Here is a 56,992-nt window from a genome sequence, read left to right on the forward strand (position 1 = left end):
TCTTTCAGGCAGTGGCCGCGGCATCGTCCGCTGCGGTGAACGGGCTTTTAGACCCCACACCCACACCCGTCAACACCATTCTTCAAAAAAATGACATAACCCATCCGAAAAATGCATCAGGCCGAAAATGCAAAAGGGAGGCTTGCGCCTCCCTTTTGTTTGAAACCCCGCTATTCCAGTGCCTGGGTCGACTCACAATCGATCTCGTCGGACGTCTCGATTTTTTCGTAGTCACGGAACCATGCAACGAAACGTTTGACCCCTTCCTCGAGGCTGACCACGGGGCGCCATCCGGTCAGATTGGTCATCTTTTCGTGCGACGACCATGTGGCCTCGACATCGGACAAGGGACGACAGCGTGTTGTGATGACTGCCTTACGCCCTAGTTCCTGTTCAAGAAGTGCAACCAGACGGCTCACTGCCGTGGGAGAATCGCTTCCAAGATTCAGCACCCTGGAAACGCCTTTTTCAGGTTCATTGGCAAGGGCGGCCAGAACGCCAGAGACGATGTCATCGATATAAGTGAAGTCTCGCGCCAGGCCTTCACCTTCATAAAGCGTCAATGCCTTGCCTTCGGTGATCGCCCTCGCGAATTTATAATAAGCCATATCGGGGCGACCCCACGGGCCATAAGCCGTGAAGAAACGCAGTCCGGTCTGACGCAAACCGTAGAGATGCGCATAGGCATGAGCGGTCAGTTCACCCGCACGCTTGGTCACGGCATAAAACGAGCCCGGACGATCGACCGCATCGCTTTCACGAAAGGGCATTGTCTCGTTCAGCCCGTACACCGAGGATGAGGACGCGTAGACGATATGACGCAAGGTCGGCAGTTGTCTTGCCGCCTCCAGAAGCACGACATGCCCCATCATATTGGCGGTCACATAAGCGCAGGGATCGGCCAACGAATAGCGAACCCCTGCCTGTGCTGCCAGATGAACGATATGGCTGATGTCAGGATGGTCGGCCAAAATCGCCTCGACGTCGTCACGACGACTCAGATCACCCTGACAGAAGATGAAACCAGGCTTCGACGCGAGCTGGGCGAGGCGATCTCGCTTGAGCTGGACGCTGTAATACGCGTTGAGGGAATCGAACCCGACCACCTGATGGCCCTGGCTCAGAAGCTGTTCGGCGACGTGATAGCCTACAAAGCCAGCTGCGCCTGTCAGGAAGATCTTCATGACGCTCAGTGCGCCACGACCAGCGCTTTGGACGTCACCTGATCCCCCACAACGATACCAGCTTTTTCCATCGCTCCCGCCGCCGTTTCCAGCACAGCTACAGACTCACCCTGTCCCGTCAGGCGACGCTCGCTGAACGGAACTGCCCTTTCCGCAATGGCTTGGATACGCCCATCGGAACCAATGAAAACGATATCGAGTGAAACGGGCGTGTCATGCATCCACATGGCGGCGGCCTCGGGAGGGTTAAAAAGAAAGAGCATGCCTGCTCCGTCAGGCACGCTTGTACGCGCCATCTCACCGGCTTCCTTTTCCTTTTGCGTGCGGGCGATCTCGACTGTGAAATCATGCTTGGTGCCCTGACGATCGGTGATCGACAAAGGGGCTTTTTCAAGCACCACCTGAGCGGCGGCAGGCTTGGGCTCAGCGGCAAGGCTCGGGAGAATGGGCGCAGTAATAGCAAGGTTCGCCAGAAGCAGACCGCTTCGCAAAATCGTCTTCATGTCTGCACTCCCGCGTATCAGATGAGAAAAGGGTTATTCTGTCTTTCTTCGCCGATCATCGTCGGCAGTCCATGCCCGGGCAGAACGATGAAATCATCAGGCAGAGAGAGCAAGCTGCGTTTGATCCCGGTGATCAGGGCCTGATGGTCGCCATAAGCGAAATCGGAGCGACCAACAACGCCACGGAACAACGTATCGCCCACAATGGCGAGTTTGTCGTCACGACTGATAAAAACGACATGGCCCGGCGTATGTCCGGGGCAATGCGCGACCTCTAGCGTCAGACCGGGCAGCGCAATGGTCTCACCGTCTTCTACGAACCTGTCGGGATGCGCATCCTGCAGATCATAAAGTCCGAAAGCCTGCGCCTGCTCGACAATGGAACGCAGCAGGAAATCGTCCCGCTTGTCGGGACCGATCAAAGCAACGGGGGCATTCTGGCGTCTTGCAAGACCTTCACGGAGCGCATCGGCACCGCCAGCATGATCGAAATGCCCGTGCGTGAGCAGGATGGCATCGACCGTCAGCCCTTCGAGTACCTGCAGAAGCTCCGGCACATCGCCGCCCGGGTCAAAGACCACGGCGCGACCCGTCTCGGGATTTTCGAGCACCGTGCAGTTCTGGCGCAGGGGGGTCACCTTGACAGTGCGAGCGCGCAATCCGGCTACTCCTTTACTCTGGATGTCCTGTTATCGCAGGAAGGAAGTTTGAGGGCGCGATACCGCGACAGGGCTTCATATTCAAGCAATCATCCATCGTCACAGGATTGACCCCACGGACGCCCCGCATCAGAGTTCCGCCCATCCGAAGCAGGTAAGCCTGTGAGGAACCGTCAGGTTTTCAGGAGACGATCATGAGCCGCATCATCCGCACCGAACCCAATCCCGTCATGTCCAAAGCCGTGGAATATCACGGTTTCATCTTCACGCAGGGTGTGGTCGCCCGCAATCTCGACGCAGACTTCGACGCGCAGACCGCCGATGTCCTTGAACAGCTCGATATTCTGCTTGAGCAGCACGGCACCGATAATACCCGCATTCTGCAGGCCCAGATCTGGCTCAAGGATATCAGCGATCGTGACGCGCTGAATAAGCAGTGGACTGCCTGGCTGCCCAAGGAATCGGCTCCGGCGCGCGCGTGCGTTCAGGCAATTCTCGCCGATCCGCGCATGCTGGTCGAGATCATGCTGATCACGACCAAGTAAGGCCTCTTGATCTTTCCCCGGGGCGTCACAAATTTTTCTCGGGGAAAGTTCATAAATTCGCCATGACTCCGCCTTACACGGGTTGCCAATTCGAGGTGAACTTAGTTACCTAGAAGCAACACACAAAACGGGCGGATACGGAATCAATGAACGTGAGACAGAAAAGTTGCCTCAGACTCCTCCGCAGGCCGATTTTTTCGTCTCTGACTGTTCTGTCAGTTTTGGTTGGGTCCGCGGTTCTGCCTTCAAAGGCTGAAGCCCGCCAGAAGAGTTCTCACAAACCTGCTATGCATAGCGTGCATGCCACGCACCATGGTGTTGCCCGGCATAGCGTCGGCATTCACCAGACCCGCTTCACACCGCGCCGCCATCGCTCGGGCGGCCACGTGATCCAGTGTGTTGCCTATGCCAAAACCGCTTCCGATGTCGTGCTGAGCGGCAATGCCCGTGACTGGTGGGACAATTCCCGTGGTGTCTATGCGCGTGGTTCGGCCCCCGAACCGGGCTCGGTTCTGAACTTCCGTGCTATCCGGCGTATGCCCTACGGCCATGTCGCCGTGGTTCGCGCAGTTGAGGACAACCGGACGATCGTAATCGACCAGTCTCATTGGGCGCAGAACGGCATTGCGAAGAACGTGCGCGTCATCGACGTGTCCCCCAATAATGACTGGTCTGCCGTTCGCGTTGCGCTGAACAGCAAGACCGAAACATATGGCAGCATCTACCCCACTTATGGGTTCATCTATGGCCGTCCCGATGACGGTGTGATGATGGCCAATAATACGCCGGCGCCGGCCCATCGTTCCACACGGTCGCATTCTGTTGAAACAGCGAGCTTCGATGCTCTTCAACATCCGATGAACTCGACCGAGGTGGCGGAGGCCCCGGAAGACGCTTTCGGGCTGGAAGGCCCCAGCCGTAACCTCCGCTGAGCATCAGCGCAGCTTGTTGCCCCTGAGGCGGCCCGGAAACGGGTCGCCTTTTTTTGTTCCCTGAGGCTGATCTCGTGAGAAACCGAGGCTTGAGAATTTCAGGGGCGGGCGGCGCGATGATACGGATGGCCCGCACTGATGGCGCGCGCGCGGTAGATCTGTTCGGCCAGGAGTAGTCTGACAATCATATGCGGCCAGGTCATGCGCCCGAAAGACAGACGCGAATCGGCCCGATCAATCACGCTGGCCTCCAGCCCCTCGGCACCGCCAATGACAAAGGTCACTTGCTTGCCTGTCGCGAGCCAGGACTCGAGCATGGTGGAAAATTGTTGTGAGTCGGGTGACGCCCCGCCCTCGTCAAGGGCGACAACAATGCCTCCCTCCGGGCAGGCTGCCAGAATGGCGGCGGCATCCTTGCGACGGATCTCCAGCGCGCTCCCGCGCGATTCGGCGATCTCGATCAGATCGATTTTCGGGCGGGTGCGTTCGACATAGCGGTCGAACAGCTCCCGCTCCGGCCCTCTCTTCAGGCGACCTACAGCAACGATACGGATCATGCGGGATCAGAGATCCGTCGTATCCGCGTCGTCGGTTGCGCTGTCATCCAGATCCTTGCCCCACATGCGCTCAAGCGCGTAAAGCGCACGGCTTTCCGGCTTGAACAGGTGCACAACGATATCGCCGGTGTCGAGCAGCACCCAATCCGTGCCATTCGCGCCTTCGATGGTGATGCGCTTGATGCCGATCTCGTTCAGCTTGTCTTCGATGTGCGACGCCATGGCTGCAATCTGGCGATCGGCAATACCGGTTGCGACGACCATATGATCGGCAAAGCTGGCACGACCGCGCAGGTCGAGGGTCACGATATCCTCGGCCTTGTCTTCATCAAGACTCGTCGTGATGACGACCAGCGCCTTTTCGACCAGTTCGCGCTTTGCACCCTCACGCGGAGCGGTACGCGTCTTGCGCGGTCCGGCGGCGGCTGCCTTTTTGCGCGGCGTTCCGGCAGTTTTCAGGGTTGCAGTAGCCTCGCCCGTGGCGAGTGTGGTCTTGGTCTCACCAGCGGACGCGCGGCTGCGACGGGCTGGGGTGGTCGTCTCGTCGGACGGTTTTCTGGCGATGGCTCGACACTCCGGTCATGGCATTAGAGAGAGCGCGGCGGGATAGTTTCCAGAATCCCTCAACGCTGTCGCTGATATACCGTTTTGCGGCGCCGGAAGAAAAGCCCAGACACCACCTTTCGAGCGTGAGAGAATCGGTCCATGCCTTGCTGGCACGCGCAAATGGCTCAGTGCGTGGGTGGCTTTGCCCGAAAGCGCGGTTCGATTGCTGCCAGGGCGCGGCACCACCGCCATCGGCACATGCAGCGCCAGATCATGCCAGCGGCGCCAACGTGTCAACGTTGCCAGGCTGTCTGCTCCCATCAGCCAGACGAACCGTGCATTGGGGAATCGCAACCTGAGCAGGGCAATGGTCTCGACCGTATAGCGCTTGTTCAGACGCGCCTCGATATCGGTCGCGATGATACGACGTCCATCGGCCAGAGCGCGCGCCGAATCGAGCCGGTTCTCGAACGGTGCCATGCCGGCTTTCGGCTTGAGCGGATTTCCAGGCGAGACCATGAGCCAGACCTGGTCGAGTCGCAGATGGGTCAGGGCATAGCGTGCAAGCTGGAGATGGCCCGCATGGGCAGGGTTGAAGGACCCGCCCAACAAACCGATCGAAATCGCGCGCCCATCCCCGTATTTCGGAATTTGCGGCACGTCAGGGGCGCGTCTGCCCGGTGCCCCGCACCTCGTAACGGAAAGTCGTCAGCTGCTCCAACCCTACCGGACCCCGCGCGTGGATCTTTCCGGTTGCGATGCCGATCTCGGCCCCGAAACCGAATTCGCCCCCGTCACAGAACTGCGTCGAGGCATTCCACATCACCACCGCGCTATCGGTCCCGTTCAGGAAACGCTCAGCGACGGCTGCGTTTTCCGTGATGATCGCCTCGGTATGACCGCTCCCGTAGCGCGCAATATGGGCGAGTGCCGCATCCACGTCCGCAACCACGGCGACGGAAAGACGGGCATCGAGCCATTCCGTCGCGAAATCGTCGGAAGTCGCGGGCTCGAGGTCATGCACGATACTGCGGGCCGTTTCATCGCCCAAAATCGCACATCCGAGTGCGTGAAGGTCCTGTACCAGCACCGGCAGCAACGATTCGGCGATCGCGTCGTCGATCAGCAACGTCTCCGTCGCCCCGCAAATGCCGGTGCGGCGCATCTTGGCGTTAGCCAGGATTTCACGCGCCATGCCAATATCGGCATCGCGGTGGATATAGGTGTGGCACAGCCCATCCGCATGGGCGAGCACAGGCACGCGTGCCTCGCGCTGCACGCGCTCCACCAGGGATTTGCCGCCGCGCGGGATGATCATGTCGATCTCTCCTGCCGCGCCCAGCATCGAGGCGACATGGGCACGATCGGCGTCGGGTACGATCTGCACGCAATCGCGGGACAGCCCGGCTTGCTCCAGCCCCTGCTGGATACAGGACTGGATGCACCGCGCCGAATTGAGGCTCTCCGAGCCCCCACGCAGAATCACGGCGTTACCCGATTTGATGCAGAGCCCCGCAGCATCGGCTCCAACATTGGGTCGACTCTCATAAATCATGCCGATTACACCCAGGGGGGTGGCGACTCGGCGGATGTTCAGTCCGTTGGGGCGTGTCCATTCGGACAATACCCGCCCTACAGGGTCAGGCAGCATAGCGATGGATTCGAGACCTTTGGCCATGGATTCGATGCGCGCGGGGGTGAGCGTCAACCGATCAATGAAAGCGGCGCTCGCCTTGGAAGACGCCACATCGCGCGCATTGGCCACGAGAATATCGGCAGCATGATCGCGCAGCGCGGCCGCTGCTGCGCGCAGGGCTTCATTCCTCTGGCCGTCCGGCGCAATGGCAAGAAGGCGTGCCGCCGCGCGCGCTGGTCCGGTCAGGGCCTTGAAATCGGACGGGCTCGTTGCGGCTTCCATCATGCATTCTCCTGTGTGCGATGCATTTGCTGTGCCTTCCGGGACCAGGCCCGCGTAAGGACGATCAGCTATGTATCACTCCTGCACAGCTTGAAAAGATCGCCCCATGGCCAGGCTGGCCGCGACATTGCGTGCGCAGCGCTGAAGGGCAGGCGCAGCCTGACTGAAGGCCTCTTCCAATGTGCAGGGTCGATCGAGACTGCTGAACAGCGCTCCGAACCCGGTTTCAAAGAGGGTTTCATGCCCTTCACCCAGCGTTCCGGCAAACGCGATGACCGGCTTACCCGCGGCTCTGGCCAGACTGGCCACGGCCTGCGGTGCCTTGCCCTGCGACGTCTGACGATCCAGCCTTCCCTCTCCTGTGATGACAAGATCCATGGTGGGCATCATCTTTTCGAGACCGAGAAGCCGCGCCACCGCTTCCGAGCCTGGAACGAGCCTCGCACCGCACAGGCCAACTAACCCGAGTCCTGCACCGCCAGCCGCGCCAATTCCCTCAACATTGGAGAGATCGCGCCCGCACTCGGCCTGAACCAGGCTCGCCAATCGCGCCAACGCCCCGTTCAGGATAGGAATCATGGCTGCGGTCGCCCCTTTCTGGGGACCGAATACCGCGGCCGCGCCCTCGTCTCCCAATAGCGGGGCAGTCACATCGCAGAGAATCTCGATGCTGCATTCGGCAAGGCGCGGATCGAGACCTTCGGGATGAAGCGAAAAGACAGCGCCTAACGGCCCACCGCCTTGCGCGATTTCACGGCCCTGCAGATCGCGCAATGAAACGCCAAGCGCCTGAAGCATACCCGCGCCCCCATCGCAGGTTGCACTTCCCCCGAGTGCAAGGACGAGGCGACGACACCCCAGATCGAGGGCAGCGCGTATGATCTCGCCCACACCCTGAGTGGTGGTGAAAAGCGGTGTGCGTGACTCGGGAGGCACTTGTGCGAGACCGGCTGCTTCAGCCAGTTCGATCAGCGCCGTACGACCCTCATCGAGCACGGCAAACCGTGCTGCAACGGGCAGGCCGAGAGGGCCGCAGACCATTCGTGTTTCAAGATGACCGCCAAGAACCCGCGCCATGAGAGAGGCAGTGCCTTCTCCCCCATCCGCCATGGGATAGCCGTGATAGCGCGCTTCAGGGAAAATTGACGAAAACCCGGTGATGATCGCCTGCACCACAGCCTCGGCTGTCAGGCTTTCCTTGAACGAGTCACAGGCAACGAGAATATCCATGGGCGCCTCGGGTATAACGCCCCTATCTTCCACATGCCGCGCCGATCGGGTCAAGTCCCGGCGCGCGGCTGGGCAGACCGCTCAGACGTTGAAGCGGAACAGCAGGACATCACCGTCCTGCACCACATATTCCTTGCCTTCGATACGCAGCTTGCCTGCTTCCTTCGCGCCCGCTTCACCGCCGCAGGCGATGTAATCGTCATAGGCCACAGTCTCACAGGCAATGAAGCCGCGCTCGAAATCGTTATGAATGACCGCAGCCGCCTGAGGCGCCTTGGTCCCCTTGGTGATCGTCCAGGCGCGCGTCTCTTTCGGACCAACCGTGAAATAGGTGCTCAGACCCAGAAGCCCGTAACCGGCGGCGATCACGCGATCCAGACCGGAATTGCTCAGACCCAGCCCTTCGAGGAACTCGGCGCGCTCTTCCTGCGGCAACTGGCTGACTTCGGCCTCAATCGCCGCAGATACGACCACCATGGCAGCGCCTTCGGCCTCTGCGCGCTTGCGCACGGCTTCGGAATGACTGTTGCCGGTCGAAGCCGATCCCTCTTCAACGTTGCAGACATAGAGCACCGGCTTGGTGGTCATGAGTTGCAGGCGGCGCGCGGTCTCTTCCTCCCCCTTGGGGACGGCAGTACGGGCGGGCTTACCCTCGCGCAGTGCGGCCATGATGGGGTCCATGATCGCAAGCTGCTGCTGCGCCTCACGGTCATTGCCGCGCGCGCGCTTCTGCAAGGCAGTCTGACGCTTTTCGAGCGAATCCAGATCGGCCAGCATCAGCTCGGTCTCGATGATCTCGGCATCGCGCACCGGGTCGACGCCCCCCTCGACATGGGTAATGTCGTCATCCTCGAAACAGCGCAGCACGTGGATGATGGCGTCCACTTCACGAATATTGGCAAGAAACTGGTTACCCAGCCCTTCGCCACGAGACGCTCCGCGCACGAGACCGGCAATATCGACGAATTCGAGGCTGGTCGGCAGGATCTTCTGCGACTTGCCGATACGCGCGAGGTTGTCGAGACGCGAGTCAGGCACGGCCACGCGGCCCACATTGGGTTCGATCGTGCAGAAGGGGTAGTTCGCCGCCTGGGCCGCTGCCGTTTCCGTCAGCGCGTTGAACAGGGTGGATTTGCCCACATTGGGGAGCCCCACGATGCCACAATTAAAGCCCATCAGCGTTTCTCCCCGCACAGCATGGCGATCTTTGTCATTGTCGCTTCCGGTTCCCCTTTGGCCAGCAGGGGCGACGCCGCAGCCACGGCATCGAGAAGCGTTTCAAGTTCTGTCTGTTCGGCCTTGGCGAAATCGCCCAGCACATGGCCTGTCACACGGTCCTTGTGACCGGGATGCCCAATGCCCAGACGCACGCGCTGATAATTCTGGTCGCCCAGCATACGGTCCATGGAGCGCAGGCCATTATGGCCCGCCGCACCGCCACCGCGCTTCACTCTCACCTTGCAGAACGCAAGATCGAGCTCGTCATGAAACGCCGTGATATCGGAAACCGGAATCTTGAAGAACCGCGCAGCCTGCTGCACGCTCTCGCCGGACAGATTCATGTAGGTCATGGGCTTGAGCAGAAGGACTTTCTGTCCCTCGATGCTGCCCTCGGCCGTCTCTCCCTTGAAGCGCGCACGCCAGGGAGAAAACCGGTAGTATTCGGCAATACGCTCGACAGCCATGAAGCCAATATTATGGCGCTGCCTGCGCATGCCGGGCTCGGGATTACCGAGCCCGGTCCAGAGTAGCATTGCGGCCACCCTGAGCGGTCTTACTTCTTCTTCGCAGGAGCGGCGGCTTCAGCAGCGGCCTTCGCAGCGGCTTCGGCTTCCATCTCGGCATCGACCGTCGGCGGAGCGATGGTGGCGATAACGAAGTTCGGCAGCTGCAGAACCGGCGTCACGTTCTCGGTGCCGGTCAGGTCGTCCCAACGCACGTTGTCGTGGATGTCGAGCGCGCTCAGATCAACCGTGAAGCTGGACGGGATGTTGTCCACATCAGCCATGACGTCCACCGTGTGACGGACCAGGTTCAGCACGCCGCCGCGCTTGATGCCGGGCGCCTTGTCTTCACCGGTCACGTGGATGGCGACGGTCACATGGACCTTCTCGCCAGCAGCCAGGCGCTGGAAATCGACATGGATCGGGGCATCGGTCACGGGGTGCAGCTGCACTTCACGCAGCAGGGCGCGCACGGTGCCACCTTCGAGCGGCAGTTCATACAGGCGCGAGCGCCAGCCGCCACGAACCATTTCCTTGTGGATGATGCGCGGATCGATCTGGATCAGCGAGGGCTCCTGCTTGCCACCATACACAACACCCGGCACCAGACCGGCACGTCTCGTTGCGCGCGCTGCCCCCTTACCAGCCTTCGCGCGCGTAGAGACTTCGAGGGACGTCATATTTGTCACGGTATTCTCCCAAATTCATTGCACTCATGGCCTCCAGGGGTGCCTGAGTGAAGGCGCGCCTTAGCGGAAACAGGGGTGTAACGCAATGATCTTCGGGAGTCGGCGGGCGATTTACCCGGATGATGCCTGGATGCTGGGGGCTTCTCAGGGCTCTGCCCTGAAACCCGCAAAGGAGCGCAGCCCCTTTGATCCCAATCCAATAAAGCGGGGATGGAAGGGACTTGTCCCTCTCCGGGGTGCGGGGCAGAGCCCCGCTTCCCTTACTGGTTGCGCCGCCTCAGGGCTCCGCCCTGAAACCCGCAAAGGAGCGCGGCCCCTTTGATCCCAATCCAATAAAGCGGGGATGGAAGGGACTTGTCCCTCTCCGGGGCGCGGGGCAGCGCCCCGCTTCCCAAACTGGTTGCGCCGCCTCAGGCCTCCGCTCTGAAACCCGCGAAGAAGCACATCCCCTGCAATCCGAAGCATTCAAAGCCGGGATGAAAGGGACTTGTCCCTTTCCGGGGTGCGGGGCAGCGCCCCGCTTTCCTTATTCGTAAGCGGTCAGCACCCAGCCATTATCCGTCGGGTCGCAATAAAGCGGCACAGCGTTCGCGAGGCGGACATTGATCGGCAGACTCATGGCGGCGCGCAGGGCGCGGAACAGAGCGCCATGAGCGACGATCATGGGGATACCGTCCTGCTCGAGTGCGCGGTTGACGGCACCGGCAGCACGGGTTTTCAGGCCGTCGAAGGTTTCGCAGCCCTCGGGAGTGAATTCGCCGGCGATCCAGGGGTCGTACCAGTCACCCATCGGCTCGCCTTCCATCACCCCGAAACACACTTCCTCAAGGTCCCGATCCGTGCTGAGCGGAAGGGTGGTGCCGCTTGAGGCGGCGATAGCCCCCTGTGCGGCAAGAGCGGTGTCATAGGCACGCGTCAAGGGAGATGAAACGATGCGGGCGATGGGGGCAGCGCCATCGCGCCAGTGGCGCGAGAGGGAGTCGCCTGCCTTGACGGCCTGTTCGCGCCCTGTGGCGTTCAGCGGGATGTCCGTTCGGCCCTGGGAGAGGTTTTGGGCGTTCCAGTCGGTCTGACCGTGGCGCAGGTACCAGAAAGGGCGACGAAGCAGCATGAAAACCGGTCCTTAATCGAAAAGCGAGGAAACAGAGCTTTCATCTGCCACAGCACTCATGGCGCGCGCCAGCAGATTGGCCGTGCTGATCTGCCGGATATTGGGCGAGGCCTCCATGGCCTCTGTGGCGGGAATGCTGTCGGTCAGGGTCAGCATCCTGATGGGCGAGGCGGAAATCCGTTCGACGGCCTGACCGGTGAGAACACCATGGGTCACATAGGCCTCGACCCCGGCGGCACCGTGATTCATCAGGGCCTGGGCGGCATTGCACAGTGATCCGCCACTATCGACGATATCATCCACCAGGATACAGTAACGGCCGCTCACATCGCCGATCACATTCATGACCTCAGACACGCCCGCGCGCTCTCGACGCTTGTCGATGATGGCGAGATCGGTGGTGAGGCGCTGTGCGAGTTGTCGCGCGCGCACCACACCGCCCACGTCAGGGGAGACGATCATCAGGTCTTCATTGGGGTGGCGGGCGTTGATGTCGCGCTTGAAGAGTGGCGCGGCGTAAAGGTTGTCGACCGGGATATCGAAGAAACCCTGAATCTGCATGGCGTGCAGATCCATGGTCAGGATGCGGTTGGCACCGGCCTCGACCAGAAGATTAGCGACCAGCTTGGCGCTGATGGGTGTGCGCGGACCGGATTTGCGGTCCTGCCTTGCATAGCCGAAATAGGGCATCACTGCAGTGACACGACGGGCCGATCCGCGACGCAAAGCGTCGAGCATGATCAGCAATTCCATCAGATTGTCATTGGTGGGCGAGCAGGTGCTCTGGATCACGAACACGTCTTCGCCGCGCACGTTTTCCTGAATTTCGACGAAGACTTCGGCATCGGCAAAGCGCCGCACCGAGACCTTGCACAAGGGGAGACGCAATTCCTGTGCAACGGCACGCGCCAGAGGCAGGTTACTGTTACAGGCAACGATCTTCATCGGGAAACGACTCCGGTCCGGGGCGGCAGCATACGCGGCCTTCTAACAACGCGAACCCCCGCTGTCATTAACTCATCAGGATCGGAGATAACTGATAGAGCGTTTTTTACAGGCCTAGCGCACGCCTCTACCCATGTGCTGGGTATCAGCTTTCGAAATACGATCTGAAGTCTTCGTAGCCGCTGAACACATGAACACCGGTCTCCCTGCAATCGGGCCAAATTTGTTCGACATCCTCCAGACAGGCTTCTGAAAGAACGTAGAGCATTGGGTGATCTCCACCCCCGCTTGGATCGATCAGAGAAAAGCCGTGAGTTTCGATGAGATGCCACAGGGCGCGGACCGTACCTTCACGGCCGAGAGGCCGGTCCCAGTCGAGACCATAAATCATTCCGTTTTTGACGCTGAAAAGAAATGTGTCGGTGGACGACGCGAAATCGGTGCGGCCATCAGGCATCGTATAAGGTGTCTGCTCACCCGTTTCGATACCGCCACTCCATTCCTTGTAAAACGGATCGCCAATCCCCTTGAGCGCCGCACGTAGATCTTCAAGCGGAAAACAGCCCCTACCGTCTTCGGCTTCAGGATCGAATTTTTCTATCAGGATATTTCTGCTCATTGATGGCTCCCAATCTCGCGAAATTCGACAGGTTGTCGGGATAGACTGCATAATCGCCTCACCACTGTCGTCCGGTGGAAGCCATCTCCTCATGAATTGATCTCGCGAACGGACCTGCACTCTGCTCAGATGAAGGAGGTTGCAAGACATTTCGCCTAATACAGAAGAGATATCGTAAAATATTTTCCTAAATACCCAAGAAGAACATTAATTTGTTTTGCATATGCTTTTCCAAGTGGCCTGACTGGCAGAAGAACCTTGGAATCAAAGAGCTCTGATCATGACCTGGATCGACACGACGGACATATGCCCCAATACATTCGGCAGGGCTCGCGTGCTCGAAACCGTGCCCTTCATGACGCGCCATGACGCCGCGCTTCTCCGCCATAATTCGCTCTATACGCCGGGAGGGGTTCTGCTGACCGAATCCACCTATTCCGCAGGGGTGAATGTCGAGGGAGTATTCGATTATCAGGTTTATGCCCCGATGTTCATCGCTGCGGACATGCCCGGCACGGCTCCAGAGATGGACATGCCGGGCGAGAGTTTCTGGATCGGCTATTTCCACACGCATTTCGGCCATTTCCTGACCAGCACGCTTCAGCGCCTCTGGGCGCTCGACAGGCTCGGCCAGCGGCCACAATGGTATATTGCCCCCACCTACGCGGGCACACAGCGCGCAGGCGGCTTCATCGATGTGATCATGAGCAGCCTCGGAATCGACCGGGACAAAATCCTCTCCCCGCCCGAGAACACGATGATACGCCAGGTGACGGTTGCGGAATCTGGTTTTGTCGAAAACGCTCATTGCTACACGCTCTGGGGCCACTTCATGAGAGAGATCGGCCAGCGGCTTCTCGGGGATCACAGGCAGCAGCCCTCGACGCGGCCAGTCTTTCTGTCACGGAGCGACGCGCATGACGCCACACGCTCTTATGAAGGGGAAGCGCTGCTCTGCAGCCTTCTGGAAGAAATTGGCGTCGAGATCTGCCATCCGCAGAACCTGTCGATACGCGACCAGTTGGCTCTATGGGAGAGCCATACGGTGTTTATCGGCTTCTCAGGATCGGCCTTCCTCAATGCTGCCTTCTTCCGAGACAAATCGGTTCTGATCCTCAATCATGACGGCTATATTTTCGGCACACAGCGCATGATCGACGAGCTTTGCGGCAACAAGGCGCTTTATCTCGATGTCAGCCCTTTTCTTAACAGGGATGAAAGCAATCCCCATCGCTACCGCATCACGGATCACGGGTCTTTGACCCACACCATCATCGCGACATTACGCACGATGCTCTGACGGCCGGTTTTCGGGCTCCGCCTCTGCGGCACAACGTCGTGCCGGGGCCAAAGACGCCTGCGCCAGGGGGCCTACGCCAGAGGGACGGTCCGATAGAGATGGCGCGAGAGGGGCGCCAGCCCGACGCCTCCAGGCGAAGTGCGATCACGGCCCATGATCAGGGCACGTAATCAGGGGGCAGGATTGGGGGCCAAGATCAGGGAGTGCCTTGCCCTCCCGAGGGGGTCAGCTCCAGCGTCATAACCTCGAACGGGGCAAGAGCGATCAGTTCGGGGTGGGCCGCATCCATCGTGGTGGGTGCGGCCGAGCGCCCCCAGAGACGATGCACGGTAAAGTGCGACGCAGCGCCATCGGGCAGTTCCAGAACATGCCCGGGCTCGATCAGGATCTGGCGCGGCATCCTGTCAGGGTTACGCAGCGTCAGGATAGCCTTCTCAGGAGCCCAGGCGGCCCAGCCATAGGGTTCGAGCCGCCCCGGGTCGCCACCCACCCAATGGGTGTCACGCAATATCCCCGCATTCTTTCGCGCCCATTGCGCGCTCTCGGCAATGACCTGCCAGTCCTCGGGCTTGAGCAGATCGGGCGTGACATAAAGCTCCTGCTCGTCCGTCCCGGTTGCAAAGAAACTGTGCACCTCATCGGGAAAATCATGACCCGGATCGTCATTCAGACGCTGGTTCTTCTGCGCGTAGATGATGCCGTGCAGCATGAGCGAGTTGAGCGGAAAGAAGGGCGAGCGCACCACGATGTTCTCGTAGGTTTCGGAATCGCGATAGGTAATCCATTGCTGCCGCCGCGTGCCCACACCGCGCAGCATGTCATCCTCTCCCCCGCGCCATATCGAATCTGCGTGGCGCAGCCAGAAGGGCGAGGGATAGGTGCCCGTGGTCAGATTGATGAACATATCGGGCCGCACGGCATAGATATCGTCGATCAGGTGGATGGCCGCATCGAAATCGCTGTTGAACACGCTGCCCGGCGCCACATGATCCGCATTCCCCGTACCATCGAACTTGAACTGGTTGATGCCGTCCTGCTTCACCAACGCCAGAACGGCTTCATGGAAGGCCCGGTAATAGCGGGGTGCTGAGAGATCGAACCCGCCATCGCGTGTTTCCAGACCGGCCTTCGCCCCGTTGGTCACGCGTTCCTTCTTCGGCGTGGAATAGCCCCCCCAAGGTGACAGCCACACACCCGGTGCTGCGCCATAAGCCCCGGCCAGAGACATGAGCGGCTTGAATCCCTGAGGGAAATCCTTGCTGAAGCGCCAGAAACCGCTTCGATCGTCCCAGCCATCGTCGAACAGGAAGGAGTCGAGCTTCACGCCATGAGCACGCACAAGGGAGTCGCCAATCTGGCGGATGCGCGTTTCGGCATCCTTTTGCGTGTAGGGGGTGAAATACCCGATATCGTACCAGGAATTGTAATTGAGGAATGGTCGGTAGGGATGGCTGCGCTCATGCTCCAGATAGATCTGGAAGTCGCGTCGCCCCTGACCGTGACGGACCACCCCCGCCGCCGCAGAGACCACGAGCGTATGGTCTGGCTGTACCGGCAGGGCCTGGGCCAGCGTCATGCGTGAGCGCCCGTTGAAGACAAGCGTTTCGGCGAGAGGACTTTCGATACCGAAATAGGCGTCCTGAATCAGGATGGGCGCGCCGGTCACGTCGCCGACGACTTCACCCTCACGCGTATTCACCTCGAGCATGGCTACATGATCGAGCGCCAGCGGAGCCTTGGCGGGGGTGATGGCAATACTTTCGCGCAGATAGGGCATGGCCGATCGCTGCTCCACCCGCCAGACCAGGGTGAAGCGCCCTTTCGGATCGGCAAGTGTCGCGACAAGGGCCATACCCGCCAGCCTGTCTGCCCCACGCGCTGCCTGGGGCCGACCCGGCACCCATTCAACGCCGGGAGGCTTGACGATTTTCAGATCCTGACTGCCGATCTGGCTGCCATCCTTGAGAACGAGGGTGAAGAGATCGCGCAGGCCAAGTGTTCTGCCATGGGCGGCATCCTCGATGCTCACCCCATTCAGATGGCCATTCTGCGCCGACCAGACGAGACTGATAGCGTCATTGCCGAAGCGCCGCCCTTCTCCCGAGGGAACCTCCTGCGTGGCTGAGGGTGCCAGGACCGCTCGCTCATCGGCTCTGGCCACAGGAGATAGACAGCTCGCCCCCAAAACCAGACCGAACCAGGCCATCATACGAGGCGTGCAGGATGAAAAGACCATCGATCAGAATCCCGAGGTAAGAGAGAAGACCAGCCCGAATCCGCCACCGACGATATAGGTCGGGGCGCGTCCTGCAATGGTCGAGCCGAAAACGCCCGTCGTCGATTTGGCATTGAGCCCGCCATTACCGGCCGAGAGATATTTGCGATCGGACACATTCATCGCATTGACCTGGATCTGCGGGTATTTGGCCAGCCAGAAGCTTTTGAAGCGATAGCCGGCGGTGACGTTGCCCAGGGCGTAACCCGGCATTTTCTCGTCATCCATATAAGTCGAATACTGCGAACTCACGTAACTCATATAGCCGTTCGCGAAGAAATGGCCGTTATCGTACGACACCCCGACATTGACCGTATATTTCGGGCTATAGGGCGCGATCTTGCCGGCGCTGCGTATGTAATCCGTGCCGCGCGGCAGGTTATTATCCGTAGTCACGTGCAGATACTGGAATGAGACATAAGGGCTGAAACCGTGCCAGGGGCGCAGCCCGAGCGCACTCTGGAAGCCACGCGATGTCTGGCCGCCTGCATTGATGTAGTTGGCCAGAAGCCGCCCGCCGACATAGGTCGAGATCGAGCTCTGACGGTTGGTGGAATTATAATTGAAGAACGACGCCGACAGCGTGACGAGCCCCTTGTGCCGGTAGCCGATCTCCTCGGAGATCGAATATTGAGCCTTGAGATTGGTCGATCCGGCCTGGGCAGGATAGGGCGCGGAGCCATCCCAGTACGTGGCATAAACCAGAACGCCCTGCGGCTCCTTGAAGGCCGTGGCCGCGTCCAGATAGATCTGGTCATTGGGCGTGACCTGCCATGAGGCGGAAACCTGCGGCAGAGGCTGCGTGTCGCTCCGTCCGTAATGATACTGGTCGCCCGGGATCAGATTGGTCGAGCTGTAGGACAGCATGACATATTTGAACCCGGCATTGAGCGTCACCCTGTCCTGAAACAGCTTGTAAGTATCGGACACGAAAAGCGCGTTGAGCTGCTGGATCAGATGAATATTGAACTGCATCAGCGCTGTGCCGTCCGCGCCGCGTATGGGGTATTTTCCCCAGAAATTCTCCCCCTCTCCATTGGCCCCGATCTGGGTCAGAGGCGCAATTTCGGTCTGGTCGTAATAATTGTACCAGTACCCGGCCTGAAGCTCGTTATGCCCCGATTTCCAGCTCAGTACCGTATTGAGGCCACCAGCCTGCTGGTTCGAATAATCAACGGCCATGACCGGCGCGTCGCCATCGACAGCTCCGGGAATGTTGAGATTTCCCGTGGGCTGGGTGCCATTATAGCCGTATTCCGACTGGGTCTGCCCGTTATTGAAGGCCCCCTGAATATGGACGTAATAGGGTGAGGTGGTGAGTGTCAGCCTGTGCCCCAGATTGAACACGAGCGGTGCCCCCAGGATCAGCGAGTGGGTCTGCTGCGCGTTGAGCCGGTAATAATTGTAATCGCCCGGCGTATAGGTGGGGTCGTAATAGGCCGCAGAGCGTCCGTACTGCTTCCAATCCTTCATGCTGATGCTCAGGAGATAGGGCTCGCTGGCCTGATTATAGGTCAGGAAGAAGCGCGCCGAATTGCCCTTGCCCCATTCCTTGAGCAGCATCGAATCCACATGCGAGCGTCGTGCGCGCCCCGGACCAAGCCACATGGCATGGGTACCATAGGAATAGGAGGCAAAAGCCTTCACTCCGCTATGGCCGATTTCGCCACTATCGAGCCTGACGAATTCGCGCGACGCCTGATGATTGCCGTAGCTCAGCGTCGTCAGACCGCCTGCATGATCGGCAGGGTCGAGCATGGTCTGGCGTATGGACCCGGCCACCGCATTATAAACCGGCAGGGTGATATCGGCGACGCCCTGCTCGACGGAGAGCTTCTGGATATTCTCGGTATCGGCAACCTGCGACGTGTAGGGCACGTAGTTCGAGGTATCGGCCGCAGGGATGCCGTTGATGGTGTAGCCCACCGATGTCTGCGTCATGCCGCGCATATAGAAGCTGCTCTGGTTCGACTGGCCGAAAGCATCGGCATTCGAAAGGGTCACGCCTGGCACATACTGAATAAGACTCAGCGGGTTGCTGGTCGGCGATTGCTTGGCGATGAAATCGCGCGTGACCGTCTGGATTGCCTGAGGCGCATGTTCCACGGCCAGGAGCCCGCCACCCGGCGTGGTGTTGGTCACGCCTGTCGCACTCCCTGTACCGCCCTTCACCTGGATGCTCTCCGTGCCCGGGGATAGCGTGCGAGCGCGTGCGGGATTTGCAGCCGGACGAACTGCAACAGGAGCTGGGGCTGGGGCCGCTTTCGAAGCAGAATAAGCATGCGCCTTTCCGACGACTGCGCCTCGTGCAAGTGCTGCGGGACAGAAAGCACTGACCTGGATCAGCATGGTACCGGTCATGAGGGCTGCGCAATGCGTCCGGCGCATTGCGAGCGGAGGGAGACGGAAACGCGCTTCGACCTTGATCATGGGATTCGTCCGGCTGGGTGTGGCCTGACGATCTAGTCACATTCCGCAATACCATTGCAATCACAAAACGATCATAAACGATCAATATAATGATCTGATTTTTTAGTCAGATTTTCCTCGCTCTAAACCGGAATTCGCAACCCTATACGCAACGACAGCGCATAAAGATCAGTGTTGCGGGTGTGATATGCGCATCTCTCATACACAAGCCATCCTCAACATGCTTGCCTGCTGATCGTTTTTGATCGTATTGAGGAAAGAGTGAAACGGTGCCACGCTGGGGCATTCGTCGCGGAGCGCTCATGCAGCCTGATCGTCTGACCCAGATTCGCCACCATCTTTACCGTCACGGGATGACGGGCGTGAACGAACTCGCGCAGCTGGTGGATGCCTCTGTCGTGACCATACGTCGGGACCTTCAGCGCCTCGAAGAGATGGGCTTCGTGCGCCGCACCCATGGCGGGGCGGAAATTGCCAATTCCGGCGCGCTGGAAATTGGCTTCGACACACGTGAAAGCCAGAATCTCGCGATCAAACGCGCCATCGCCGAACAGGCCTATGACTCACTGAGGCCGCATGGATCGGTGTTTCTCGATTCCGGCACCACGGTGCTGCAACTGGCACTGAAACTGCGCATGGACCCGATACCGCTGACATTGTTCACGAACAGCATCGCCATCGTCCAGGCCCTGATCGAGACACCGCAGCTCAGTCTGACGCTGATTGCCGGCAAGGTACGGCCCGAAAACCGGAGCGTGGTCGGTCCTCTCGCCGAGCGTTGTATCGAAGGGCTCTGGTTCGATCAGCTTTTCCTGGGCACGACCGCCATCCAGCCCGACGGCGGGATCGCCACGCAGGATTGCGAGGAAGCAAGCCTGAATGCCGCGATGATACGCCATGCCGGGGAGCGTCATCTGCTTGCCGATCACAGCAAATTCGACCGCCATGCCACATTCAGGGTGGGGATGCTGCGCGATCTGACCCATCTGGTCACCGACGACGCTCTCGCCGCAAGCTGGCAATCGCGTCTGCATGAGGCCGGGCTGGTCGTCTCTACCGTCCCTGCCCCCCTTTCCCACGACGATTCATAACGCCCTGCCCCGTTTCCCGGAACGGATAGCGGCTCCGCCCAGCAAAGAAGGACGTCCATCATGAATGCAACCGAACGCGGCATCAGAGAGCAGTTTCCCCTCTGGGCGAAAGCCGATCTGGGTGGCGCAGCGCCCTCGCCCGGCCATATTCAGGTCGTGGTGGGGTGCGGCACCTCCGTGCATATCGCCGATTCCATTGCCGTGTGCCTCAATGCGCATGGGCATCAGAGCCGTGCCGTGCCGGGCAATGAGTGGACTCGCCGCCCGCATGATTATGTGCCCGCATCCGTGAAGGTCGAGACCATCGCGCTGTCGCGTAGCGGCGAATCGACCGAAACCGTCGCCGCTGCCAGGGCAAGCCAGTCGGTCGGTCAGCGCGTGACTGCCATCACCTGTGCGGAGGGCAGCGCGCTCTGCTCCCATGCCGATATTGTGGTCGCTGCCGAAACCCATGCGGAAGAAGGCATTGTCATGACCGCGTCGGCCAGCCTGATGCTACTTCTGGGGATGCGCTATGCAGGGATGACGCTTGGCACCCCCACGATCGAAGCCGCGCGCCACCTTCTCGATGCAGCTGACGGCGCCTTGCCCGGGCTCATCGACGGGCGTTCGCATTTCGTCTTTCTCGGAGGTGGCGCCTTTTATGGCGTCGCGCGCGAAGGCGCCCTGAAGATGCAGGAGATGAGCCTGAGCCAGAGCGAGGCGCATCACCCTCTGGAATATCGCCACGGGCCGATCAGCCTGATCGACGAACGCTCTCTGGTGATCATGATGTATCACCCTGACACGCTGGAGGAAGAAAGTTTGCTGGCGCATGATCTGCTCGCCAAGGGCGCGAAAGTGCTGGGTCTGGGAGGCCCCGGCACAATCAGCCTCCCTGTCGGGGGTGAACCCGGTACCGGTCCGCTAGTCTGCCTGCCCGTGCTTCAGTTGCTTGGCGAATATGTAGCGCGCAGCAAGAATCTCGACACTTTGGCCCCGCGTCACCTGACCAAGGTCGTGACTATCGGCTGACCGGAACGGCGGGCATCCTGGATTCGAGCGACGCCCGCCGCACTGATTCCTGTCAGACGGGAGTTTTGTTTTTCCCGCTGGTGGCGCCCTGCTCTGGCGGCAAGGGCTTGTGGTCTCGCCCGGAGTAATTGGTGATGATCTGATGCACGCCACCCGCCGCCTCGGATGCCGCGACCATGGCGACATCGCCCCAGGGACCATCCAGGGAATGGGCGTCGATATCATGGAGCTGGGTTGCTGCTCCAGCCTCCTTGCCATCGGCGGCCACGGTGCGCCAGACGATCTCGATATGCTGCAAGGGATGCCCCGTATTGCCTGCGGGGCCATCGCTTAACGTCACAACGCCTTCGACGCTATAATCGGCCGCCTTCGGATCATGCTCGAGCTTGTCATGCTGATCTGGAAAACTGGCCACGAAAGCGCGTGCCAGCGTGACATTGCCATCGCCCGGTGCGCCACGCACACCCTTGAAGAAAACCTTGGCAGGACGACGCTTCAGACTATGTGGATCAGCCTGCATCATGGCGGCCTGAATACCGGTCAATACGGAGCTGATCTGCGGGGCTGAGGAGGAGGCCAGAGACATCAGGAATTTTGGCTCACCCTGTGCCCAGACCGATGCCGGAACGGACGCAGCATCCCAGTGCCCTCGCGCTTCGCCCGTTGGCATCATGACATCGTAATGCGGCGTGACCTGATCGCCTTCCATGGTGGCGGTGAGGCGCAGCCACCAATCGCCCGGCTTCGCGGGCTGAGCCACGGCGGGCAGCGACTGGTCAACGAGTTGAGACGCCACATCCTTCGCCCATAACGCCGAGGCCGTATTATCCAGCAATGAGGCGGAGGGGGTCGGTACGGCAAGGCGAGGCGGCGGGGTGGTCAACGCCAGACGACGCCCCTCCGGCCCTGGATCACCGAAGGGATGAGGCATGTCGACGCAACCGCCAAGCAGCGTCAGAGCCCCCAGAACACCCAATCCGTTACGCCAGAACTGCCGAGGAAAAAGTGAGATCATCCGCCAAGACTCCCTGCCCGTATGGCCGAGATCTGATGCCCGATCGCCCCACCTCCGGCGAGAGTACGCCGCCTGTGGCTGAAGAAGCGCGCCACATCAGGCAACGTATCCAGACCGAGGCGTGAAACCCGGCGCAAACCCGCACGGCGCAACCTGTGCAGGCAGTAACCGGACAGGTCGAACTGATAATGCCCGGGCCGTAAACCCGCAGCGAAGAAATCTCCTGCTTCGGGGGAGACCGCCAGCACGGAGTCACGCATTTCTGCACCGACCTCGTAACTATTCTGGGCAATGCAGGGGCCGACACTGGCGATGATCTCTCCTGCGCCCAGACGGGCCATCGCCTCGATCGTGGCTTCAAGCACACCGCCCACCGCGCCGCGCCATCCGGCATGGGCCGCGCCCACCACGCGCCCATCCGTGCTCGCGAAGAGAACCGGGCCACAATCAGCAGTGATCACGCCCAGTGCCAGATCCTCGCGATCGCTCACCAGCGCATCGGCTTTCGGCCCGCGCCCGGTCTGCCAGACCGGCGTATCGCGGGTCATCACCACCACGTCAGCGGAGTGGGTCTGTGTCAGGCCCAGAAGCGCCCCGGAACCGACCCCAAGGAACCCGGCCACCCTGCCGCGATTCTGGGCAATATTTCCTGCATCATCGGCCGAAGCGAGCGAGCAGTTCAGCGTATCGTACGGTGCAGGGGATACCCCGCCTCTGCGCGTGAAAAATCCATGGCGCAAAAAGGCGAGAGGGTCCGACTGCAAGACCCAGCCACGGGGTGCCTGATCAGCCATGCAACCTGTCTCCCTGAAGGCTGTGCGGATGGCGCATGCCGAAAGCCATGAGCCAGAGCCCCGCCAGCGCCATCGGAATGCACAACACCTGCCCCATGGTCACACCGAAAGGCAGGAAACCGATGAATGCGTCTGGCTCGCGGAACAACTCGCAGAAGCTGCGCGCCATCGCGTAGCCGAAAAGAAAGAGACCCGACAAAAAGCCGTAGCGCACGCGCACCCAGGGACGACTTGCCGCCACCAGCATGACGCTGAGCAGCAGCAGACCCTCGGTCAGGGCCTCGTAGAGCTGGGAGGGATGCCGGGCTATCGGGCCGCCCGTGGGAAAAACCATGGCCCAGGGTAGCCAGTCCGGCGCCGGGCGCCCCCAGAGTTCCCCGTTGATAAAGTTGGCACAGCGCCCAAGACCGAGGCCAAGCGGCACGACGATGGTGATGCGATCAGAGAAGGCGAGAAAACTGAGCCCGTTCCGCCAGGTGAACCAGGCCAGCGCCAGTATCACGCCAAGTGCCCCGCCATGGAAGGACATGCCCCCCTGCCAGACCTGCAGGATGGAAAGCGGGTGCGTCAGGTAAAAGCCGGGTTTGTAGAACAGGATATAGCCCAGCCGCCCCCCCAGCACGACGCCAAGCATGGCCCAAAAGGCGAAATCATCCACCTGCTCTCGCGTGGCGGCCTGCGGCGCAAGTGCGCAAAGCCGAACGGCGATTTTCCACCCGATGAGGATCGAGAGAATATAGGCGAGCGCGTACCAGTGGATGGCCAGCGGCCCGAGATGAAGCGCGATCGGGTCGAATTGCGGCAGGATGATCGGATGGGCGGCCATGCGGGTCTTTACAGATAGGGGTCGGGCGTCGCGAGGAAGTCGCGCACATAGCGGGTGATACCCGCCTCGAGGGTTGTGAAGGGCTTGTCATACCCTGCTTCGCGCAGGCGCGTCATATCGGCACAGGTATAGGACTGGTACTGGCCCTGAAGAGCCTCGGGCATGTCGATGAATTCGATACGGCGCGGCACACCGGCCGCATCGCATACGGCATTGGCCAGATCGACATAGCTGCGTGCCGTGCCGGTACCGCAATTGAACAACCCGCTGACCTGCTTGTGGTCATAAAGCCAGAGCATGATATCGATCAGATCGCCCACCCAGATGAAATCGCGCGCCTGCGCGCCATCGTCGAGATCGGGGCGGTCGGAGCGGAACAGCCTTGCCGGGCTGCCACGCATCACCTCGTCATACTTGACCTTCACGACCGAGATCATCGAGCCCTTATGGTACTCGTTCGGCCCGTAGACATTAAAGAACTTGAGCCCCGCCCATTGCCGGGGCATCGGATCCCCGGACTCGAGGCGTTTGAAAAGATGCTGGTCGAAGACGTGCTTGGACCAGCCATACAGGTTCATCGGCTTCAGCGTCGCAAGAGAGTCGGGCGCGTCCGAAAACAGTTCGGGCCTGTCCGCCGCCCCATAGGTCGCCGCCGATGAGGCATAAAAGAATGGCACGTCACGCAAGGCGCACCAGTCGAGCAGGACCTCGGACAATGCGACATTGGTCTGCCATACCAGATCGCCATCGCGCGCGGTCGTGCTGCTGATCGCGCCCATATGGAACACGGCCTTGATGTCCGTACTATTCGCCAGATAGGAGTCGAGCGCATCCGGGCTGATCAGAAGATCGGGCGCGTGCTTGGCAAGATTGCGCCATTTTCCCTGGTCGCGAAGGCGGTCCACAACCGCGACAGCCTCACCGCGCGCCTTGAGCGCAGCGACCAGGCACGAACCAATAAATCCGGCGCCGCCGGTGACGATCATCATGGAACCTGTATAAGACGCCGCAACGCAACCTCCAAGCCACACCAGCCGGAGAAAAACGCGGCCCCGGCATCCCGATTGACCAGAGCCGCGTTGCACCCGACAGGTGTGAGAGCCAGTCTGGGGCGACCCTACGCTCCTCTGGCCGCGCCGGGGGCATTATCACCGACCGCCACCTAGTGGGCGACAGGACAGACAAGGATACCACCATGGCAGACCGGCCCCGTTTTTTCGATGACCTCGCAGGCGTTGCCGGGGGCGCGTTCTCGGCCCTGACCGGTCTGCGCGAAGAGCTTCATGCCATGGTGCGCGCGCGCATCGATGAGGCCCTTTCCTCGCTCGATCTCGTCCGTCGTGACGAGCTGGATGTTGCACGCGAACTCGCGACACGTGCGCGTATGGCGCAGGAAGATGCCGATGCCCGTCTGGCCCGTATCGAGGAGCGTCTGGCCGATCTGGAAAAGGCCGTGACCGCTCCCACACCGCAAGCCTGATCATGACGGATGCCAGCATCCTTGCAACGGAGGCCGGGCATCCGTAACGTGACCTGATATGACGATTCGCGGGGCCGATAACCGCGGATTTTCATATCGTTGCAGACATCCTGATACGCGTCGCCAAGCCACGCGCATCACCGGCCCAGGGAGTCCCGAATGCCTGCTCTATCCTCCTTCTCCTCCTCGCATCAGGATACCAACCCGCTCGACGTCATGGAGCAGATCGTCTGCGGTCATGACTGGGCGTTCGACCGCCGGACCGATTCGGAAATGGCGGCCGAAGCACCGGGCAAATGGTGCGATTACGGACTCTATTTTTCGTGGTCGCGCGAGATTGCCGCCATGAACTTCACCTGCACCTTCGACCTGCGGGCTCCCGCCAATCGCCGCAAGGCCCTGTACGAACTCATTGCGCTTGCGAATGAACGCCTCTGGATCGGGCATTTCAGCCTCGACCTCGAGACGGGAACACCGGTCTTTCGGCATTCCGTCCTGCTGCGCGGCGCAACGAGCCTTGCCGCAGAAAGCATGGAAGACATGATCGATATCGCCATTACGGAATGCGAGCGGTTCTACCCTGCGTTCCAGTTCACCCTCTGGAGCGGCAAATCCCCCGCTGAAGCGCTGGAAGCCGCCATGCTCGATTGTGCGGGTGAAGCGTGAGCCTGCCCTCTCTTCTTCTGGTTGGCTGTGGCAAGATGGGCGGCGCCTTGTGGCAGGGATGGCTGAAGCAGGGGCTTGCCCCCTCCATCATCCTTGACCGCCGGTGCGATGCCCCTCCTGCCCCACATCGTGTCGTGCGTACCGCCGGTGAAATTCCGGGCGATTTCAAACCAGATATCATCATTCTGGCCGTCAAGCCGACGGGTATGGAAGAAGCCCTCGCGTCGCTCCGCCCCTTTCTGGACGGTGCTATCGTGATTTCGATGCTGGCGGCGCGAACGGTCGAAAGCCTTCGTGCCGCTTGTGGGGAGGCCACGAGCCGCATCGTACGCGCCATGCCCAACACCCCGGCCGCGATTGGCAAGGGCGTCACCGGCGTTTGCAGCTCTGATCTGGATGACGCCCAGCGCGCCCTGTGTACCAGCCTGCTTTCCGCCGTGGGCGATGTCGCCTGGGTGGACAACGAGGAGCAGCTCGAGGCGCTCACACCGATCTCGGGTTGTGGGCCAGCCTATGTGTTCCTGCTGGCTGAATTGCTGGAGAAAGAAGCGCTGCGCGTCGGGCTCCCCCCCGAGACAGCGCGGCTGATTGCGCGCGGCACCGTCTCGGGCGCGGGAGCGCTTCTTGCCGCCTCCGACGAGGAAAGCGAGACCCTGCGCAAGAATGTGACGAGCCCCAATGGCGTCACAGCCAAGGCGCTCGAAGTTCTCATGGCGCCCGATGCCTGGCCAGCCACCATGAGTGAGGCCATCGACAATGCCATGAAGCGGGCACGGGAAATGGCCTCCTGAGCCGAAAACCCTGCCATATTCCTGTCATTCGATTGTCACGACACGCCCATAGGGTATTATCGCGCCCAGAATGACAGGAACGGCTTTATGACGGATATTGATCGCGAGGAATTTGATCTGGCTCTGCTGGAGGCGGGCTTCGGCCTCGCCGCAGAAAAGGGCTGGCAGCGTTTCTCTCTGGTCGAGGCCGCCCAGCGCGCCGGTCTGCCCATTGATGAAGTCCGCGCCCGCTTTCCCTTCCGCCACAGCTTTCTTTTCCGCCTTGGCCGACTGGCCGATGAATCGGCCTTTCGCGACGACGGGCTGAGCGGCTCGGTCCGCGAACGCGTCTTCGATCTTTTCATGCGGCGCTTCGATGTTTTCCAGCAATATCGCGAAGGGATCCGGGCTGTCTTGCAGGCTCTGCCGACGGACCCGGCCCTGACGCTACTCCTGAGCGCTGCCACGATGGACACCATGCGCTGGATGGCAGAGGTCGCGGGCGTGGAATGCAGCGGCTTCGGCGGCATGATCAGACTGAACGCCCTGGCCGGGGTGTGGGGATTTGCCCTGCGCGCCTGGGAAAAGGATGAAAGCGCCGATCTCTCCCAGACCATGGCGGCGCTCGATCAGGCTCTGGACAAGGCAGAACGCTACGGCGCGCTCAAGCCCTCGTCGGGCCGCCTGATGGAAGAGGCCGAGAGCCGCACGGGCATTGCGGATCATCCGCTCGAACTCGAAACATAATGGCTTTACGTCTGCCAGCTTGCAGACTAAAAAGCCCCTCAGCGCGATGGGATGTAGCCAAGCGGTAAGGCAGCGGATTTTGATTCCGCCATTCGGAGGTTCGATCCCTCCCATCCCAGCCAGCGCATCATTTTCCTGAAAATCAGACGACCTTCGCTCCCCTGTACGGCCTTGTCCCGTTTGCCGCGGGCTTTTGCGTGGCTTGGCCCCATACTGGCCGTGAAAGGTCTAGGCTGCGCGCCAGAGCGTCAGAGCGTCAGAGCGTCAGAGCGTCAGAGCGTCAGAGCGTCAGAGCGTCAGAGCGCATCGTTGAGCACCCGGCGACGGTCAAGTCTACCTCTCATAAAGGGAGGATAACAAACAGCGTTCGCGCCCTCGCATATCGGCGGAGAAAAGCACCACAGGAAGCCTGCCGACAAGCCTTCCCATCGACGCGTTGCACGCGCGCGATACAAGGACGACCGCAAACACAGGATTTGCGAAGGACATGGCGCGAGAGGCGCGCATAATGTCATTCAGATTTTCGGGAAAGTACCGGCGGGGCAATGGTGGGCACACAAGGGCTCGAACCTTGGACCCGCTGATTAAGAGTCAGCTGCTCTACCAACTGAGCTATGTGCCCATAGCCCCGCTCCGGTGAGAGGGCTTCTAACAAGAGGCGGAACAGGCATCAAGAGGAAAAATGCACTATTCCGCATACGTAACCAAATCCTCTATTTCTCGGGCGAAAGCAGACGCATAAGCGTATCGAACTGATCGAGACTGCGATAATCCAGACGCAGCGAACCGCCCTTGCCGTTGAACTCGATCTTCACCTTGAGACCCAGCTTCGTCGCCAGATCGCGCTCCAGGCGCACGAGTTCGTTGTCTCGCGGCGGCTTGGCCTCTTCCTGTTCCGTCTTGGGCGTCTGACGGGCCAAGGCTTCCGTCTGACGCACGTTGAGCCCCCGGGCGATCACGATATCCGCGGCCGCGCAGGGGTCAGGATGGGCCAAAAGGGCGCGTGCATGACCGGCACTCAGCAACCCGTCACGCACTTTCTGGCGCACGGCCTCCGGCAGGTTGAGAAGACGCAGGATATTGCCGATATGGGGACGCGACTTGCCCACTGCCCCGGCAAGCTCTTCCTGCGTCAGAGCATAATCGGTCAGAAGCCGCTGAAGTCCCTCTGCTTCTTCGATCGCGTTCAGATCGGCGCGCTGCAAATTCTCGACAAGGGCGGCGGCCATGGCATCGGCGTCATCGAGCAAACGCACATGGACAGGGACTTCATGCAGCCCGGCGCGCTGCGAAGCGCGCCAGCGCCGCTCGCCTGCGATGATCTGATAGCGTCCCTTCTGCTCCGGATCCGGACGCACAAGGATAGGCTGCAACACGCCACGGCTGCGGATCGAGTCTGCAAGCTCGTTCAGCCGCCCCTCATCCATATCCACGCGGGGCTGGAACGGGCCAGGTGCCAGAAGATCGACCCCGAGCAGGGATGGATTAGGCGCAGCTTCCTGAGACGGGCCGGGGGTACGCGGCAGTTCGATGGCCTGATCCCCCAGAAGGGCGGCGAGACCACGGCCCAGGCGAGGCGCCGGTTTCTTGCTCATGATGAGATCCCTTCCAGATGGGCGATGCCCAGGCGGGCTGCCACTTCCTGCGCAAGAGCCAGATAGGCCTGCGCCCCGCTGCTGCGACGGTCATACTCGAGAACCGAGTACCCATGGCTCTGCGCCTCGGAAATCTTGATATTGCGTGGGATCAGCGTCTCGAGCACCTGCTCGCCAAAGAAATTGCGTGCGTCTGCCGCAACCAGTTCGGACAAATTGTTGCGTCGGTCGTACATGGTCAGGATAATCCCCGCGACATGCAGATCCGCATTGAAGGCGCGACGCACGCGATCGACCGTACGGACAATCTGGCTGATCCCCTCAAGCGCAAAGAACTCGCATTGCAGCGGAATCAGTACCGCATCTGAGGCAACCAGTGCGTTCAGCGTCAGCAGACCAAGGCTGGGCGGACAATCGATCAGGATGACGTCATACCGATCCGAGAGTGCCTCGAGCGCGTCACGGATACGGAATTCGCGCCGGTCGCTGCCGATCAGTTCGAGTTCCGCCCCGGCGAGATCGGTATTCGCCACGATGATGTCGAGATTCGCCGTCCCGGTCGGGCGCGGCAGTTTCTCGGGCGGCGCCTCCTGCATCAGGGCAGCATAGCTGCCAATCTGACGGGCATTGTAATCGACCCCCAGACCGGTCGACGCATTGCCCTGCGGGTCGATATCGACCAGCAGGACGCGCTGCGAGCTGGCGAGCGCTGCGGCCAGATTGATTGCTGTTGTGGTCTTGCCCACACCCCCCTTCTGGTTGGTGACGGCGAGAATACGGGCCTTCTTGCCCGTGTCGTTATTCGACACGTTTGATATCGCTTATCTCGATGATGGCGCCCCCAGAGGCGGCGCGATTGTCCAGAATTCTGTGCTGCATGTGCCAGCACCGCTCGGCTACGGTCAACTCGTCGGGCAGATTTTTTCCCTTGAGAAACAGGGCTTTCCCCTCCGGGAGCAGAAAGGGCGTGCTCCATTCCAGCAATTGTGAGAGCGAGGCCAGAGCACGCGCGGTCACATAGGCGGCGGGCGGCACCTCGGCCTGCTCGATGCGTTTGGGCACCACCTGCGCCCTCACGCCACAGGCGCGTGCCGCCTCGCGTAGAAATGCACATTTGCGCTGGTCGGATTCAACCATCACCATCTCGGCATCGCAGGCGATACCGATCATGAGCGCCGGGAATCCGCCACCCGATCCAAGATCGATCACCCGCGCCCCCCGGGCGATGAACGGGACAAGGCGTAGCGAATCCTCGATATGCCGCTCCCAGAGGTAGGGCATGTCGCGGGGACTGACCAGATTGATGCGGGCGTTCCATTTCTCCAGAAGCGCTGCAAAAACCTCAAGCCGCTCTCTTGTTTCACGTGAAACCGCACTCATGCCGCAGCCCTCACATGCGCCAGCAAGGCAATCATTGCGGCAGGCGTCACACCCGGCACACGCTGAGCCGCCGCGAAGTTCTCCGGCCTTGCGAGAGACAGACGTTCTTTCATCTCGCTGCTCAGTCCCCCGATCCGGGCATAATCGAGGTCGGCAGGAAGGGCAATCTGCGCCTCATTGGCCAGTTGCCTGATCTCGCGCTCCTGACGCTGAAGATAGCCGCCATACCGTGCCTCTGTCTCGACATGGCGGCGGATGCGCAATGGCAGCACGCCAAACCAGGGCGCCAGCCTGCACGCCGCCGACTCATCGGCCTGACCAGCCAGCACATCCAGAAGCGAGCGACGTCGCCCGTCCTGCGACACCGTGATACCCTGTGCCGCGAGATCCTGCGGCGCGTGAAGCGCCTCGCGTGCCTGATCCATGGCGAGCTCGATCGCCGCCTGATCCTGATCGAGCTTTGCCGCACGTTCGGCACCGACACAGCCCATCGCCACACCGATCCCGGTAAGGCGCAAATCGGCATTATCGGCCCGCAGGCTCAGGCGATACTCGGCGCGCGAGGTAAACATGCGATAAGGCTCGGAAACACCTTGAAGCGTCAGGTCATCCAGCATCACGCCGAGATAGGCCTGATCGCGCCCAAGCACGAGCGGGGCACTCCCCGCTGTAAAGCGCGCGGCATTCAATCCTGCCAGCAAGCCTTGGGCGGCTGCCTCCTCATAACCAGTGGTACCATTGATCTGACCGGCCAGATACAGCCCGGCAAGCGCATTCAGCGCCAGGCTGGGCGAGAGTTCACGTGGATCGACATAGTCATATTCCACCGCATAACCGGGCGTCACGATTTGCGCTTTCTCGAGCCCCGGGATCGAGGCGATCATCAGGGCCTGAATATCGGCGGGAAGACTCGTCGATATCCCATTCGGATAGACCAGATCCCCACCGGGATTACCTGCCAGACCCTCGGGTTCCAGGAAGATCTGATGCCCTTCCTTCTCGCCGAAACGCACGATCTTGTCCTCGATCGACGGACAGTAGCGCGGTCCTTTTCCGGCAATGGCGCCGCCATAAAGCGCCGAGAGCGCCAGATTGTCGCGGATGATCCGATGCGTCTCAGGCGTCGTGCTCGTGATACGGCACGAGACCTGCTCGGTGGTGATGCCCTGAGTGAGGCGACTGAACGGCTCGGGCAGCGCATCTCCCTTGTCCTCTGCCAGCGACTCCCAGTCTATGCTCGCACGCGCCAGTCGGGCCGGTGTCCCTGTTTTGAGACGCCCCATACGCAATCCGAGCGCTTCCAGACGCTCGCCCAGAAGCGCTGCCGGTCGCTCACCGATACGCCCGGCCTGTTCCTGCGTGTGCCCGATATGAATCACGCCCCGCAGGAACGTCCCGCTCGTGACCACCACGGCCCCGCAACGGATGACACGCCCATCGGCACACACCACGCCAGAGACGCGCTTGTCCTCCACCACGAGATCGGCCACTTCACCCGCCTCAATGGCAAGGTTCGGCGTTTCGGCCAGAAGCGCCTGGATGGCATTGCGATAGAGATATCGGTCTGCCTGGGCCCGAGGCCCATGGACCGCAGGCCCTTTCGAGCGGTTCAGGAGCTTGAAGTGGATCCCGGCGCGATCGGCGGCGCGTCCCATCAACCCATCTAGCGCGTCGATTTCACGTACCAGATGCCCCTTGCCTATGCCCCCGATGGCCGGGTTGCACGACATGGCACCGATCATTTCCGGCTTCTGGGTCAGCAGGAGCGTCCGTGCGCCAAAACGTGCCGAGGCGGCTGCCGCCTCGCTTCCAGCATGCCCCCCACCGATGACGACAACATCAAACTCGCTCACACACGCCTCATTTTCCAATACAGAATTGTCCGAATATCACATCCAGCAGGGACTCGACATCAACTTGTCCCGTCAGGCGGCCCAGCGCCCGCATCGCCAGACGCAACGCCTCTCCCCGCACTTCTGGCCAGGGTGCCTGACGCGCCTGGTCAAGATGAAACAGGGCCTCCTCGATACCCGCGCGATGGCGTGCGCGCGTGAGCGGCGCACCTACGCCAGAGACGAGTGCCTTGATGCGCCCGGCGAGCGCCACCTCGAAGGCGGGCATCCCCTCGCCCGTCTGAACGCTGAGTCCCAGCGTGCCCTCCGGCGCCGGGCTCACATCGATCTTGTTACCGATCAGCAGAGCGTCGGTCCTGAGGGGGGCTTCCCCCTCACCTGCCATGACATGCACCACGAGGTCGGCATGTTCCACGTGAAACATCGCGCGCTTGATGCCTTCGGCTTCGATCTCATCCTCGGTCTCACGCAGCCCCGCCGTGTCGACCAGTCGCAGACGCACCCCGTGAAACAGCCAGTCAATGGCAATCACGTCGCGCGTGGTCCCGGCACGATGCGTGACGATCGCCGCGTCATACCCAGCAAGATGGTTCAGCAGGCTCGACTTCCCTACATTGGGCGCGCCCGCGATCACCACCGTCAGGCCTCGACGCACAATCTCGCCGCGTTTGTCAGACAGATGTACCTGCAAGGCGTTGCGCAACGCATCGAGCCGATGCGTCAGGGCCTGCTCGACCTCTTCCGGCAAATCCTCATCCGGAAAATCGATCAGCGCCTCCTGATGGGCGAGCAAGGTTTTGAGCGAGTCACTCCACCCCTCATAAACGCGGCTCAACGCGCCATCCGCCTGGGCCAGCGCCTGCTGACGCTGGCTGTCGCTCTCGGCCTCCACAAGATCGGCAATCGCCTCAGCCTGAAGCAGGTCGAGCCTTCCGGCCTGAACCGCACGCCGCGTGAACTCACCTGCCTCGGCCGGACGCGCACCTAGTGAGGTCAGCGCCAAAGCCACACGATCGATCACCGCAGGCCCCGCATGAAGATGCAGCTCAAACCCATCCTCCCCGGTATAGGAGCGGGGTCCAGGCAGCCACAGCACCATTGCATCGTCCAGATGCTCACCCTCGTGATGCAGGGCGCGAAGCCCCGCATGACGCGGTGGTGGCAGGCGCCCAGAGCACAGGGATGCGAGCACCTCTTGAGCGCCGGGGCCACTTGCGCGCATGATGGCGATCGCCGCCCGCCCGGCACCCGTCGCCAGAGCGAAGATTACCTCACCCTTGCGTCCCGCCCGGCTTTCCGTCGCGTCAACCATGTGAATTCCTTCTATGCCCCAGCTCTCTTTTCACTCTCCCCTCGGCCCCCTGACCCTCAGTGAAGACGAGGGCGCTATTGTCGCCCTCGACTGGGGATGGGGCCGCGATCAGGAAAAGACGCCCCTTCTTACCCGCGCCCACACCATGCTGGAACGCTATTTCGACGGCGAAGCGGAAAGTTTCGATCTGCCTCTCGCCCCCTGGGGCACCCCCTATCGCAAGGCCGTCTGGGCCGCCCTGCGCGATGTGCCCTACGGCCAGACGATCAGCTATGCCGACCTCGCCGCCAAGGCCGGAGGCTCAGCCCGCTCTATTGGCGGAGCCATGGCTCATAATCCCATCCCCATCCTAATCCCCTGCCACCGCGTTCTCGGCAAGACTCATCTGGGCGGCTATTCAGGCGAAGGCGGTCTGGACGACAAGCGCTATCTCCTGAAACTGGAAGGCGTCACCCTCTAGCAAACCGGTCAGGTCTCCCTTAACGCTTCCCGCTTCGCGGGGGAGCGAGGGCGCCTTTCATTTTGGTTTGGCTGAACAGGTTTTTAAAAAACGACCATCCTTCGGCCAGGCAGGTGGGGCAGAGTCCTACGAAAAGGCGTTCTTGCAGCGGGAGGCCTCTGCGGGGCGCTGCCCCGCCCCCGGAAAGGGGCGTGCCCCTTTCATCCCGATTTGATCGAAGAGGTTTCCAGAGGACGACCGTCCTTTGGCGGGGGATGGGGCAGAGCCTCATGAAGGGAGGTTCTTGCACCGGGAAGCCTTCACGGGGCGCTGCCCCGCTCCCCGGAAAGAGGCGCGCCCCTTGCGTCCCGGTTAAATCGAACAGGTTTCCAAAGGACGACTGTCCTTTGGCGGGGGATGGGGCGGAGCCCCATGATGACAACATCCATCATCGAAACAGATTCATAAAAAAACCGCCGGAAGCGTAAGCCTCCGGCGGTTTTTCATGACCCGGGGGACGGATCAGTTGTTCATGGCGTCGAAGAAATCCTGGTTCGTCTTGCTGTATTTCAGCTTGTCGAGCAGGAAGTCCATCGCGTCCATGGTTCCCATGGGCGAGAGGATACGACGCAGCACCCACATCTTCGAAAGCGAGGCGCGATCAACAAGAAGCTCTTCCTTACGCGTACCCGACTTGGTGATGTCGATGGCGGGGAAGGTACGCTTGTCAGCCAGCTTGCGATCAAGGATGAGTTCGGAGTTACCCGTGCCCTTGAATTCTTCGAAGATAACTTCGTCCATACGGCTGCCCGTATCGATCAGCGCGGTGGCGATGATGGTGAGCGACCCGCCCTCCTCGATATTACGTGCCGCACCGAAGAAGCGCTTGGGGCGCTGCAGGGCATTGGCATCCACACCGCCGGTCAGCACCTTGCCCGATGAAGGCACAACGGTGTTGTAGGCGCGCGCCAGACGGGTGATCGAGTCGAGCAGGATCACGACGTCACGCTTGTGTTCGACCAGACGCTTGGCCTTTTCGAGCACCATTTCGGTCACCTGCACGTGGCGGGTTGCGGGCTCATCGAAGGTGGAGGACACGACTTCACCGCGCACCGAGCGGGCCATGTCGGTCACTTCCTCAGGGCGCTCATCGATCAGCAAAACGATCAGGAACACATCGGGATGGTTGGCGGAGATCGATGAAGCGATGCTTTGCAGCATCACGGTCTTGCCGGTACGTGGGGGGGCCACGATCAGGGCGCGCTGGCCCATGCCGATGGGGGCCACAAGATCGATCACGCGTGGCGTGTAATCGCGCTGATCCTTCTTGCCCTTGCCAGTCGGCTGGGGCTCGGGTGCACCCACCTGCTCGACTTCCATACGCAGGCGACGCTCGGGATAGAGCGGCGTGAGGTTATCGAAGTTGATGCGCTGACGAACCGAGTCCGGCTCTTCGAAGTTAATCGAGTTGACCTTGAGCAGCGAGAAGTAGCGCTCGCCATCGCGCGGGGCGCGAATCTGCCCTTCAACCGTGTCACCTGGGCGCAGCCCGAAACGACGCACCTGAGCGGGGGAGATATAGATGTCGTCGGGGCCGGGAAGGTAATTGGCTTCAGGCGAACGAAGAAAGCCGAAACCGTCTGGCAGGATCTCCAGAGTGCCTTCGCCATAAATGGCCTGCTCATTATCCGCCAGGGTCTTGAGAATGGCGAACATGATGTCCTGCTTGCGCATCGACGATGCGTTTTCGATCTGCAGCTCTTCAGCATAGGCCAGCAGATCGGCAGGGGTTTTTTTCTTGAGTTCAGCAAGATGCATGAAAAGCGCCTTAGATGGGCTATAGTCTACTGTCGGGGAGACGGAAGCCGTATCCGTGACAGATGATTGGTCGCGAAAGAATGCCCCGTCAGATGGGCCGCAGAACGGGCCCGACGATGAGCGAAGACGATAGGTCTTGAGAAAGGCCGCAGCGTACGGAAAACGTACGGCTCTTGCGGCACAATCTAATGAGAAATAACGGTTTCTGTCAATAGTCCCGTTCTATACGGCCCTGACGCAGTCTCAGCCGCGCCAGGGCTTCATCATATATTGCCCTGTGGTGGCGCCCGTCTCGTCCAGACCCGGGATCAGGAACAGGAGCGGCGATGCAGGCACTCGCTCCACATAGGCACCGGAAATCAGGTCAGGGGCGCAATGTCCCTCGAGCTGAAGAGGAGTTTGCAGGGCGATATCGATATGACAGGGAGCAGCCCCGGCGCCCTGCGATACTGGCGTGAGCAGCCCTGACAGAGGGGCCGCCTGTAACGCACGGTTATCGGCGTCAAGCGCTACGAACTCGCCCCGCAGCGCCGAACCTTCCATGTGGTAGCCAATCAGCACTCTTGTGGGCTGCTTGCCTTCATAACCCGGCGCCTGCCGGAACCCGAGCGGGAAGGAACTGCCCCCCTCAAAACGCAACGGTTCCTGCACAAGACGATCCAGAATGACCTGCGCGGGAGGCGCATCAGACTGGACTACAGGACGAGCGAGGACCTGCGGCGCAATAGAAGAGAAGGCGACAAGGGAGAGGGAAAGAGCGAGCCGGTTCACTTTGAACGATCTCCAAACCATCCACGGCGCCAGAAAATGAACAGAGGCAGGAGCACCGAGGCAAGCATCAGGCATAACGCATAGTAATAGCCGTAATGCCATTCGAGTTCCGGCATGATCTTGAAATTCATACCATAAATACCGGCGAGCAGCGTGGGCGTGATCCCGACGAAACTGACCACCGTCAGCAGCTTCATACCGTCATTCTGGTCGATACTGATGAAGCCGAGTGTAGCGTCGAGCAGGAACTGCACCTTGACGGTCATCTGCGCCACATAGTCGTTCAGCGAGGCAACGTCGCGACCCAGAATGCGCAGACGTGCCTGAAGCGTATCGCGGAACTCGAAATATCGTGCATCGCCCAGATACATGCCGATGCGATCCACCCCGAGCAGACTTTCTCGAATGGATGAGGTGAGATCACCACTCGCCCCCAGCTCGCGCAGGGTCTGGCGCAGCACGTCGGCATTACGCACATGCCGTCTGGGTCGGGTGCTGGTGAAAACGGTGCGTGAAATCGTGGCCAGGCTGTGACCTGCGTTTTCAAGAATATCGGCCAGCCTGTTCACAACGGTTTCGAGCAGATGGATGAGCAATTCAGGCACGTCTGACAGCGCAAAATCGACGTCATTGGCCGCAAGATCCCGGCTCATGGTCTCGAATGCCGTATAATTGGCGTAGCGCAGAGTAATGAACCAGCGCTCCGACACGATGATACCAACGGGATAAGCGGTCAGGGCCTCGTTGATCATCCGCACCAGAGGGGTGGAAAGATAGATTACGTCACCCTTGCGGTAGTGGCGGGACGAACTCTCGATTTCCTCGAGCGCTTCACGACGCGGAAGTGCGATTCCACTTACGGCTTCGGCGAGGCGTATCTCGTCCTCCGTCGGGTCAACCAGATCCAGCCAGGCGACATCCTGCGCATCATCGGCGGCCAGAATTTCATGGACGGGGCGCCCCACCGGATGCGCAAGAAACATCGTGATTTCCTTCCCCTTGCGGGGTGCTTCTCCCCTGCGGGTCGGGAATGGACGTCATGCCGCCCCTCTGGTATCGCAGAAACCCGCTCGCCATGTCGATCCATGCCCCGGACAGGAGATGCCCCATGAGTTCTGAAGTTCCGCCCCGTCTCAACAGCCTGCGCAATGGCCCCGACCAGCGTGGCCGCTTCGGCAGCTTCGGCGGCCAGTTCGTGGCGGAAACGCTCATGCCGCTGGTGCAGGATCTGGCAGAGGCCTATCAGGCCGCCAAGGCCGACCCCGAATTCCGGCGCGAGCTCGATTACTACTTCCGGGACTATGTGGGACGTCCCAGCCCGCTCTGGCATGCAAAGCGTCTGAGCGAGGAACTGGGCGGCGCGAAGATCTACCTCAAGCGTGAAGAGCTCAACCACACCGGCTCGCACAAGCTCAATAACGTGATGGGCCAGATTCTACTGGCGCGCCGCATGGGCAAGACGCGCATCGTGGCGGAAACCGGGGCAGGCCAGCATGGCGTGGCGACGGCTACGGTCTGCGCCCTGTTCGGCATGAAGTGCACCATCTATATGGGTGCGGTCGATGTCGAACGGCAGAAGCCCAATGTGTTTCGCATGCATCTGCTCGGTGCTGAAGTGCACCCCGTCACGGCAGGCTCCGGCACGCTCAAGGACGCCATGAACGAGGCCATGCGCGACTGGGTAGCCAATGTGCATGACACCTATTTCCTCGTGGGCACCGTCGCGGGTCCGCATCCCTATCCGGAGATGGTGCGGGACTTCCAGTCGATTATCGGCATCGAGACGCGCGAGCAGATGATGGCGGTCGAAAATCGCCTCCCGGACGTGCTGGTGGCCGCTATCGGCGGCGGCTCCAATGCCATGGGCCTGTTCCACCCCTTTCTCGACGATGAGTCAGTGCGCATGATCGGCGTCGAGGCGGCAGGTCATGGGCTCGATAGTGGCTTTACGGCGGCCTCGATCTCCCGCGGACGTTCGGGCGTGCTTCATGGCAACCGAACCTATCTTCTGCAGGATGAGTTCGGCCAGATTGCCGAGGCGCACTCCATCAGCGCAGGGCTTGATTATCCGGGCATCGGACCCGAGCATTCCTGGCTGAACGATATCGGCCGCGTGGAATATGTGGGTGTGACAGACAAGGAGGCGCTCGACGCCTTCCAGCTCCTGACCCGCACCGAAGGCATCATTCCCGCTCTCGAATGCGCCCATGGTCTTGCGCATGTGATGAAGATCGCGCCGGACATGGCGGCGGACCAGATCATCGTGCTCAACCTGTCGGGCCGCGGAGACAAGGATATCTTCACCGTCGCCGAGCATCTGGGAGTATCGCTGTGAGTCGTATCAAGGCCCGTTTCGAAGCGCTCAAGGCCCAGTCGCGGGGTGCGCTCATTCCTTATCTGCAAGCCTTCGACCCCGACCTCGGAACCTCGCTCGCCCTGCTGAAAGGCATGCCCGCGGCGGGGGCCGATCTGATCGAGATCGGCGTCCCCTTCTCCGACCCCTCAGCCGATGGCCCCACCATCCAGCAGGCCGCCCTGCGCGGCCTGAAGGCTGGCGCCACTCTGGCTGGCGTTCTCGAGATGGTACGCGCCTTTCGTGAGGACGATAACGAGACTCCCATCATTCTCATGGGCTATCTCAACCCGATCGACAGCTATGGTCCTGCCCGTTTCTGCACCGATGCTGCCGAGGCCGGTGTGGACGGGCTGATCATCGTTGACCTCCCCAAGGAAGAAAGCGATCTGCTGGCCGAGGATGCGAAGCGCTGCGGGCTCGACATCATCCAGCTCGTGGCACCCAATACCCCGGATGCGCGCCTTCCCCTGCTGCTCGATGATGCCTCCGGCTTTATCTATTACGTGAGCATCACCGGTATTACTGGCACACGAACGGCCAGCGCCGATGAACTGGCTGCGGCCCTGCCGCGCCTGCGCGCCGTCAGCCCCCTGCCGGTCGCAATCGGTTTTGGCATTCGCACTCCGGAACAGGCAGCGCAGGCCGCCTCGGTTGGCGATGCCGCCGTCGTGGCGTCAGCTCTGATCGCCACACTGGCGACCACACTGGAAGATGGCAAGGCGACCGCCACGACCGTTCCAAAGGTCCTCGGCCAACTGGCTGAGATCGCTCACGCCGTGCGGGCACGATAAACAGCCTTCCAGGATCGCACATTTGAAAAAGGGCCGCCCGGAGATCATCCGGTGCGGCCCTTTTTATTGGCTCCAGAGCCTGACGCCACGGCCTTCTCAGCGCTCGTTACGTTTGAGCGCCAGCCCGAATGAGAGAGCCGAGATACCGCCGAAGATCAGTTCGATGGCAATGAACGTACCGATCAGCCACAGCCCCGACCAGGGCAGGGTCACGAAAATGAAGATGCCGGTCAGCAATGCGACAACGGCGCTCAGAACCATGGTCCACCAGTTGGCCACATGGCGATGCCCTGCCGCCCAGAGCCCGCGCATGACACCTGAAGCCATAAGACAGCCAGCGAGAAAAGCAGTCAGAAATACCGAGCCTGTCTCCGGTTCCTGAATCAGGAGAATACCACCGAGGATATAAAGGAACCCCATGAGCGCCGTGATCCAGAAGCGTGATCCCGGCACATCGCGATGGGCGAAACTCTGCGCCAGATAGGCGACCCCCGAGAAAATGAGCAGCATACCGATGATGACGATACTCGCGAGTGTCGTCACCACAGTGTCGAGGAACGCGAGGACGCCCAGCACGATCAGCACGACGCCAATTCCGATAAACCAGTTGGGCTTGAGTTGTGGATTGATGGGCGGCAGACCGGGGATATTGCCAAAACCAGACATGTTCTTGGATTCCTCTCTTTGTTCGTTCTTACGCTTCATGCTGGCATCAGGGCGCATACGGGACTTGTGAACATTATGTTATCCCGCCCCGCCCGCCCCTTTGCGCCACCCCGCGCGGGTCACTGTTTCACGTGAAACACCAAACAGCACTGCCCCCGGCCTGTCTGGTGCTGTTGATTTGCTTAATCCTGCTGCCAACAAAGCCGGTGCTGATCGACCCACCCCACAACAGATTATCGCGGGCGATTGTCACAATTGATCCATGACAGTATTGAACGGGCATGAGCGCAGATCATGTTCACGCCCGGCGCACCGGAATTCTGTCACGGTGGAGTATCACTCCCTCTTTGACCCCGGACGTGCGACCTCGTGCCGAACAGCCCGACCCCGCCCGTCAGTTTGATGGCAAACCCGGATATTGGGGTCGCAAGATCGACGTCCTCAACGCGGCGTCGCGTCTGGCCGGCGTCATCATCTGGGTGCCGCTCTCGGTCGGGTTCGAAGCCCTGCTTCTGCCGATCCCCGGCGTCCTCAAGATACGTTGGACACGCGTCATCTGGGGCGTACTCTGCAAACTGCTCGATCTCGACATCAGGATCATTGGTCGCCCCGTTGGCACCGTCGGCGGCCAAAAGGGCCGCGACCGTGGGGAGCGCCCCGTGATCTATGTTGCCAACCATTCATCCTGGCTCGACATCCCGGTTCTCGGCACCAAGATCTACTCGGTCTTCGTCGCAAAGGGCGATATCGAGCGCTGGCCCATCATGGGGCTCGTTTCCAAGATCGGGCGCACGATCTTCGTCAGTCGCAATCGCAGCACCACCGGTCGGGAAAGAGATCAGATGATCACCCGCCTCGCCACGGGCGATAATCTCATTCTTTTCCCCGAGGGCACCTCATCTGACGGGTCGCGGGTACTTCCCTTCATGTCGACCTTTTTCGCCATCGCCAAACTGCCACGATTGCCCAAAAATGCACCCCCCATCGACATGCCAAGCTATCCGCCCGGGTTGACGCCACTCATACAACCCATCTCGCTCGTTTATGACCAGCTTGAAGGTCTGCCCGTCAATCGCACGAAACGCGCCGTGTTCGCGTGGTACGGTGACATGGATCTCGGACCACATGTCTGGCAGTTCCTCAAGAGACGCAGCAAACGGGCAACCATCCTGCTCCATGCGCCGCTCGCTCCTGAGGATTTCCCCAGCCGCAAGGCCCTGGCCAATGCAGCCTGGGCCGCCGTCGCTCATGGCGCCGCCGCCCTGCGCCAGAATGACCACGCCGTAGCGGGCTGGGAGCCTTGCCGCAACAAGGGCGGCGCTTCAGGAACGGATCAGAAATCGATCTCTGTCGTTGCGTGATAGGTCCGGGGCAGTCCGGCAACGGCTGAGTTCGTAGCCCCCGTTCCGCCATCGGTCGAACTCGGATAGACCGAGGCCCAGTAGCGGGCATCCGTAACGTTACTCACCCCAAAGCGTATGACCATGGGGGTGTTATACACGTGAAACCCGTATCGTGCCCCCAGATCCAGGGTAGCGAAACTCCCTACAAACTGGCGATTCTCGTTATCGGCAGCGCGCCTGCCGACGTAGTGTACGCTTGCATTCACGGCCCCACCCCGCATCCAGTCCGGGTGGTAATCCAGAAGCATACTGGCCTGCACAGGGGCCACCCCAACCACCTGCTTGTGAGAGGTCAGTGACGACCCTGTTGCCCCCACCTGTGCATCAAGCCAGGTCACCCCGCCAATCGCGCTGAGCGACTTCGAAACCCGCCCGGCAATCTGTCCCTCGACCCCGTAATTGCGCTGCTGTCCTGCCTCGCGATACAGCCCGCTCACAGGGTCTGTGAACGCATAGCCGCGCGTCATGCGAAACCCTGCCGCGCTCAGCATCAGGCCAGCGAAGGGTCTGTACTTGGCACCCAGCTCATATTCTTCCGAGCGTAGCGGGGCGAGCACGTTATTGGCGTTGGCGCTCGAGGCAGGGGCTACCGGACCAGCCTGCACAGACCGCCCCCACGTGCCATAAAAACTCGTTTTCTCGTTGAGCCTGTAGATCAGGCTCGTCATGGGCGTGAATACTGCAGAAGCGTCATAGGAAGCGGTTCTCACCCCAGCCTTGTTCGAGCTCGTCGTATCCAGCCAGCTCCAGGCCAGCGTTCCCATGACAGAGAGATGCCTGGTAAGAGCGATCGTATCGCCCGCCATCAGCGACTGGGTTTGAATGAAGGCTGATTGATAACGCCCGGAGAAATAAGGCTGGCTTCCCGCGAACACGACAGGGGATCCGATTTGCGCCGTGCCCAGAACCTGACTGGCGCCGAGGGTCGGGTTGTAGTTCCCCATGCTGTAGCCGTTCGAGCCCAGCACAATCTTGTGCGCGAATGGCCCTGTTCTGAACGCTCCGTTCAGATAGGCCATGTTCGACCATACCCGGAAATCATTAGCCGTCGTCGCAGCCGAAATCGTGCTGCGATAATGGCCGTGCGAGTCCGTCAGCTGATTTGTCACACCAAAGACGTTGCGCCACGCATCTTGATACAGCCCACCCAAGGTCAGCGACCAGTCCGCACTGAACTTACGAATGACCTTCGCCAATGCCGTATTGGTAGACGCATTATATCCCGCAAAGTCCTGCCCATAGCCCGGTCTCGAAAGATCCGGGGCAGAGGGCAGCGCGATGCCCGTGGCAAAGGAGAACCCACCCGCATAGCCGCGCTGGGCGTAGCTGTACTGGCTTGCATCGATCTGGATCTGCGTCTTCGCGTCCAGTCGCAGATCGAACGCCCCCGCAATCAGCCCGCGCCGCAGATGAGTTCCAGACGCGTAGGTCGAGCCCGACTGGTTGAGCATCGTGACGCGATAGCCGAACCACTTTCCATGCCCTGCGCGCCCTGATGCATCGAGAGATTCGAGCGGTGCTCCCGTGGAATCCACCCCAAAGACCAGGTGCTCTCGCCTCTGATCGGTTGGCCGATTGAGCGTGTAATCGAACGTCCCCGCAGGGTTCTGCGGCCCATAAAGTGCGCCCGAGAGCCCGTTAAGCACTTGAAGCGAGTCGAACATCTCAGCCGCGTACGGCGTGGTGATCACCATGTTAAGCCCGTCCATGCGCGAATTCGCAATGACATCGGCCTCGAACCCGCGCGACTGCGGGCGGCTGGTATTAGGGTCTCCGCGCATTTCGAGCTGGACTGAGGGTAAATATTGGGCAAGGTCATTCGCATTGCGCGACTGCTGGTTCACGATCACATCGCGCGGCACCGCCATGATCGAGAACGGCGTTTCGAGCAGTGAGCGCGTTCCCAACGGACCCAGAGCAGCATCCCGCTTGCCATATTCCGCTGCCATCCCCGCAGCCTGACGACCTTGCACCGCCACTTCTTCAACAGGAGGCGCAGTGGGGCGCACGGTCTCCACAGCAGCCTCTGCCCCTGCTGCAGGCACAAGAAGCACGACAAGCCCAGTAACGGCACGAAACCGTCGACAATCGACACGCTCAGTTTTCATGGGTCGTTTCCACAACAAAATGAGACCGCTGTCACCAAGGAAAAAGATGACGCTAGGCTTCACAGGATCCGGCCCGGGCCTGATGACGAAGCCGACCTGCCGAGCCCTCGGGAGAATGCATGGCACATGTCAGAGGTCACCGGGCGCCCCCCTTTTCTTTGGGGAGAACATAGGGCAGCCTCACAAGGTCTATCTCTTTTGCCACAGAGATGGATCAGCCCGACATTCTGGCCAGGCTGACACCCAAGAAGGACAAGAACGCTCCCATGGTATCGAGGACAACGCGCATGACCCGTCGTTTGCTGCGCCCCGCATTGACTGCCCTTCTGTTGACGGCGCCAGCTTTCACCCTTCCTGCCGCCCCGGCTTCAGCCCAGGCGGTGATCACCGGCAACCAGAGCATGACCGCCACGGTCGAGAGCGTCGATCCCGAGGCCCGCTCGGTTCTGCTCCGCGACAAAAAGGGCAGCCTCCTCACAATCACCATTCCGAAAGGCGCCAAGGATCTCCCGCATCTCGACGCCGGTGATCAGGTCTCGATGCGGTTCTTCCAGACCATGGCAGCCACGATCGCCAAGCCGGATTCGCCCCTGCCGGAATCGACAGTCTCCTCCGCCAAGGGGTACGCGAAGCGCCACCCCCATGGCACGCTGATCTCGTTCCAGCGCCAGCGGGTCCGCATCGTCGCCGTCGATGCTGCTTCTCACAAGGTGACCTTCATCGACCATTCCGACATCACACGCACCGTGACCATCACGCAAAAGGTGCTCTTCCCCCTGCTCGGTTCGCTGAAAATGGGTGACGAAGTCGATGTGACCACAATGGACGCCGTCTCGTTCTCGGTTCTGAACCGTACCGTCAATGGTGCCGTATCGGTAACAGAAAACCAGGGCACGCAACCCGCGAGTCACTGAGAGCAAAGCGCAGGGCTCTGCCCTGCACCTGTGGGGCTCCGACCCCCGCTTCATCCAATCAGGTGTCCAGAGGACGACTGTCCTCTGGCGAGGCGTGGGGCAGGGCCCTGCGCATGGCCTTTCCTGCAGGGCGCTGCCCTGCACCCGCGAAGGGACAGGCCCCTTCGATCCCTGCTTACCTCAATCAGGTTCTCAAGGGACGACTGCCCTCCAGCGAGGTACAGGGCAAAGCCCCGCAAACCTGCCAGCTATTTTGTCGTAGCAGCAGGCTGCCAGAGCGTATCCGGCGGAGGGAGGTGAGGCGAGTTGTCGATCACCCCGTATCCGTCTGCCGCATAACCATGATGAGTCACCTTGCGCGGACCACACCCGGTCAGGGCGATACTCAGCGCAAGAGCGGCGAGAAGCGGGAATTTCATGCTCCCGGCTCCAGACGCAGACTATCCGCCACGGCGCGGGCAAGACGCGTATAGGCCTGCGCGGCTTCGCTTTCGGGGGCGGACAGAATGATGGGCGTCCCGGCATCGGCGCTCATGCGAATATCGGCCAGAAGCGGGATTTCACCAAGGAAGGGCACATCGGCCTTTTCAGCCTCAGCACGCGCGCCACCGTGACCGAAAAGTTCGGTTCGGTGGTTACAATTGGGGCAGCAGAAATAGGACATGTTCTCGACCACGCCCAGAAGCGGCACGTTCATGCGTTCGAACATGGTGAGACCACGTCGTGCATCCAGCAGAGCGATATCCTGAGGGGTGGAGACGATCACCGCGCCGCGCAGGCTGAGTTTCTGGGCGATGGTCAGCTGGGCGTCACCCGTGCCCGGAGGCATGTCGATCACGAGCACATCGAGAGCGGGCCAGGCGACATCGGCCAGAAACTGGCCGATAGCGCCCATCACCATGGGACCACGCCAGATCATGGCCTGCTGCTCATCCACAAGAAAGCCGATGGACATGGCATGCATGCCCCAGGCCTCGACGGGGATGATCTTGCCGTTCTCGAGCGCGGGTTTGGCGGAATGACCGAGCATGCGCGGGAGGGACGGACCATAGATATCGGCGTCGAGCATGCCCGTGCGCAGGCCGAGCTTGGCCAGACCGGCCGCGAGATTCACGGCCGTGGTCGACTTGCCCACACCGCCCTTGCCCGAGGCCACGGCGATGATGGCGCGCACCTGAGGAAGCGCCTTGCCATCGGGGCGTGTCGGTTGTGGATGGCCGGGGCTGTTGGCGGGCTGCTCCAGATGGAAGGGACGATGGCCCTGGGGCTGAGGTGCAGCCTTGCCGGGAGCGCGATGGGCTGTGAGGATGATCGTCGCGCGTGAAATGCCCGGCAGGCTGGCAAGTGCGGCCTCGGCGCGGGGGCGAAGCGGCTCGATGCGAGCGGCGTCCTCACGGGAAGTCGCAAGGGACACATGAGCGTGACCATCACGCACGGCAACGCCCTCGAGCGAGGCAAAGCTCAGGACGTTCGAGGTGCCTGCCTCGTCCTTGACCAGACGCAGGGTCTCGAGAATCCTGCGCTGGTCTTCTTCATTGGCGGGTTTTTCAAAATCGGTCATGGTTGTCCTCTGGCGGCGGAGCCGGTCCTGGTTTCTGTCGTTTAACATGGCAGGAAGTGGATCGCGCAAGCGTCTGCGCGTATGAGCAGGGCGATGCCGGGGCGCTGAACCCGGCCCATCTGGGCAGGAAAGCAGGACAGGAATGAGCGAGGCCGCAACCGACGCCGCCCCCAAACGCAAGAAACGCGACCATCGTATCGACGCCCTGCGCGGAATCGCGCTGCTGATGATGCTGGCCGATCATGCCCCGCAGGATGTGCTCAACCGCTTCACCCTGCGCAATTTCGGCTTTGCCGATGCAGCAGAAATCTTCGTGCTGCTGGCCGGTTATGCTTCCTGGCTGGCCTATGGAAGGCTCATTCTGCGCGGACCGCCTACCGGGGGATGGGCCCTGGGGGTAGAGCGTATCGTCCGACGATGCTGGCGCCTCTATCTGTTCCAGATGGTCATGCTGCTGGTATCGGTCCTGACCATTCGCCAGTGGCGTCATTACTCACCCGTGCCGGTCGATTTTCTCGAGCCGGAACTGGCCCATGGCCATGAGTGGATCTGGCGCGTCCTGAGCCTTCAGGCATTACCCAACAACCTCAATATCCTGCCGCTCTATATCGTCCTGCTTCTCGCTTTTCCGGTTCTGGTCTTTTTATGGAAGCTTTCGCCCTGGCTGCTGGCGGGGGCCAGCCTTGCGCTGTGGGGGCTGGTCAACAGCGATCCCACGCTGAACCTGCCCAACTGGCTCGACCCGGATGGCTGGTACTTCAACCCTTTCGCCTGGCAGTTCATCTTCACCCTCGGCATGCTCGCCGCCATCATGGCAGGCAAGCGCGAAGGCAATCTGCCGGGACCGCTCTGGGCGCGTCTCATCGCAGGGGCATATCTGGTATTCGCTGCGCTGCAATGCTTTCCCTATGAAAGCTGGAATCTGCCCAGTCTGCGGCCTCTGGGGGACATGCCCCCGGCAGACAAATCCGATCTGGCCATCTGGCGCTGGACCGATGCGCTGGCCATTCTGCTTCTGGTCCAGTCTTCGGTCACTGCCACGCGGCTTTCCGAAACGCGGGTCGGGCAGGCGCTTGCCCTGCTCGGACGCCACTCGCTTGAGGTATTCAGCTTCGGCACGATCCTAGACCTGTTCGCGCGTCTGGTCATGAACAGTTTCGGCGATGGCTGGATCATCCAGATCCTGGTCAATGTCCTGGGCTTTGCCGGGGTGTATGGCGTGGCCGTATGGCTCGACCGCCATCGCCGTCAGGCCGCGCTGATGGCAGGCGAGACGCGCAAGGAAGCCCGTGAAGAAGCAAAGAAAGATCGTAGCGCGGAGATAGGTGACGCAAACCCCTGATTTGCGTTAGCGTAAGCGCATGAAACATCGCCTCGTTCTCGCCGCCCTGATGGGCGGCTGGGTTTCCGCCACCGCCTCCGCTTTTGCCCAGCCTGCCCCGGCCCCCGCACCGGCTTCGCCGTCCGCAGGAGTTGTGGCAAGCGCGCGCAGCGTCCACGCCGCCCCTGACTCGCTGGCGGATCTTGCTGCCAGCCTGCTGCCCGCCGTGGTGAACATCTCGATCTCGGCCACGCTGAAGCCGGGCGAGGATGAGGATGACGACGACGGCCCGGATGCAAGCCCCGATGACGGGCCGCAAGTGCCGCAGTTTCCCCCCGGCTCACCCATGGAAAAGTTCTTCCATGACTACATGAACCGCCAGCCCTCTTCCTCTGAGCCCCCGCGCAAGATGCAGGCTCTGGGTTCGGGATTCATCATCTCACCCGACGGGTACATCGTCACGAACAACCACGTCATCAAGGATGCCGACAAGGTCTCGGTCACGCTGCAGGATGGCACGGTGCTGCCCGCGAAGATCGTAGGGCGTGACAGCCGGACCGATCTGGCCGTCATCAAGATCGAGAGCAAGTCGGCCTTCCCGACGGTGCCGTTCGGCGATAGCGACAAGGCACGCGTGGGCGATCGCGTGCTGGCCATCGGCAATCCGTTCGGCCTGTCGGGCACGGTCACGAGCGGTATCGTCTCATCGCGCGGCCGCGATATCAATCACGGCCTGTACGACGACTATATCCAGACCGATGCCTCCATCAATCGAGGCAATTCCGGCGGCCCGCTCTTCAATCTCGATGGACAGGTCATTGGCATCAACACCGCCATCTACAGTTCGAGTGGCGGCTCCATCGGCATTGGCTTCGCCATACCGGCCAATGATGCGCGCGGTGTGATCGATCAGCTGCGTCGCGACGGCCATGTGTCGCGCGGCTGGATCGGTGTGCGCGTCCAGAACGTGACCCATGAGATCGCCGACAGCATCGGGCTCAAGCCCGAGAAAGGCGCAATGATCGCCGGGATCGACCCCAAGGGCCCCGCCGCCAGCGCCAAGCTTCAGACGGGCGATGTCATCGTCGCGCTCGACGGCAAGCCGATCGATGGTCACGCACTTCCACGCCTGGTCGCTGAAATCACACCGGGCACGAAGACGGTTTTCGGGATCTGGCGCAAGGGCAAGACGCTCGACGTCACGCTGGTGGTCAAGCCCTCACCCGAGGCGCCGGACATGCCCCCGACCGATGCCAAGCCGAAAGGCCCCAGCAAGCTGGCCCTGGCCGATCTGGGGGTGACCTTCTCGGCCATTGATGACGACACACGCAGCAAATACAGCCTGTCTGACTCGCAGCGTGGCGTGGTGGTGACCGATGTGACCCGTGACGGACCGGCCGATACGCGCGGGCTGCAGCCCGGCGATGTCGTGACCGAAGTCCAGCAGGTGGGCGTCAACTCCCCCGATGCGCTGTCCAAGGAACTGGCGCGCGCGCGCCAGCAGAAGAAACATACCGTTCTCCTGCTCGTTCAGGGTCAGGACGGTCTGCGCTGGGTGCCGCTGCCGTTGTCAGGGGAGTAAGCCATGCCGTTTGCCTCACTACTTCAGGCGAGGGCCGATGGTGAGGCGCCCTGGCGACAAATGGTCCGCACCCTCGTTGCCGTGGCCCTGTGCTGGATCATCGGCGAGGCAACAGGTCTCGATGAAACGATCTGGGCGCTCATCACGGCCCTGATCGTCACCCAGTCGAGCATCGATCAGACATTCGCAACAGCACGGGACCAGATCATCGGCACGCTTGTCGGCGCCGTAGTGGGGACGCTGGCCATTACCGCGCGTCTGGTACTCGGATTTTACTGGCCTATCTTCTGCATTGCGTTGCTGCCACTCGCCTATATGGCCGCCGTGCGTCCCTCGCTCCGCTTCGCCGGGGTGACGCTCATGATCGTCTATCTGCTGCCCTCGCATGGCAGCAATCCGTACTGGCCCCTTACCGAGAGACTGACCGCCATCTTCCTGGGTGTGATCGTCTCTCTGGTCGTCTCCTTCGTGGTGCTGCACGCCAGCGCCAGACGCCGCGGTTTTCTCACCGCCGGGCGCATGTTCCGTGAAATGGACGAGCTGCTCCAGGCGGCTCTGGGGCGACAGGAAATGTGGAGCGAGCTCGAAGCGCGCAACGATCACTGTGCGCGCAATCTGCTCGTGATCAATGAATGCGTGGCGGAGGCCTATCGCGAAAACTGGGGCCTTCTCGAAAAGCGCCACCCTATCCTGACCGTATTACCTGCCCTGATGCGCCGCATGCTGAGCGACACCATGCTCGTGGCGCGCGCCATCAATGCAGGCAAGGACCGCGGCGGATTTTCCGGTGTTGCGGGGCTCCATACCGGGCTGAGCCATGCGTATCGCTCTCTGGCGCGACGCTGCGAGATTCATGCTGCAGGCAAGGCCCATGACAAGCCTTATCGCCCGGGACGCGAGGACGTACTCAGCGCGCTGCCAACCCTGGGGCAGGATGCACTTCCCGAGATGCACTTCGTCATCGCGCTCCTGAGGCAGGATTTGAGACGCGCCACCGATGTGCTGATGAGCACGCCGGAGAGCCGGGCGAAAGACCTGCGTGATATGATCGGGAAATAGCGACAACACGGGCTCAGGATGAACTTGTGATCGTCCCGGCACGTTGAGAGGTGTGAGATGATTTTGACGCGGGGCCGCCAATCTGGTCTTTCTGCCCCGCCCGCAAACGGCGCTCCGAACGTAACGAAGAGGGATTTAAGCCTATGATCACCCGTGAGACCCTGCAGCATCTGCCAGAAGGCGTGGCCGCTCCGTCTTATGATCTCAAGGACATCAAGCCTGGAATCCTGCATTTTGGCGTCGGTAACTTCTTCCGTGCCCATGAAGCCTATTACATCAACAAGGTTCTCGGACTGGCGGGCCAGCATCACTGGGGTATCGTCGGCGTCGGCCTCACCTCGGGTGAGCGCTCGAAGCAGAAAGCCGACGATTTCAAGCGTCAGGACTGCCTCTTCTCCCTGACCGAAACCGCCCCTTCGGGTGAGAGCAAGCGCAACGTGATCGGCGCTCTGCGTGACTATCTGCTGGCTCCTGAAAAACCCGAAGCCGTGCTCAATTATCTCTCCGACCCGGCCATCAAGATCGTCTCGATGACGATCACCGAGGGCGGCTACAATATCGACGAGCATTCGGGTGAATTCGACGTCGAAAACGATGCCGTCCAGCGCGATCTGGCCAATCCGGAATCTCCCAGCACCATTTTCGGTTATGTGGTGGAAGGTCTGCGCCGCCGCCGCGATGCCGGCAACCGCGCCTTCACCATCATGTCCTGCGACAATCTGCGCCATAACGGCAACGTGGCGCGCAAGGCCTTCCTCGGTTATGCCCAGGCGCGCGATCCCGAGCTGGCGAGCTGGATTGAAGCCAATGCGACCTTCCCGAATGCCATGGTCGATCGCATCACACCGACCGTTTCTTCTGCCATTGCGGAGCGCCTGAACCGTGAGAGCGGGCTGGACGACCTGCTGCCGCTCGTGGCCGAAGACTTTACCCAGTGGGTGGTCGAAGACGGGTTCGCCGATGGCCGCCCCGCGCTGGAAGAAGTGGGCGTTCAGATGGTCGATGACGTGACCGATTACGAGTTCATGAAGATCCGTATGCTCAACGCATCGCATATCTTCCTGGCTTTTTCGGGTCTGCTGCTCGGCTATGATCATATCGATGAGTCGATCAACGATCCCGATCTGCGCAAGCTGGTGGAGTCCTATCTCGACACCGACGTGATCCCGACGCTCAAGGCCGCTCCCGGCGAAGACCTCGAAAAGTACAAGGAGTCCGTGATTTCACGCTTCTCCAACCCGGCCATGGCTGACCAGAACCTGCGTATCGGCAGCGATGGGGCTTCCAAGGTTCAGGTTTTCTGGACAGCGACCATCCAGAACCTGATCAATGAAAAGCTTCCGCTGGATCGCGTTGCCTATGGGCTGGCGGCGTATCTCGAGATGCTGCGCGGCAAGAACGAGCAGGGAGGCACATTCGACCCGATCGAGCCGACATTCACAGCCGATACCTGGGCTCTTGCGAAGAGTGATGATTTCGCCGAGGCGCTCAAGCTTCCCGCATTCGATGGCTGGCGCAAGTTGAACCACGAAGCGCTTGACGAAAAAGTGAATGAACTCCGCAAGATTATCCGGGAAAAAGGGGTGAAAGCCGCTCTTCCCAACTGAAATGGATGCGCGAAAGCCGCACTCATGACAGATTTCTAAGGCAGGCGAGTTTTCCTGTGTCCCAAAGTAACTTATGGGCGTTAGGAAAATCAGACACCGCCCGGCATTTGGCCGGGTCTGCTGGAGATAGTCATAGTGCTGCGTCGCGATCTCGTTAAATTCGGTGCTGGCCTCTCTGTACTGGGGGCCAGCAAAATAGCCCGGGCAGCCCCAGCGGCCGCGCCCAAGCCCACGCCGTTCGACAACAACACCGTGCGGCAGATCGCGCAGAATATGTCGAAATCGGCCTATAAAGCGCCGCAGCAGACCCTTCCCAGCGCCATCGACAATCTGAATTTCGATCAGTTCCGCGGTATCGCCTATAAGGAAGACCGGGCGCTCTGGCACGGCCAGAATCTTGCATTCGATGTCGAGTTCTTCCCTCGCGGGTTCCTGTATCGCCCACGTATCAACATGAATGAGGTTATTGACGGGCAGTCCAGCCCGATCGTGTACGACCCCGACATGTTCACCTATCCAGACGCAATGCTGCGCGTAACCGACGATCTCGGCTTTTCGGGTCTGCGCCTGCGCAATGCCATCAACACGCCCAATGTAATGGAAGAATGCGCCGTATTCCTTGGCGCCTCCTATTTCCGCGCTGTGGCCAAGGGCCAGAATTACGGCCTTTCCGCCCGCGGCTTCGCCAATGGCACCGGCGACCCGAAGGGAGAAGAATTTGCCCTGTTCCGCGAATTCTGGCTCGAGAAGCCCAAGCCCGGTGTCGACTCCGTCGTTATCCACGCCCTGATGGACAGTCCTTCGGTTGTGGGCGCTTTCCGCTTTACCATCCGCCCGGGCGCCACCACGGTATTCGACGTGCAGTCGAGCTTCTATCCGCGTACCGATATCACCGAAGGCGGCGTGGCGGCTCTCACCGGGATGTTCTATTTCGACGCCAATAACCGCAATCATGTCGATGACTGGCGCCCCGGCGCGCATGACAGCGAAGCGCTCCAGATGTGGACCGGTACAGGCGCCCAGCTCTACCGCCCGCTGAACAACCCGGTCGATCTTCAGTTCTCGGCCTTCCAGGACGCGAGCCCGCATGGTTTTGGCCTGATGCAGCGCCGTCGTGCCTTCCATGATTTCGAGGATCTGGCGCTGAATTACGAAAAGCGTCCCTCGCTCTGGATCGAGCCTATCGGGGACTGGGGTGAAGGTGCGGTCGATCTCGTCGAGATCCCGACCCCGAATGAGGTGAACGATAATATCGTCTCGTTCTGGCGCCCCAAGCAGATCATGCAGGCCGGGCATGAATATGCCTACACCTACCGCATGTACTGGGGTTGGGACACGCCTTGGCCGACCGATCTGGCACGTATCGGTGCAACCCGCGTAGGTGGAGTGACCGACCATGCCGATGGCCGCATGTTCGTGATCGACTTTACGGGCAAGCCCTTCGAAAACCTTCCGCCCAATGCGGCCTTCCACCTCGTGCCCCAGGCCTCCACGGGCACGATCAAGAATGTAGTGGTCGAGCCCAACCCTAATATCAAGGGCTGGCGCACCACTTTCGAATTCTATCCGGGGAGCGCCAAGCTGGCCGAGCTGACCTGTCAGCTCGCCACTGATCAGGGCCCGATTTCCGAAAAATGGATGTATCGTTGGACGCCGTGAGCAGCCTTTCCCGCAAATTCGCCCCCTTTGACGTCCTTCCGGCGGAATCGCCCCTTGCGATGCCGACGCAGAACCTGCGTCAGCGTCCCGAAACCTTCGGGCGTGACCGCCATCCCCCTACGACACCAGCCTTTCTCTGGCTGCGTCGCCTGCTCGTCATTGGCGGTGCCGTGCTTCTGACGGGTTGGGGGGCGTTCGAGATGAACCGCGTGCTCAACTCGATGGGTGTCTCGACGCTCGGCATCATCGTGCTGGCGCTTTTCATCATCCTGGGCGCCTGGATCTCGCTGTCTTTCACCTCGTCGCTGGCAGGGTTTGTTTCCGTGCTGCGCCATGGCGGTTTGGGCCTCGGTATTTCACGCGATACCCCCCTCCCCGCGCTCATGAGCCGCACCGCCGTGCTCATGCCCACCTATAACGAAGACCCTGACCGTGTCCTCGTCGGGCTGCGCGCCATTCATGACTCCCTCGCGGCGACGGGACGTATCGACGCATTCGACTTCTTCATGCTGTCCGACACGACCGATCCGGATGTCTGGGTGCGCGAAGAGCGCGCCTATCTTTCTTTCGTCGAGGCCGTGAACGGGCAGGGACGTATTTTCTATCGTCGTCGCCCGAAGAACATCGATCGCAAATCCGGCAATCTGGAAGAATGGGTCAAGCGCTTTGGTGGCGCCTATCAGCAGATGCTGACCCTCGACGCCGATTCAGTCATGGATGGTGGGCTGATCGTGCGGACTGTCTCGGCCATGGAGCGTCACGAGAACGTTGCGCTCATCCAGACTCTACCTGTGATCATCGGCGGCAAGACGCTCTTTGCCCGCATGCAGCAATTTGCCGGCCGTGTTTATGGACCGCTCATTGCACACGGTATTGCCTGGTGGCACGGCTCGGAAGGCAATTACTGGGGTCATAACGCGGTCATTCGCACGCGCGCTTTTGCTGAACAGGCCGGACTGCCCCATCTGCCGGGGCGCAAACCCTTCGGCGGCGGTATTCTCAGCCATGATTTCGTCGAGGCCGCCCTTATGCGTCGCGGCGGCTGGGCCATCCACATGATTCCGGGCCTGTTCGGCTCCTATGAGGAAAGCCCGCCCTCGCTCACAGACGTCGCCATTCGCGACCGTCGCTGGTGTCAGGGCAATCTGCAACACGGCAAGATCGTGCTGTCGCGCGGGCTGCACTGGGTCAGCCGCATGCATATGATGGTCGGGATCGGCGCCTATATCACCTCGCCGCTCTGGCTGCTTTTCCTGATGTTCGGCATCCTGATCTCGCTTCAGGCCCATTTCGACCGGCCTGAGTATTTCGGTGACACCAAGACACTCTATCCGCACTGGCCCCAGGTTGATCCGGTGCAGGCCAAATACGTGTTCATCGGCACCATGGCCGTGCTTCTCGCACCCAAGGGCCTGGCGCTTATCGCCACGCTGTTCGACCGAGCCATGCTGCGCAGCTGTGGCGGGTTTCTGCGCCTGGTTGCCTCGATCGCGCTTGAGACACTCATTGGCGGCCTGATCGCCCCGATCGCCATGCTGATTCATACCTCTGGCGTCATCTCGATCCTGCGCGGTCGCGATTCCGGCTGGAATGCCCAGAACCGCGATGACGGGCGCGTCTCTCTCAAGGAGATCGCGCATGGGTACTGGATTTATACCGCTTTCGGTCTGGTGTTGGCTGCCGCTGCCTGGTCCGTGTCATTCTCCCTGTTCCTGTGGATGACACCGGTCCTGATCGGTCTCGCCCTTGCGATTCCTCTGGCCGCCATGACAGCCAGCCGCGATGTCGGTCTCTGGCTGAAAAGCTGGGGACTCCTGCTCATTCCCGAGGAGACAGCGCTGCCACCCATCCTGCAACTCGCGACGGAAAACGATCTGCGTCGCACACAGACTGAAGCCATGCCCAATCGGCCACCCGCAGAAGCCTTTGCCGCCCTGCGCAGCAACGCCGATCTTGCCACAGAGCACCGTCGGGCACTCCCCGCGCCCCGTCAGCCCGGCAGCACGATCGACCCCAACCTTCTCGTGGGGCTTCTCAAGCTTCGTGAGGCGGGTTCTGTTGCCGAGGCCCTAGGAACCCTGACCCGTCAGGAAAAGGCGGCCGTTCTATGCAGCGCCGAAGGTCTTGATCTGGTTCTTGGGCTGCCTTTCTGAGGTAACCTGATCCGGGGCGGCGCTCTGGTTCGCGTGTCGTTCCTGAGGACGAAGGTCCTCTGCCGGGGGCGAGGGAACGCTCCTGGTCGAACCGTTCCGCGGGGCGCTGCCCCGCACCCGCGAAGGGGCTAGCCCCTTCGATCCCCTCCTGAACATGAATTCCTGTTTGAGAGCGTCGCTTATCTCGCAGGAGGGACAGGCTCTCTTATTGAGTCCGACAGCAGGACACCCCTTGCGCTGGCGAGGGAGCAAGCCTTGGCGCCTCCCTCCCCTGGTCGGACAGATATCCAGAAGATGAACGTCCTCTAGCGGGAGGGACAGAGTCCAGTATCGGATCGTTATTGCACCACGGCGCACATCATAAAGAGGGCAGGATATAAAAAAGGCCGACTCTTTCGAGCCGGCCTCTCAAGGCACCACGAGGAAGGGTTTTACTTGAAATCCTGACCGCGCTGCCCGACTTGTGCGCAAAGCTGCGTACGGTGGCTCAGATCGAGAGAAGACACGTCGAAGGGTACGTTCGTGCTGGTCTGAATCAGACCCTGACCGCCCAGTGAATAATACTGGTCATTCTTCACATCCGGACGCTTGGCCAGCTTGCGCCCCACGACGCGCAGTGTCGTCCCATGCACAAGATGATTGCGTACGCAGTAGCTGGCCAGACCGGCGAGGTTGCCAGCCCGTGCTGAGTCGAGGGAGGGAAGACCATAGGTATCGAGCACGCCAGGGGTCTTGGCGGTTGCTACAGTATTGCTCACTTCCGGCCCGCCAACAGCCTGCATCATGCCGTTATTGGCGGTCGGTGCGCCATCACGGTGCACGGGAATGGAGCCTGCAGGCATGACGGTGGATTGTGTGCCCGGGGGGACGGCAGGCATGGGGGCCTGCTGGGCATGAGCCGTGGCACCGGCATAAGCCAGGCTGCACAGGGCCGTCAGGCCAAGACAAAAACGAGACACCATTGGATCGATCCTCTTTATGCTCTTTCTCGGGCGCATCACCTCTGACGCTTCCCGTTAAAACGCGCTCTCCCGACCAGAAAGTCAGGATGAAGGACGTGTGCATTTGTAACAT

Annotated in this window: 53 protein-coding genes and 2 tRNA genes; 21 read left to right on the top strand and 34 right to left on the bottom strand. The window is 60.9% G+C overall.

Annotation, left to right across the window (positions count from 1 at the left end; all coding sequences use genetic code 11):
* Positions 1-170: 170 nt before the first annotated feature.
* The 3 genes from AA0535_RS09960 to AA0535_RS09970 are packed head-to-tail and all read right to left on the bottom strand — an operon-like array spanning position 171 to position 2,346.
* Entirely contained in the window at positions 171-1,184 is a 1,014-nt protein-coding gene (locus AA0535_RS09960) for an NAD-dependent epimerase/dehydratase family protein (protein ID WP_264815872.1), read from the bottom strand.
* A 5-nt stretch (positions 1,185-1,189) separates the two neighbouring features.
* The gene (locus AA0535_RS09965) at positions 1,190-1,687 is read right to left on the bottom strand and encodes a DUF192 domain-containing protein (RefSeq protein WP_264815875.1); all 498 of its coding nucleotides are present in this window, start codon (positions 1,685-1,687) and stop codon (positions 1,190-1,192) included.
* Between the two features lie 17 nt (positions 1,688-1,704).
* Complete coding sequence (locus tag AA0535_RS09970; protein ID WP_264815876.1) at positions 1,705-2,346, bottom strand: MBL fold metallo-hydrolase; 642 nt, start codon at positions 2,344-2,346, stop codon at positions 1,705-1,707.
* Positions 2,347-2,540: 194 nt separating this feature from the next.
* Here AA0535_RS09970 and AA0535_RS09975 point away from each other — a divergent pair, with 194 nt between their 5' ends.
* Complete coding sequence (locus AA0535_RS09975; protein ID WP_264815877.1) at positions 2,541-2,891, top strand: RidA family protein; 351 nt, start codon at positions 2,541-2,543, stop codon at positions 2,889-2,891.
* Positions 2,892-3,043: 152 nt separating this feature from the next.
* Positions 3,044-3,823 carry a CHAP domain-containing protein gene (locus AA0535_RS09980; protein ID WP_373319313.1) on the top strand — a complete coding sequence of 260 codons (780 nt, stop codon included), beginning with the start codon at positions 3,044-3,046 and terminating at the stop codon, positions 3,821-3,823.
* Between the two features lie 98 nt (positions 3,824-3,921).
* On the opposite strand, the gene AA0535_RS09985 is transcribed toward AA0535_RS09980, so the two are convergent.
* The 11 genes from AA0535_RS09985 to AA0535_RS10035 all read right to left on the bottom strand — a co-directional run bounded on the left by AA0535_RS09985 (position 3,922) and on the right by AA0535_RS10035 (position 13,162).
* Positions 3,922-4,377 (bottom strand): 23S rRNA (pseudouridine(1915)-N(3))-methyltransferase RlmH, encoded by a 456-nt coding sequence (locus AA0535_RS09985; RefSeq protein ID WP_264816125.1) that lies wholly within the window; start codon positions 4,375-4,377, stop codon positions 3,922-3,924.
* Positions 4,378-4,386: 9 nt separating this feature from the next.
* Positions 4,387-4,839: a ribosome silencing factor gene (rsfS, locus tag AA0535_RS09990; RefSeq protein ID WP_264816127.1), complete on the bottom strand. Its 453-nt coding sequence runs from the start codon at positions 4,837-4,839 to the stop codon at positions 4,387-4,389.
* Between the two features lie 120 nt (positions 4,840-4,959).
* Positions 4,960-5,586, bottom strand: a complete 627-nt coding sequence (locus tag AA0535_RS09995) for a nicotinate-nucleotide adenylyltransferase (protein ID WP_264815880.1) — start codon at positions 5,584-5,586, stop codon at positions 4,960-4,962.
* 1 nt (position 5,587) lies between these two features.
* Complete coding sequence (locus AA0535_RS10000; RefSeq protein ID WP_264815881.1) at positions 5,588-6,847, bottom strand: glutamate-5-semialdehyde dehydrogenase; 1,260 nt, start codon at positions 6,845-6,847, stop codon at positions 5,588-5,590.
* 72 nt (positions 6,848-6,919) lie between these two features.
* Complete coding sequence (locus tag AA0535_RS10005; RefSeq protein ID WP_264815883.1) at positions 6,920-8,074, bottom strand: glycerate kinase; 1,155 nt, start codon at positions 8,072-8,074, stop codon at positions 6,920-6,922.
* Positions 8,075-8,155: 81 nt separating this feature from the next.
* Entirely contained in the window at positions 8,156-9,250 is a 1,095-nt protein-coding gene (gene ychF, locus AA0535_RS10010) for a redox-regulated ATPase YchF (RefSeq protein WP_264815884.1), read from the bottom strand.
* The gene (pth, locus tag AA0535_RS10015) at positions 9,250-9,828 is read right to left on the bottom strand and encodes an aminoacyl-tRNA hydrolase (RefSeq protein WP_264815886.1); all 579 of its coding nucleotides are present in this window, start codon (positions 9,826-9,828) and stop codon (positions 9,250-9,252) included. Before pth ends, ychF begins: the two co-directional genes overlap by 1 nt.
* Positions 9,829-9,848: 20 nt before the next feature.
* Positions 9,849-10,487, bottom strand: coding sequence for a 50S ribosomal protein L25/general stress protein Ctc (locus tag AA0535_RS10020; protein ID WP_264815889.1), 639 nt, complete (start codon positions 10,485-10,487; stop codon positions 9,849-9,851).
* 526 nt (positions 10,488-11,013) lie between these two features.
* The gene (locus AA0535_RS10025) at positions 11,014-11,598 is read right to left on the bottom strand and encodes a histidine phosphatase family protein (protein WP_264815891.1); all 585 of its coding nucleotides are present in this window, start codon (positions 11,596-11,598) and stop codon (positions 11,014-11,016) included.
* Between the two features lie 12 nt (positions 11,599-11,610).
* On the bottom strand, positions 11,611-12,543 hold the full coding sequence (locus AA0535_RS10030; protein WP_222546207.1) for a ribose-phosphate pyrophosphokinase: 933 nt from the start codon (positions 12,541-12,543) through the stop codon (positions 11,611-11,613).
* A 145-nt stretch (positions 12,544-12,688) separates the two neighbouring features.
* On the bottom strand, positions 12,689-13,162 hold the full coding sequence (locus AA0535_RS10035; protein WP_264815892.1) for a hypothetical protein: 474 nt from the start codon (positions 13,160-13,162) through the stop codon (positions 12,689-12,691).
* A gap of 280 nt (positions 13,163-13,442) precedes the next feature.
* Here AA0535_RS10035 and AA0535_RS10040 point away from each other — a divergent pair, with 280 nt between their 5' ends.
* A complete protein-coding gene (locus tag AA0535_RS10040) occupies positions 13,443-14,462 on the top strand; it encodes a glycosyltransferase family 61 protein (protein WP_264815893.1) in 1,020 nt (339 codons plus the stop codon).
* A 196-nt stretch (positions 14,463-14,658) separates the two neighbouring features.
* Here the strand turns inward: AA0535_RS10040 and AA0535_RS10045 are convergent, their stop codons facing one another.
* Together AA0535_RS10045 and AA0535_RS10050 are read right to left on the bottom strand one after the other, a co-directional pair.
* Entirely contained in the window at positions 14,659-16,698 is a 2,040-nt protein-coding gene (locus AA0535_RS10045; RefSeq protein WP_264815895.1) for an alpha-galactosidase, read from the bottom strand.
* Between the two features lie 3 nt (positions 16,699-16,701).
* A complete protein-coding gene (locus tag AA0535_RS10050; RefSeq protein ID WP_264815897.1) occupies positions 16,702-19,167 on the bottom strand; it encodes a TonB-dependent receptor in 2,466 nt (821 codons plus the stop codon).
* Between the two features lie 302 nt (positions 19,168-19,469).
* On the opposite strand from AA0535_RS10050, the gene AA0535_RS10055 reads away from it, so the two are divergent.
* Together AA0535_RS10055 and AA0535_RS10060 are read left to right on the top strand one after the other, a co-directional pair.
* Entirely contained in the window at positions 19,470-20,258 is a 789-nt protein-coding gene (locus AA0535_RS10055; RefSeq protein WP_264815898.1) for a DeoR/GlpR family DNA-binding transcription regulator, read from the top strand.
* A 60-nt stretch (positions 20,259-20,318) separates the two neighbouring features.
* Positions 20,319-21,272 (top strand): SIS domain-containing protein, encoded by a 954-nt coding sequence (locus tag AA0535_RS10060; RefSeq protein WP_264815899.1) that lies wholly within the window; start codon positions 20,319-20,321, stop codon positions 21,270-21,272.
* A gap of 52 nt (positions 21,273-21,324) precedes the next feature.
* Here the strand turns inward: AA0535_RS10060 and AA0535_RS10065 are convergent, their stop codons facing one another.
* From AA0535_RS10065 to rfaD, 4 genes are read right to left on the bottom strand one after another with little or no spacing between them, the layout of a single operon-like run.
* Positions 21,325-22,287 carry a hypothetical protein gene (locus AA0535_RS10065; protein WP_264815900.1) on the bottom strand — a complete coding sequence of 321 codons (963 nt, stop codon included), beginning with the start codon at positions 22,285-22,287 and terminating at the stop codon, positions 21,325-21,327.
* Positions 22,284-23,081 carry a peptidoglycan editing factor PgeF gene (gene pgeF, locus AA0535_RS10070; protein WP_264815902.1) on the bottom strand — a complete coding sequence of 266 codons (798 nt, stop codon included), beginning with the start codon at positions 23,079-23,081 and terminating at the stop codon, positions 22,284-22,286. Before pgeF ends, AA0535_RS10065 begins: the two co-directional genes overlap by 4 nt.
* Positions 23,074-23,907 carry a prolipoprotein diacylglyceryl transferase gene (gene lgt, locus AA0535_RS10075; protein ID WP_264815904.1) on the bottom strand — a complete coding sequence of 278 codons (834 nt, stop codon included), beginning with the start codon at positions 23,905-23,907 and terminating at the stop codon, positions 23,074-23,076. Before lgt ends, pgeF begins: the two co-directional genes overlap by 8 nt.
* 8 nt (positions 23,908-23,915) lie before the next feature.
* Positions 23,916-24,896, bottom strand: coding sequence for an ADP-glyceromanno-heptose 6-epimerase (gene rfaD / locus AA0535_RS10080; protein ID WP_264815905.1), 981 nt, complete (start codon positions 24,894-24,896; stop codon positions 23,916-23,918).
* A gap of 206 nt (positions 24,897-25,102) precedes the next feature.
* Here rfaD and AA0535_RS10085 point away from each other — a divergent pair, with 206 nt between their 5' ends.
* The 5 genes from AA0535_RS10085 to AA0535_RS10105 all read left to right on the top strand — a co-directional run bounded on the left by AA0535_RS10085 (position 25,103) and on the right by AA0535_RS10105 (position 27,692).
* Positions 25,103-25,387, top strand: a complete 285-nt coding sequence (locus tag AA0535_RS10085; RefSeq protein ID WP_264815908.1) for an accessory factor UbiK family protein — start codon at positions 25,103-25,105, stop codon at positions 25,385-25,387.
* 159 nt (positions 25,388-25,546) lie between these two features.
* On the top strand, positions 25,547-26,053 hold the full coding sequence (locus AA0535_RS10090; RefSeq protein ID WP_264815910.1) for a type III secretion system chaperone family protein: 507 nt from the start codon (positions 25,547-25,549) through the stop codon (positions 26,051-26,053).
* The gene (proC, locus tag AA0535_RS10095; RefSeq protein WP_264815911.1) at positions 26,050-26,844 is read left to right on the top strand and encodes a pyrroline-5-carboxylate reductase; all 795 of its coding nucleotides are present in this window, start codon (positions 26,050-26,052) and stop codon (positions 26,842-26,844) included. Before AA0535_RS10090 ends, proC begins: the two co-directional genes overlap by 4 nt.
* Positions 26,845-26,931: 87 nt before the next feature.
* Positions 26,932-27,570, top strand: coding sequence for a TetR family transcriptional regulator (locus AA0535_RS10100; RefSeq protein ID WP_264815913.1), 639 nt, complete (start codon positions 26,932-26,934; stop codon positions 27,568-27,570).
* Positions 27,571-27,617: 47 nt separating this feature from the next.
* Positions 27,618-27,692: transfer RNA gene (locus AA0535_RS10105), tRNA-Gln, on the top strand.
* 424 nt (positions 27,693-28,116) lie between these two features.
* Here the strand turns inward: AA0535_RS10105 and AA0535_RS10110 are convergent.
* From AA0535_RS10110 to mnmE, 6 genes are all read right to left on the bottom strand, one after another.
* Positions 28,117-28,192 (bottom strand) — tRNA-Lys (locus AA0535_RS10110).
* Between the two features lie 91 nt (positions 28,193-28,283).
* Positions 28,284-29,165, bottom strand: a complete 882-nt coding sequence (locus AA0535_RS10115; protein ID WP_264815914.1) for a ParB/RepB/Spo0J family partition protein — start codon at positions 29,163-29,165, stop codon at positions 28,284-28,286.
* Positions 29,162-29,974: a ParA family protein gene (locus tag AA0535_RS10120; RefSeq protein ID WP_264815916.1), complete on the bottom strand. Its 813-nt coding sequence runs from the start codon at positions 29,972-29,974 to the stop codon at positions 29,162-29,164. Before AA0535_RS10120 ends, AA0535_RS10115 begins: the two co-directional genes overlap by 4 nt.
* Entirely contained in the window at positions 29,964-30,545 is a 582-nt protein-coding gene (gene rsmG, locus AA0535_RS10125; protein ID WP_264815917.1) for a 16S rRNA (guanine(527)-N(7))-methyltransferase RsmG, read from the bottom strand. Before rsmG ends, AA0535_RS10120 begins: the two co-directional genes overlap by 11 nt.
* Positions 30,542-32,398, bottom strand: coding sequence for a tRNA uridine-5-carboxymethylaminomethyl(34) synthesis enzyme MnmG (gene mnmG, locus AA0535_RS10130; protein WP_264815918.1), 1,857 nt, complete (start codon positions 32,396-32,398; stop codon positions 30,542-30,544). Before mnmG ends, rsmG begins: the two co-directional genes overlap by 4 nt.
* 7 nt (positions 32,399-32,405) lie before the next feature.
* Positions 32,406-33,710: a tRNA uridine-5-carboxymethylaminomethyl(34) synthesis GTPase MnmE gene (gene mnmE / locus AA0535_RS10135; RefSeq protein WP_264815920.1), complete on the bottom strand. Its 1,305-nt coding sequence runs from the start codon at positions 33,708-33,710 to the stop codon at positions 32,406-32,408.
* A gap of 13 nt (positions 33,711-33,723) precedes the next feature.
* On the opposite strand from mnmE, the gene AA0535_RS10140 reads away from it, so the two are divergent.
* Positions 33,724-34,170 carry a methylated-DNA--[protein]-cysteine S-methyltransferase gene (locus AA0535_RS10140; protein WP_264815921.1) on the top strand — a complete coding sequence of 149 codons (447 nt, stop codon included), beginning with the start codon at positions 33,724-33,726 and terminating at the stop codon, positions 34,168-34,170.
* Between the two features lie 501 nt (positions 34,171-34,671).
* Here AA0535_RS10140 and rho read toward each other — a convergent pair.
* The 3 genes from rho to AA0535_RS10155 form a co-directional block, all read right to left on the bottom strand.
* Positions 34,672-35,967, bottom strand: coding sequence for a transcription termination factor Rho (gene rho / locus AA0535_RS10145; protein ID WP_127099532.1), 1,296 nt, complete (start codon positions 35,965-35,967; stop codon positions 34,672-34,674).
* 243 nt (positions 35,968-36,210) lie between these two features.
* Positions 36,211-36,738: a hypothetical protein gene (locus tag AA0535_RS10150; RefSeq protein WP_264815923.1), complete on the bottom strand. Its 528-nt coding sequence runs from the start codon at positions 36,736-36,738 to the stop codon at positions 36,211-36,213.
* Positions 36,735-37,721 (bottom strand): magnesium transporter CorA family protein, encoded by a 987-nt coding sequence (locus AA0535_RS10155; RefSeq protein ID WP_264815924.1) that lies wholly within the window; start codon positions 37,719-37,721, stop codon positions 36,735-36,737. Before AA0535_RS10155 ends, AA0535_RS10150 begins: the two co-directional genes overlap by 4 nt.
* Positions 37,722-37,846: 125 nt before the next feature.
* On the opposite strand from AA0535_RS10155, the gene trpB reads away from it, so the two are divergent.
* Both trpB and trpA read left to right on the top strand, forming a co-directional pair.
* A complete protein-coding gene (trpB, locus tag AA0535_RS10160; protein WP_264815925.1) occupies positions 37,847-39,073 on the top strand; it encodes a tryptophan synthase subunit beta in 1,227 nt (408 codons plus the stop codon).
* Complete coding sequence (gene trpA, locus AA0535_RS10165) at positions 39,070-39,885, top strand: tryptophan synthase subunit alpha (RefSeq protein ID WP_264815927.1); 816 nt, start codon at positions 39,070-39,072, stop codon at positions 39,883-39,885. Before trpB ends, trpA begins: the two co-directional genes overlap by 4 nt.
* A gap of 96 nt (positions 39,886-39,981) precedes the next feature.
* Here the strand turns inward: trpA and AA0535_RS10170 are convergent, their stop codons facing one another.
* The gene (locus AA0535_RS10170; protein ID WP_264815928.1) at positions 39,982-40,551 is read right to left on the bottom strand and encodes an HdeD family acid-resistance protein; all 570 of its coding nucleotides are present in this window, start codon (positions 40,549-40,551) and stop codon (positions 39,982-39,984) included.
* Positions 40,552-40,832: 281 nt separating this feature from the next.
* Between AA0535_RS10170 and AA0535_RS10175 the strand changes: the two genes are divergently transcribed.
* Positions 40,833-41,912: a lysophospholipid acyltransferase family protein gene (locus tag AA0535_RS10175; protein ID WP_264815929.1), complete on the top strand. Its 1,080-nt coding sequence runs from the start codon at positions 40,833-40,835 to the stop codon at positions 41,910-41,912.
* Here AA0535_RS10175 and AA0535_RS10180 read toward each other — a convergent pair.
* Entirely contained in the window at positions 41,885-44,062 is a 2,178-nt protein-coding gene (locus AA0535_RS10180; protein WP_264815931.1) for a TonB-dependent siderophore receptor, read from the bottom strand. The genes AA0535_RS10175 and AA0535_RS10180 overlap by 28 nt on opposite strands.
* Before the next feature lie 287 nt (positions 44,063-44,349).
* On the opposite strand from AA0535_RS10180, the gene AA0535_RS10185 reads away from it, so the two are divergent.
* On the top strand, positions 44,350-44,976 hold the full coding sequence (locus AA0535_RS10185; RefSeq protein ID WP_264815933.1) for a preprotein translocase subunit YajC: 627 nt from the start codon (positions 44,350-44,352) through the stop codon (positions 44,974-44,976).
* A gap of 248 nt (positions 44,977-45,224) precedes the next feature.
* Here the strand turns inward: AA0535_RS10185 and AA0535_RS10190 are convergent, their stop codons facing one another.
* Positions 45,225-45,395, bottom strand: coding sequence for a hypothetical protein (locus AA0535_RS10190; protein ID WP_264815934.1), 171 nt, complete (start codon positions 45,393-45,395; stop codon positions 45,225-45,227).
* On the bottom strand, positions 45,392-46,537 hold the full coding sequence (locus AA0535_RS10195; protein ID WP_264815936.1) for an Mrp/NBP35 family ATP-binding protein: 1,146 nt from the start codon (positions 46,535-46,537) through the stop codon (positions 45,392-45,394). The genes AA0535_RS10190 and AA0535_RS10195 overlap by 4 nt, the downstream gene beginning before the upstream one ends.
* A 142-nt stretch (positions 46,538-46,679) precedes the next feature.
* Between AA0535_RS10195 and AA0535_RS10200 the strand changes: the two genes are divergently transcribed.
* The 6 genes from AA0535_RS10200 to mdoH all read left to right on the top strand — a co-directional run bounded on the left by AA0535_RS10200 (position 46,680) and on the right by mdoH (position 55,918).
* The gene (locus tag AA0535_RS10200) at positions 46,680-47,879 is read left to right on the top strand and encodes an OpgC family protein (RefSeq protein ID WP_264815938.1); all 1,200 of its coding nucleotides are present in this window, start codon (positions 46,680-46,682) and stop codon (positions 47,877-47,879) included.
* 19 nt (positions 47,880-47,898) lie between these two features.
* A complete protein-coding gene (locus AA0535_RS10205) occupies positions 47,899-49,440 on the top strand; it encodes a Do family serine endopeptidase (RefSeq protein ID WP_264815939.1) in 1,542 nt (513 codons plus the stop codon).
* Between the two features lie 3 nt (positions 49,441-49,443).
* Positions 49,444-50,499 (top strand): FUSC family protein, encoded by a 1,056-nt coding sequence (locus AA0535_RS10210; RefSeq protein WP_264815940.1) that lies wholly within the window; start codon positions 49,444-49,446, stop codon positions 50,497-50,499.
* 143 nt (positions 50,500-50,642) lie between these two features.
* A complete protein-coding gene (locus AA0535_RS10215) occupies positions 50,643-52,106 on the top strand; it encodes a mannitol dehydrogenase family protein (RefSeq protein ID WP_264815941.1) in 1,464 nt (487 codons plus the stop codon).
* Between the two features lie 135 nt (positions 52,107-52,241).
* A complete protein-coding gene (locus tag AA0535_RS10220) occupies positions 52,242-53,765 on the top strand; it encodes a glucan biosynthesis protein (protein ID WP_264815942.1) in 1,524 nt (507 codons plus the stop codon).
* The gene (gene mdoH / locus AA0535_RS10225; protein WP_264815943.1) at positions 53,741-55,918 is read left to right on the top strand and encodes a glucans biosynthesis glucosyltransferase MdoH; all 2,178 of its coding nucleotides are present in this window, start codon (positions 53,741-53,743) and stop codon (positions 55,916-55,918) included. The genes AA0535_RS10220 and mdoH overlap by 25 nt, the downstream gene beginning before the upstream one ends.
* Before the next feature lie 431 nt (positions 55,919-56,349).
* On the opposite strand, the gene AA0535_RS10230 is transcribed toward mdoH, so the two are convergent.
* A complete protein-coding gene (locus AA0535_RS10230) occupies positions 56,350-56,880 on the bottom strand; it encodes a DUF2501 domain-containing protein (RefSeq protein WP_264815945.1) in 531 nt (176 codons plus the stop codon).
* Positions 56,881-56,992 lie beyond the last annotated feature (112 nt).

Source organism: Asaia krungthepensis NRIC 0535, from assembly GCF_025995175.1.
Taxonomy (GTDB): Bacteria; Pseudomonadota; Alphaproteobacteria; order Acetobacterales; family Acetobacteraceae; genus Asaia; species Asaia krungthepensis.

Bases quoted from the DNA above. Each gene is read 5' to 3' on its own strand.
- AA0535_RS09960 (WP_264815872.1), bottom strand. From the start codon at position 1,184: ATGAAGATCTTCCTGACAGGCGCAGCTGGCTTTGTAGGCTATCACGTC.
- AA0535_RS09965 (WP_264815875.1), bottom strand. From the start codon at position 1,687: ATGAAGACGATTTTGCGAAGCGGTCTGCTTCTGGCGAACCTTGCTATT.
- AA0535_RS09975 (WP_264815877.1), top strand. From the start codon at position 2,541: ATGAGCCGCATCATCCGCACCGAACCCAATCCCGTCATGTCCAAAGCC.
- AA0535_RS10000 (WP_264815881.1), bottom strand. From the start codon at position 6,847: ATGATGGAAGCCGCAACGAGCCCGTCCGATTTCAAGGCCCTGACCGGA.
- AA0535_RS10005 (WP_264815883.1), bottom strand. From the start codon at position 8,074: ATGGATATTCTCGTTGCCTGTGACTCGTTCAAGGAAAGCCTGACAGCC.
- ychF (WP_264815884.1), bottom strand. From the start codon at position 9,250: ATGGGCTTTAATTGTGGCATCGTGGGGCTCCCCAATGTGGGCAAATCC.
- pth (WP_264815886.1), bottom strand. From the start codon at position 9,828: ATGCTACTCTGGACCGGGCTCGGTAATCCCGAGCCCGGCATGCGCAGG.
- AA0535_RS10025 (WP_264815891.1), bottom strand. From the start codon at position 11,598: ATGCTGCTTCGTCGCCCTTTCTGGTACCTGCGCCACGGTCAGACCGAC.
- AA0535_RS10030 (WP_222546207.1), bottom strand. From the start codon at position 12,543: ATGAAGATCGTTGCCTGTAACAGTAACCTGCCTCTGGCGCGTGCCGTT.
- AA0535_RS10035 (WP_264815892.1), bottom strand. From the start codon at position 13,162: ATGAGCAGAAATATCCTGATAGAAAAATTCGATCCTGAAGCCGAAGAC.
- AA0535_RS10040 (WP_264815893.1), top strand. From the start codon at position 13,443: ATGACCTGGATCGACACGACGGACATATGCCCCAATACATTCGGCAGG.
- AA0535_RS10045 (WP_264815895.1), bottom strand. From the start codon at position 16,698: ATGGTCTTTTCATCCTGCACGCCTCGTATGATGGCCTGGTTCGGTCTG.
- AA0535_RS10050 (WP_264815897.1), bottom strand. From the start codon at position 19,167: ATGATCAAGGTCGAAGCGCGTTTCCGTCTCCCTCCGCTCGCAATGCGC.
- AA0535_RS10055 (WP_264815898.1), top strand. From the start codon at position 19,470: ATGCAGCCTGATCGTCTGACCCAGATTCGCCACCATCTTTACCGTCAC.
- AA0535_RS10060 (WP_264815899.1), top strand. From the start codon at position 20,319: ATGAATGCAACCGAACGCGGCATCAGAGAGCAGTTTCCCCTCTGGGCG.
- AA0535_RS10065 (WP_264815900.1), bottom strand. From the start codon at position 22,287: ATGATCTCACTTTTTCCTCGGCAGTTCTGGCGTAACGGATTGGGTGTT.
- pgeF (WP_264815902.1), bottom strand. From the start codon at position 23,081: ATGGCTGATCAGGCACCCCGTGGCTGGGTCTTGCAGTCGGACCCTCTC.
- lgt (WP_264815904.1), bottom strand. From the start codon at position 23,907: ATGGCCGCCCATCCGATCATCCTGCCGCAATTCGACCCGATCGCGCTT.
- rfaD (WP_264815905.1), bottom strand. From the start codon at position 24,896: ATGATGATCGTCACCGGCGGCGCCGGATTTATTGGTTCGTGCCTGGTC.
- AA0535_RS10085 (WP_264815908.1), top strand. From the start codon at position 25,103: ATGGCAGACCGGCCCCGTTTTTTCGATGACCTCGCAGGCGTTGCCGGG.
- AA0535_RS10090 (WP_264815910.1), top strand. From the start codon at position 25,547: ATGCCTGCTCTATCCTCCTTCTCCTCCTCGCATCAGGATACCAACCCG.
- AA0535_RS10100 (WP_264815913.1), top strand. From the start codon at position 26,932: ATGACGGATATTGATCGCGAGGAATTTGATCTGGCTCTGCTGGAGGCG.
- AA0535_RS10115 (WP_264815914.1), bottom strand. From the start codon at position 29,165: ATGAGCAAGAAACCGGCGCCTCGCCTGGGCCGTGGTCTCGCCGCCCTT.
- rsmG (WP_264815917.1), bottom strand. From the start codon at position 30,545: ATGAGTGCGGTTTCACGTGAAACAAGAGAGCGGCTTGAGGTTTTTGCA.
- mnmE (WP_264815920.1), bottom strand. From the start codon at position 33,710: ATGGTTGACGCGACGGAAAGCCGGGCGGGACGCAAGGGTGAGGTAATC.
- AA0535_RS10140 (WP_264815921.1), top strand. From the start codon at position 33,724: ATGCCCCAGCTCTCTTTTCACTCTCCCCTCGGCCCCCTGACCCTCAGT.
- rho (WP_127099532.1), bottom strand. From the start codon at position 35,967: ATGCATCTTGCTGAACTCAAGAAAAAAACCCCTGCCGATCTGCTGGCC.
- AA0535_RS10155 (WP_264815924.1), bottom strand. From the start codon at position 37,721: ATGTTTCTTGCGCATCCGGTGGGGCGCCCCGTCCATGAAATTCTGGCC.
- trpB (WP_264815925.1), top strand. From the start codon at position 37,847: ATGAGTTCTGAAGTTCCGCCCCGTCTCAACAGCCTGCGCAATGGCCCC.
- AA0535_RS10170 (WP_264815928.1), bottom strand. From the start codon at position 40,551: ATGTCTGGTTTTGGCAATATCCCCGGTCTGCCGCCCATCAATCCACAA.
- AA0535_RS10175 (WP_264815929.1), top strand. From the start codon at position 40,833: ATGAGCGCAGATCATGTTCACGCCCGGCGCACCGGAATTCTGTCACGG.
- AA0535_RS10180 (WP_264815931.1), bottom strand. From the start codon at position 44,062: ATGAAAACTGAGCGTGTCGATTGTCGACGGTTTCGTGCCGTTACTGGG.
- AA0535_RS10185 (WP_264815933.1), top strand. From the start codon at position 44,350: ATGACCCGTCGTTTGCTGCGCCCCGCATTGACTGCCCTTCTGTTGACG.
- AA0535_RS10190 (WP_264815934.1), bottom strand. From the start codon at position 45,395: ATGAAATTCCCGCTTCTCGCCGCTCTTGCGCTGAGTATCGCCCTGACC.
- AA0535_RS10195 (WP_264815936.1), bottom strand. From the start codon at position 46,537: ATGACCGATTTTGAAAAACCCGCCAATGAAGAAGACCAGCGCAGGATT.
- AA0535_RS10200 (WP_264815938.1), top strand. From the start codon at position 46,680: ATGAGCGAGGCCGCAACCGACGCCGCCCCCAAACGCAAGAAACGCGAC.
- AA0535_RS10205 (WP_264815939.1), top strand. From the start codon at position 47,899: ATGAAACATCGCCTCGTTCTCGCCGCCCTGATGGGCGGCTGGGTTTCC.
- AA0535_RS10210 (WP_264815940.1), top strand. From the start codon at position 49,444: ATGCCGTTTGCCTCACTACTTCAGGCGAGGGCCGATGGTGAGGCGCCC.
- AA0535_RS10215 (WP_264815941.1), top strand. From the start codon at position 50,643: ATGATCACCCGTGAGACCCTGCAGCATCTGCCAGAAGGCGTGGCCGCT.
- mdoH (WP_264815943.1), top strand. From the start codon at position 53,741: ATGGATGTATCGTTGGACGCCGTGAGCAGCCTTTCCCGCAAATTCGCC.
- AA0535_RS10230 (WP_264815945.1), bottom strand. From the start codon at position 56,880: ATGGTGTCTCGTTTTTGTCTTGGCCTGACGGCCCTGTGCAGCCTGGCT.